The sequence below is a fragment of the Phycisphaerae bacterium genome (assembly GCA_019636475.1).
Lineage (GTDB): Bacteria > Planctomycetota > Phycisphaerae > UBA1845 > UTPLA1 > JADJRI01.
In genome coordinates, this window is sequence record JAHBXN010000005.1 from 346,029 (window position 1) to 402,061 (window position 56,033).

A 56,033-nucleotide genomic window follows, 5' to 3' on the forward strand; every position below is an offset into this window, starting at 1 on the left:
AATGTCCGCGAGTCGCTCAAGGCTGCGGTCTGATAACGATGTCGCCAGCGTCAGAATCTCGCAGAGCGTCACCGCCCGATTATCGTAGAGATGATCCGCCCGAATCGCGGCATCGCTGAGAATCTTGCGGGTCATGACCTTCGAAAAGCGCCTGATTGTTTTCTCGATTTCCATACCTGCCACCGGCCCCATCGCAATCCCTCCTCCGGCCTGCGTGAACTGAGTGATTCCTCCAAACAGATCGTCACCGCCACAGGCCCTCACCGCTAATATCTGATTTAAGGCGTCGAGAATCTCTAAGGAAAAGTCGCGATTTGAGCACCTTGGAATCGGCGGTTCAGATAAAAGGCGCTCAGTTTCCCCTACCTCGCGTGCGAGGTGCCAACCAGTCGGCATGTCTGCCCCGGCCATGCCTGCGAGCAGATCGTGATCGCCGGCCGGCCGCTGTCGGCAGATGGGGCAAATCACGCGGTCGAACACCCGAAAACAACGCCGTTTCCATCGGCGGGGCATCGTGCGATAATACCGGCATGAGCGCCACCATCATTGTCGTCGTCGAGGACGAGTCCGCCATTCGCGAGGGCGTCGGTACGGCCCTCAAGCTGGCAGGCTACGAGACCATTTTGGCGTCTGACGGGCAGATGGGCCTGGAAGCCGCGAGGCGTCCCGGCGTTTCACTCGTCTTGCTCGATCTCATGCTGCCGAAGTTGGACGGTATCAAGGTGCTGACCGATCTACGACGCACCCATCCCACGCTGCCCGTGATCATCCTGACGGCACGCGGCGAGGAGGACGAACGCGTCAATGGGTTGCGAGCCGGCGCGGACGACTATGTCGTCAAGCCATTCGGAACGCGCGAGTTGATGGCCCGGGTCGAAGCCGTGCTCCGCCGAAGCCCCGAGAGACCGGAACCCGTCATGAAAATCACGATCGGGCATGCCCGAGTCGATCTCGAGCGGCGCGAGATTTCCTCGCCAAATGGCTTGCCGCTCGTGCTGTCCGAAACCGAGTGCTCGATCCTTTCGCACCTCGCCGCAAATCACGGCCGAGTCATCTCCCGCGACGAGCTGCTGACGCGGCTCTGGGGCTTGAGCGGCACCGGCATCGAAACCCGCACAGTCGACATGCACGTTGCCCGGCTCCGCGCCAAGCTCGCCACGGCAAACGGAGGCTCGCAGGAGGAGTTCATCGCAACCGTGCGCGGCAAGGGATATATGCTCGGCGCTTCGGTCAAGCTCCCGGATGATGCCGCAGGATCGAGCTAAAATAAGCCATGCAGTTCTCCCCGATCAAGACTCGCAGAAATGCCAGGATCGCGCTCACGCTGATCTGCGCGCTCGTCTGCGGCGGCCTGGGCTGGGCCACGTTCACGGCGATCCGGCTGGAAGACTTTGAAGCCCAGCAAAATCGCGACCGCGCGAAAGAAGCGCTCGACCGGTCCAACAACAAGACCATCGCGCTCGCTCTGGCGCATATCGAGAGTATTCTGGATTCCGCGCTGGCCGTGGAACGCACGCGCCCCTTCGAACACTACCGCGCCTACTATAAACCCGCCCGGGCCATCAGCCTTCAGCCCGGGCTGCCACCGGCCGACAACATCGTCGTCCCGTCGCCATTGCAGGAGTTCACCGGCCCGGATTGGCAGCTGCTCCACTTCCAGGTCTCCGTCATTCACGGCTGGAGCTCGCCCCAGTTGGAATCCTTCGATGAATCCACCATTCCCGCCAGCGCCATGCCGCCCGCCGAGCGCGCCAAACATGCCTCGGCGGCAAACTGGCTCGCGGCTTTGAAACGCTACGATCCCTTCTCACTCCAACATATGCTCGAAACCGCACAGGAAGCGGACATCGAGCGTTCGGCCGCCATCGCCCGCGTCGACGCTACCGGAACACCGCGCGAATCGACCACCGAAATCCCTCGAAATGCGGCCCTTCCGATACCCGCAAGGGACCGCACCGCGGCGGAGTTCGCGCGCCGCGGGCAGCGGTTGGTTCAACTCCAAAGACAGCGCCTGCCCGCTGAGCAATGCGAACCATGGACCGTCGCAATTGAGAATCTGCAGACGTCCGACGACATGGACTCTCCGCGGTTTGCCCCTTCGGAGTGCGTGGTCGTTTCGGGTACGCCGATGTTCCCGATCTGGCTTGATCTGACGATGGACGACCGCCGCCAACTCGCGCTCGTCCGATCCGTCAGCGTCGAACAGTCAGAATTCTGCACGCTTCAAGGCGTGCTCATCGACTGGGACCTCCTCAAGAAAACGCTCGAATCCGAAATTCAGGACATGCTCCCCGGTGCGAGCATCGAGCCGATCGACAAGATCGATCCGCTCGATCTGTCGGCCCTGCGCGTCATTCCCGCGCGACTCGTCGCGCGACTGCCCGGCACCGTCGATCTTGCGCCGGAAACACACGGACTTGCATGGGGCATCGGACTCACTTGGACTGCCACGATATTGACACTCATCGGTATGTGCTGGGGCGCGATGAAGTACGTCGGCATGGTCGAACGCCGAATGCAGTTCGCCGCGGCCGTCACCCACGAACTGCGGACGCCGCTGACCGCCTTTCAAATCTACACCGACCTGCTCGCCGAATACTCCGACGACCCCGAAAGAAGGGCTCAATGCGTCCAGACTTTGCAGAAAGAATCAAAACGCCTCGGACGCCTTGTCGAGAATGTGCTCGTTTACTCACAGATCACCGGCGATGCGCCGCGCGTCAATCGAAGGCAGATCGCCCCGCGGCAAATTCTCGACTCGGTCGCGCTTCATGTGCGCGATCAGTGCCGCGATTTCGGCAAAACGCTCCAGATTGTCAACAAATGTCCCGACGATCAGCTACTCGAAACCGACGCCGAGTTCGTCGTGCAGATCCTCGTCAGCCTGATCGAAAACGCCTGCAAGTACAGCCAGACCGCCGTAGATCCAACCATCTGGCTCTCAGCTCGAACAATCGAAGACACCCGGATTGAATTCGCCGTCGAGGACGCGGGTGCCGGCGTCGCGGCAGCCGATCGGAAATCGGTGTTCATGCCGTTTCATCGAAGCCGGGGCGCCCACAACAGCAGCATTTCAGGCATGGGCCTCGGTCTGGCCTTGGCCCGCTATTGGGCGAACTGCCTCGAAGGACAGCTCGAAGTCACACGCGGCGAATACGGTGCGGCTCGATTCAACTGTTTCTCGCTCCGCGTCCCCATCCAATCGTCCACCGGTAACGGGCATGGCAAATCGTCCGCCCGTGTCGATGCCGATCCCCACAGCGCCTGATCGCGCATTGTCCGTCATCCAGATCGGCAGCTTTTGCCGGTCATCCCCGATCGACTTTCCCGCCGATATCTTCCATGCGGCGCGAGGCGGTGACTCCGTCACCTGCGATCGTATCGAATATGGATGCCGTCAATAACAATCCGGTCTGCCCGTTTCTTCAAGGGAGCGATCAACGCTGTGCGGAACGATTCAATCTCCAGCGAATATCCGAGGTATTTGAACAGTGCCTCGGCGACTTCGGCGGATGTCCAACATACCACCAACTCCGCATCGATCCCCCACTCCTCGTCGGGAATCGCGACATTCCGGATGCCGCCTGATATGTCCCCCGCCATGAGAACCCCGCCTCTCGTGCCGGCCGCGCCCGCCATCGTGGGCAGACCCCCGGGCGCATCAGCGACTCAGTCCGGCGCGCAGGCGGATTGGCGGCGGCTGCTTCAGCATTTCATCGACTACCTCACCAGCGAATGCGGACTTGCGCGGAATACGATCGACGCCTATCGGCGCGACCTGATCGAATTTATTGATCTGCTCGACGATCGCGACATCGGCTCGACCTCGGCGTTGTCGATTCAGATCGTGCAGTCCTATCTTGTACGGCTGAATGATCGGAAGCTCTCGCTCAGTTCCATCGGACGGCACCTCGTGTCGGTCCGTATGTTCATGCGGTACCTCTACATCACCGGCACGATGACGAGCGATCTGTACACCCAGCTCGAAACGCCCCGCCGATGGCAGCGCCTGCCAAACACGCTTAATCAGAACCAGACCGCGTCCATTCTCTCAACCCCACAACCCGGCGAGCCGTTCTACACCCGCGATCGCGCGATTCTGGAGTTGCTCTATGCCACGGGCATGCGCGTGTCCGAACTCGCAGGCCTGCGCCTTCGAGATCTGAATCTCGATGTCGGCTTCCTCCGATGCTTCGGCAAAGGCCGTAAAGAGCGGATCATCCCGATCGGGTCACATGCCATCGAAGCGATGCAGGCTTATCTCACCGGTCTTCGCCATGTGCTGACCGAATCACACCAGGATGTGGAGCACGTATTCGTATCGCGCACGGGCAGGCCGATGGACCGCACCAACATCTGGCGGCTCGTCAGCCGATACGCGGCACTGGCCGGCATCAAAGGCCCCGTCGGTCCGCACACGCTCCGGCACTGCTTCGCCACTCACATGCTGGAAGGCGGCGCGGACCTGCGCATCGTGCAGGAACTGCTTGGGCACGCCACCGTCGCAACGACCCAGATTTACACGCACGTGGACATGTCCCGGCTCAAGGGCCTGCACGCCCGCTGCCACCCCAGGCAGTAAACCGTCGACTCCCCGACGCACTAAATTTCATCCTACGCTACAATTTCCTCGATGGATCGCAGTGTCCTGAGAATTCTCGACGCCAGCTTCAATCGAGCGCGCGAAGGCCTTCGCGTGATTGAAGATCATGCGCGAATGCTGTTTGATGATGCATCATTGGCACTCCGCGCCAAGCAACTCCGCCACCAGCTTGCAGACGTCGCCCGCTCCTTCGACGCGGATGCCCTTCTGGCCGCCCGGGACACGCCTGGAGATGTCGGCACGCGGATCACCACCGGCGGCGAGCAACTTCGACCCGATGCCGAAAGCGTCGCTCGTGCGGCAGCCAAACGCGCGGCCGAAGCCATGCGAGCCATCGAGGAATACGGCAAGTTGCTCGATGCCGACGTCGCGGCACGCATCCGGCAGCTTCGTTACGAACTCTACGCCGTCGAACAGGCCCTCTTCATCGCAGCGCCTCGATCCGCAGCGGCCAGAAACGCCAGGCTGCACGTGCTCTTGACTGCCTCGCTCTGTCGAGGCGACTGGCTCGGCGTCGCTGAAGCCGTCCTTCGCGGCGGCGCGGATGTGATTCAGCTTCGGGAGAAGAATCTGACCGATCGCGCCCTGCTCGATCGCGCGAGCCGGCTTCGTCAGCTCACGCGAGATCATGACGCCCTGCTCATCATCAACGATCGGCCGGACATCGCCGTGCTCGCAGATGCGGATGGCGTCCACGTCGGTGAAGAGGATCTCACCGTGGCCGACGCACGGCGGATTGTCGGCCCCATGCGATTGGTCGGAGCCAGCACCCACAACCTTGCTGAAGTGCGCGAGGCGATGAAGGACGGCCCCGACTATCTCGGGGTCGGCCCTATGTTCGCCTCGTCAACAAAGCCGGATGTCACGGTAAACAGCCCGGAACTCCTGCGCACCGTTCACGACGCCTTGGCCGCCGACGACGCAATAACGCCGCTCGTCGCCATCGGCGGAATCACAGCCGACAACGTCGCGCGAATAGCGTCCATCGCCTCCTCGCGCAAACAGCCTTCTGATGGGACGGGCTCGCAAATCAGCATCGCCGTTGCCGTTTGCAATGCGGTCATCGCCGCGGACCAGCCCGAAGAGGCTGCCCGGAAAATCCGAGCGGCGCTGAAGTAGCTACGTTGTCTTGACGCCTGCTCGTGGCCACCACATCGCCGCCGCCGAGAGTGGACTGAACGCGAGAAGTAGGATTCTTCCCCCAACGATGGGAATCATTGGGTCGCAAGCGCTTACAAACCGAACCGCCCCGACCCGTTGACATGCCGCGGATCGTGTTCTCTAATACCAGCTTGGTTGCGTCATCTGATGCGACCGGCTTGCGCCCGGCCGACCCGGCCGAGCGAAAATTGATATCCCCGGGGCCGTAGCTCAGTTGGGAGAGCGCTTGCATGGCATGCAAGAGGTCGAGGGTTCGACTCCCTTCGGCTCCATTCTCGTAAACCACGCCGAAAGCTAGACTTAACGCAAAATCAAATGAAAGACAGCGCGGCCCGAAAACACCGGATTATCCGGAATTAACCGGAAAGCGTTGCTAAAGGGAGCGTTTCTCATATCACGACCGGCGAAGTCCATTCCATGCCACAGGCGGCATAGACGACCCGGCAACCCATCGCTGCCTTTCGTGCCGATCAGCAAACCCCTGATTGCTCGCCCACCTGAATTACCAAACCCGCGCACCACGAATCAATCCGCCCCTCTCGCCCCCCGGTCCCCCGCGATCAGATGTCCAGCGTGTCTGTCGGTTTCAGTGTGCGGTCCACGAAGAGCCGGTGCCAGATCTCCAGCACCATCAGCGTCCAGATGCGGTAACTGTGGTCGTGCCGTCCCGCGCGGTGTTCATCCATGACCAAACGAATGTAGTCCAGGTCAAACAGGTCGCGCCGGGCGGCCGGGCCCTCGGTCAGCAGCCGCCTGACCCGGCTGTACCACTCGTCGCGCAGCCAGTAATTGAACGGCAGGCCGAAGCCCCACTTCGGTCGGTAGATCGACTCGCGTGGCACATACCGCGACGCCAGCAATTTGCCCAGGTGCTTAAGCTCCGCGTTGGCCAGAAGCAGATCCGCCGGAATCGTTGCCGCATACTCGAGAAAATCACTGTCAAGAAACGGGCACCGCGCCTCAAGCGAAACAGCCATCGAGGCGACATCCACTTTCGCCAGATAGTCGCTCGGCAGCGTCGTCCAAAGCATCGCCTGCATTCGAACGTCCAGCGGCGTGGGGCCGTCGCTGGCCAAAATGCGCTCCACGACAGGATCAATCGGATGCCAATCGGCGATTTGCCCAAATCGGTCAGGACGCCAGAGTCGTTCCCGGCGTCGATCCCGCCAGACGCTCGTCCGACGGACGGCCAGATCGAGCCGCCCCGCGAGGTGTTCCGCGAAAAGCGCCCCGCGATCGAGCGTGACGTTGTCCGGCAGCATGCGAGCGGCCTGTCTCGTGGAGATGAGCAACGCGTTGAGCAGGATGCGCGGAATCCACCGGAATCGTCGCGCGCGATGCGCGGACAGGTGTGGATCGTAGCCCGCGAGGGCTTCGTCGCCGCCGTCTCCCGTGAGCACGACGGTTACATGCTCTCGCGCGGCCTTCGACACGAAATAGGTCGGAACGGCCGATGCATCGCCGAAGGGTTCGCCATAATGCCAGACGATCATCGGAAGGACCGCCCACACATCGGGATCAAGCACCAGTTCGGTGTGCCGCGAGCCGATGTGATCCGCCACGCGCCGGGCGTGAACACGCTCATCATACTGTTGTATCTTTTCAAAGCCGACGGTGTACGTGGAAATCGGACGGCTGCTTTCCTTCGCCATGATCGCAGCGACAAGACTGGAGTCGACGCCTCCGCTGAGAAACGCGCCGAGCGGAACATCCGAAACGAGGCGACGGCGCACCGCCCGGTGCAGGTGCTCGTCAAGACCGTCAAGCCATTCAGACTCGGTGCGATTCGACTTATTCGCGAAGGAGATGTTCCAGTATCGCGCGGTCGATGTCCGAGCGGCATCTGTGCGAAAGGTCATCATGCCGGCCGGCTGAACCTTCTTCACTTCGCGGAAGATCGATCGGTCCTGCTGAATGAAGTAGTAGAAGAGAAATTCGTCGATCGCTTTCGGATCAATCGACAACGCGCCGTTCCGCGCAAGCCAGATGCTCTTGATGTCGCTTGAGAACAGAACAAACCGGCCGTCGTCGTAGTAGAACAGAGGCTTCTTCCCGACCCGGTCGCGGACGAGGGACAGTTCACGACGGTTGGCGTCCCACAATGCAAAGGCGAACATGCCCCGGATGCGGTCAACCAGGGATTCGAGCCCCCACTGCTCGTATCCGTGGACTAGCACTTCGGTATCGGATCGCGACCGAAAGCGGTGCCCCGCGGCCTCGAGTTCTGGTCGAAGCTCCGCAAAATTGTAGATTTCGCCGTTGAGAACGAGTTGAACGCTGCCATCCTCATTCGGCATGGGATTCTTGCCGGCGGGAGAAAGGTCAATAATGCTGAGTCGCCGATGCCCCAGTCCGATATGGGGGCCGAGGTGAAGCCCGGCATCATCCGGGCCGCGGGTGAGCATGATATCCCGCATCGCCACGAGGGCTTGTTCGTCGATTGGGGCGCCGACTCGGTCGAAAATACCGCAAATGCCGCACATCGGGTTCGGTCGTCCTCCGGGCCGAAATCGCGTGGGCCGCGGCTTCAATGGTAAAATCGGCCCGACGACGGCCGAATCGATCAAAAAATGGAAATTCGGCAGTTGACGGCAGCCGCCACAGGCGACTTTGGCCGGTCCTGGTCGGTTTTGACCCGCCCGCAAACGTTGCCGCACGCCACAGCCGATATTCCTGCTGGTATACTACCGTGATCGATTCGACGGTGGAAATGCGATCCGCCGTCTCGCAGAACCAAAGCCCCGATCGTATCGCCGACAGGCGGAACACTGAGCAAGGCTATATACCGACATGTACGCCATAAACGCCCCGATGGATCTAAACATCAACCCCGTCGAGGAGGCGAAGCAACCCTTCTCACCGGGCTGGGCGATGTTCATCGCCATCTGGATCGTCTGTCTGCTGGCCGGCGCGGCGCTGACCCTCCAGATGAAGCAACCGGTGCTCGGAGCGATTGTGGCCGGCCTTCCGACGCTGGCAGGCATATTGATCAGCCCGATTTTCTCGCTGTGCTGCATCTGCCTCGTATTGCCGCTGAGCGGATCGATCAATTTTGAGGGCGTGTTCACGGCCGACCGCGCGATCGGCGCGCTGGCGACGGCGGGCATCCTCATTCATTGCAAGTTTTTCCGAGGCAGCGTGAGGATCAGCGGCTCACCGCTGCTGCCGCTGTTTCTCATCGCAGGCTGGTCGACCTTGTCGGCACTCTGGTCCGTCAATCCGCAGTATGCATTCTTCTCCGCCCTGTCGCTGGTTCAGTTGTCGTTCTGGGTCTGGGCGTTATGGAATGCAATCGCCTATCGCGGAAACTACATCTGGCCGTTGCGATGTTATGCCGCGGGCATGCTGGTCGTCGTCATGCGCCTTTACCTGTCCGGAGGACTCTCACGAATCAAGGACGAAGGCAACGCGGCACGACTGACGCTCGAATCGACAAGCCGCGACAACGTCAATCCCAATGACTTCGCGGCATTTCTCGTGCCGGCGTTCTTCATCGCGGTGTATCTCTTCCTTCGCGATCCCGCGAAATTCCTCCGAATCATCTGGGTCATCTGCGCGATGGTTTTTCCGATCATGATCGTCCTAACCGGCGCTCGGAGCGCGCTGGCCGGATTGCTTTGCGCGCTGCTGGTGACCGCGCTGACGTTTCACCATTTCATCCGCGCTCGCGGCGCGCTGATCGGAATCGTCATCGCAGGCATCTGTATGGTCGGCGGCATTTTCTACGTCCTGAGCAGCGATCTGTCCCGGTCGGACGCGGTGCAGCGGATTCTCGATCCTCGTCTGCGCGGCAAGGGCATGAACAATCGCTTGATGCTCATGGAGCGCGGCCTGACTCATATTTTCTCGCGTCCGCTCCTTGGCACGGGCTGCCATAACTACGTGCTGACCTACCAGGAAAAATGGGCGATTCACAACGATCCGATGCTGATCGCCGCCGAATTGGGTATCTTCGGCGGTTTTCTGTACTTCTGGTTTTTCTGGAAGCTCGGAAAGACGGTATTCGGCACGCGCGCGCCGCCTGAAAAATGGTTCGCCCGAAGCCTGGTGATCTTTCTTTTCGTGACCGGGCTGGCACATCCAATCTTCGCGGCGAAATCGTTCTGGTTCTTTTCAGTTTGCGGAGCGGCCGTCGCGTTTCGCGCGCGCCAATCGGAAGAAAACGCCGCGATGGATCTGGCCTACCAGTACGCATCGATGCCGCCGCCGGACCTGCAACTGAGCCAGCACCGCTGGGGCCATTCATACGCCTGACCAGCCGGCGCCAACCATTCGCGCCGAGTGTGCCGACCAACGACCTTCATGCGCATTCTTGCAATCGCCAGCCTGTATCCACTGTCACACGCCGACAACGCCGGTCAGGCGCGCCACGTTTCGTTCCGCGCGCTGGTTGCACAAGGACATGACATTGAGGTCATTCGCCCGCAAATGCGCCTGTATCAGTGGATCTCCCGCGACTGGCGATTGAAGAGCGGCCAGCATGTGCCGCTGCGATATGAACTCGACGGCGTGCCGGTGGCGTGCCCGCGATTTTGGCGCCTGCCGGGCAGATACTGGCGACCTTACGAGGCAAGCTGGCGCTACGGCCCGGTCGCTCGCCTGGTCCGGCGCGCCCATACCGCGAAGCCGTTCGATGTCATTTACGGATGCGAACTGGTGTCGGATGGCGTTGTTGCGGTTCGACTGGGTCGCGAGATGAAACTGCCGGTGATGCTGTCGAGCATCGGCAGCGATGCTCACACCTACCCATATCAAAGCAAGCGTGCGATGACAGTGACGCGCAAGGTGCTGTGTGAGGCGGATCTGATACTTGTAGAGGGGGCCGGTGCGGTCGAGGATATTAGACGACTGACGACTCACACCGCGCCCATCCACGTCTTCAGTCGAGGCATTGATCTATCTCGCTTTGAGGGCGCCCTGTCGAAAGATGCCGCGAGGGAAAAACATGGCCTGCCTCGTGGGCGCCGGCTCATCGTGTTCGTCGGAACCCTAAATGAAAGCAAGGGTGTTCTCGTGCTGGCGGAAGCGTTCGCGCAGATCGCACCGCGTCACGCCGACGCCGACCTGGTCTACGTCGGCTCGGGGACGATGTTCGATGATATTCGGACGATGACAGCAACCGCCGGTCTGAGCGATCGGGTGCATCTGCTCGGAAAGCGTCCGTTCAGCGAAGTCCCGCACATCCTGCTGGCCTGTGACGTATTCTGTCTGCCCTCTTTCGCCGAAGGATTACCCAAGAGCGTGGTCGAGGGCATGGCGGCCGGACTTCCGGTTGTCGCGACGAACGTCGGCGGAATACCGGACGTGATGTCGCACGGCGAATGCGGGATCCTCGTGTCGCCACGCGACGTGAACGGGCTTGCCGGCGCGCTGGACCGTCTGTTGGCAAATCCGGACGAAGCCGCCAGAATGGGAAGTGTGGGTCAGGCCATCGCGCGGACCCACTTCGACACTGTGAAGAATGCCGCAGGAATCCTGAGATTCGCGGAAGAGGCCATCGCTCGCGGCAATACACGGATGGCACAATCAGAGGGGAGTGGATGGCCGGCTCAATCAGTGTGATGACGATCGTCGGCGCGCGACCTCAATTCGTGAAGGCGGCGGCGGTCAGCCGAGCCATCGCGCGTCACAACGCCGCGCCGGATTGTCCGTGCCCGTTGTCCGAGTCGATCGTTCATACCGGCCAGCATTACGACTCGAACATGTCCCAGGTTTTCTTTGATGAGCTGGAAATTCCCAGCCCTCGCCACCATCTCGGTGTCGGCTCCGGCTCTCACGGGCGCCAGACCGCCGCCATGCTGGAACGCATTGAGTCGGTGCTCATGTCGGAACGGCCGGACCGGGTGCTGGTCTATGGCGACACGAACAGCACGCTGGCCGGCGCGCTGGCAGCCGCAAAGCTGGGGATTCCGATCGCGCATGTCGAGGGGGGACTTCGGAGCTTCGACAAATCGATGCCGGAAGAGGTCAACCGCGTCGTCACCGATCATCTGAGCGACCTGCTGTTCTGTCCGACGCAGGCATCGGTCCGGAATCTCGCGCGAGAGGGCATCACAACCGGAGTTCATCAGGTCGGCGATGTCATGCACGACTCGGTCCTCTTTCACGTTGCCCATGCGGAGCGTACGAGCCGCATACGGGAACAGCTCGGCCTTTCTGCGAAACAGTACTTTCTCGCGACGGTTCACCGCGCCTGCAACACGGATGACCCGGCGAAACTGAATGCCATCCTCTCGGCGCTTTCGGCCCTGCCGCTGCCAGTCGTGCTTCCACTGCATCCCCGCACGCGGCAGATCATGAATGATCGTGGAATCACTGCATCCGGCGCTGTTCGCATCACGGAACCCCTGCCTTACCACGACATTCTCGCCCTGGAGAAGAACGCCCGGGCGATCATGACGGATTCCGGCGGCATGCAGAAGGAGGCATATTTCTTCCGCGTGCCGTGTATCACCCTACGGGAAGAGACTGAATGGGTGGAGTTGGTGGCGGCCGGCGCGAATCGGCTGGCCGGTTCGGATGCCGCTCGAATCGCCGAAGCGGTCGAGTGGGCGATGTCATGGCGTCCGGCGTTGACGTCCGCAGCGGATGTGTATGGAGACGGGAGCGCGGCTTCGCGCATCGTGGAAATCCTGACCAGCGAATCGTTCGCCCGGGCGAGCGGGACTAAATCGGAAAATCATCAATCACGCGGCGATCAGTCGGCGACCGCCACGCCGCGTCCGTGCATGACGGAGGGTCTGCGATGAACGGCGGGATCGCGGGAGAATCGCCATCGCGAGCGGCTCGGCGCAAGCGGGTCGTGCAATTCGCGACGGTCCATCCGCCTTTTGATATTCGCGTTTTTCATCGCGAATGCAAGACGCTAGTCAAGGCCGGTTACGATGTTACCTACGTCGTGCCGCATGATCACGACGAAGTCGTCAGCGGCGTACGTATTCGTGCCGTCCGCAAACCCAGAACGCGCTTTGAGCGCATCTTCATCACGTCATGGAAAGTACTCTTCCGGGCACTGGCGGAGAAAGGTCACATCTATCACTTTCATGATCCGGAGCTGATTCCCGCGGCGCTAATCATGAAGCTGTTCGGCAAGCGAGTGATTTACGACGCGCACGAGAATACGCCGCAGAATGTGCATTTCAAACCATATATACCGAAGCCGATCCGCTTCATCGCCGCCTGGGCGACGGAGATGATCGAGCAAGTCGCGATGTTCGCGCTGGACGGCCTGATCGGTGCCACGCCGAAGATCAACAATCGGTTTCCTCCGAAGAAGGCGGCATTGGTTCAGAATTTTCCAATCAAAGAAGAGATTCTCATTGAACACAACACCCCCATGCGCGATCGGCCCAATCTTCTGATCTACGCGGGCGAGATCAGCTGGCAGCGCGGTTCGCACCAGTTGGTCAAGGCCATGGCTCTGATTCCCAGGGAACTCAACGCCAAGCTCGTCATCGCGGGCAATTTCGTGCCGCCCAATCTGATGGACGACCTGAAGAAACTGCCCGGTTGGGATCGTGTGGAGTATCTCGGTTGGCGTCCGCGCCAGGAGATCATCGACCTCTACGGCAAGTCGCGTGTCGGGCTCGTGGTCCTTATGGCTGAAGCCGTCCACTATACGGTCTCGCAGCCGGCCAAGCTCTACGAATACATGGCGGCGGGACTTCCGGTTGTGGCGTCCAACTTTGAATACTGGAAAGAGCTGATCACGGGAATCGGCTGCGGCATCCAGGTTAATCCGAGCGACGAACAGGCCATCGCGGATGCGATCACGAAGATCCTCCGTGACCCTCAACTCGGCGAAACCATGGGCGCGAACGGCCGCCGCGCCATCGAGGAGAAATTTAATTGGGACGTCGAGAGCCGAACGCTTCTGGCGCTGTACGATCGGCTCAGCAAGATGTGACTGCGCGGAACGAGGCAGACGCGCCGGGCGAATGAACCGTCGCAACCGTCATCATGAAACAGGTACTGCAAAATCTGAAAACCGGCATCGTCGAGCTGGCCGACGTGCCCAGTCCGATGGTGAAGCCGGGCTGTCTGCTGATTCAGTCGCGGGCGTCGCTGATCTCCCCGGGAACCGAGCGAATGCTCGTCGAATTCGCCAAGGGTAGCCTCATCGCCAAGGCTCGATCGCAGCCGGAACGGGTGCGGCAGGTGCTCGACAAGATCAAGACAGACGGTCTGCTCCCCACGATGGAAGCGGTCTTTTCGCGCCTCGATGAGCCGCAGCCGATGGGGATGTCGAATGTCGGCGTGGTTCTGGAGGTCGGCGCCGGCGTGGCGGGCTTTCAACCCGGCGATCGCGTCGCGAACAACGGCCTGCACGCGGAGATCGTCTGCGTTCCGAAGAACCTCTGCGCGAAAGTGCCGGAGAACGTCTCGGATGAAGAAGCGGCTTTCGTTGTCCTCGGTTCGATCGGCCTACAGGGCGTTCGTCTGCTGAATCCGACGCTTGGTGAGACGGTGGCCGTCATCGGGCTCGGCATGATCGGCCTGCTCACGGCGCAACTGCTGATCGCGCACGGGTGCCGCGTGATCGGCATCGACACGGACGGCAGGCGTCTGGCGATGGCCCGCGAATTCGGCACGGAGATCGTGGATCTACCCAACGGTGCGGACCCGGTCGCACACGCCAAGGCGCTGTCGCATGGACGGGGCGTCGATGGTGTCATCATCACGGCATCTTCCAAGAGCCCCGACATCATCCGCCAAGCCGCCCAGATGTGCAGAATGCGCGGGCGGATCGTCCTCGTCGGCGTGGTCGGGATGGAACTCGCCCGAACGGATTTCTATCGAAAGGAGCTGACCTTCCAGGTCTCCTGTTCGTATGGACCTGGCCGATATGATTCGACTTATGAGGAACGGGGACAGGATTATCCACTGGGCTTCGTGCGCTGGACCTCGCAGCGGAACTTCGAAGCGATCATCGACATGCTGTCCGCCGGCCGGCTGCACGTGAAGCCGCTGATTACGAAGAAGCTGCCGTTTGCTGATGCGGCTGATGCATACAGCGCCTTGACGCAGGATCGCAGCACACTCGGCATGATCCTTGAGTATCCCCGGACCGAGCCGCCGACACATCGCGTCGTCCGATTGCGCGATCCGGTAACTGGCGGCGTCCCATCGGCTGGCGCGGCCGCCGGATCGGCGGTGATCGGGCTCGTCGGCGCCGGCAATTTCGCGAAGATGACACTGCTTCCGGCATTGCGCGGCTGTCCGGTGCAACTGCGAACAATTGCCAGCGCGGGCGGCGTCAGCAGCCTGCACAATGGCCGGAAGTTCGGATTCGAGAACGTCACGACCGACTACCGCACGATTATCGACGACGCAAGCGTGAACCTCGCGATGATTGTGACGCGACACGACATGCACGCCAGACTGGTGACCGAATTCCTGGATGCCGGCAAGCACGTAATGGTCGAGAAGCCGCTGTGCCTCACACTGGAGGAACTCGAATCCGTGCGCGCCGCCGCTGAAAGAGCGGCCGGCCGGCAGTTGCTGGTGGGCTTCAATCGGCGCTATTCGCCCCACGCGATCAAAATGCAATCGCTGCTGTCAGGCCGGAGTGAGCCGATGACAATCAGTGCATTGATCAATGCGGGCGTCATCGCGGCGGACTCATGGACGCAGGACGCGGCGGTGGGCGGAGGCCGGATCATCGGCGAAGGGTGCCACTGGATTGACCTTATGCGCTTCCTGGTGGGCGCTCCGATCGTCCGGGTGACCGCGACGCGCGTCGGAGAAAGCGCCGGACTGGCCGTGCGGGACGACAAGGTTTCCGTCACGCTTTCCTTCGCGGACGGTTCGATCGGCACGCTTCATTACTTCGGCAACGGGCACCGAAGCTATCCGAAGGAGACGATCGATGTTTTCTGCGACGGCAAGGTCCTTCGTCTGGACAACTTTCGCCTGCTGACCGGATACGGCTGGAAGGGCTTTTCTAAACTCAAGGTGCGGCGCCAGGACAAAGGTCATGCCGAGCAGTTTCGCCGTTTGACAGAAGCGGTTGCGCGTGGCGGCCCTGCGGTGATGCCGTTGTCTGAAATCGAGAATGTAACGCGCGCGTCGATCGCCGCGGCTGAATCCGCACGCAGTGGAAGCCCGATCGACCTGTAGCCTTCTCACGTGGACCATGACAGAACTGCCTGAAGGAATCGAATTGCAGCCGCGCAGCAGCTGTCCCGGCAGAGTTGTTCTGGCCGAGCCTGATGGTTCCTTCTATCTCGGCCGCAACTATGAGATCCATCGCTCAACCGACGGCGGAATGACCTGGCATTTCGAGACGAGAATGCCGCGCACCTGGCAGCGATGGATGATCGAGCGATCGAGACTGACCTGCCGGGCATTTCGACACGAGGTCCGGGCGATGGCCCGGCTTTCGGACGGGTCGTACATCGCCGCCAGCAAGAAGGGCGTCTATTGTGCCGAGCCGGGCCAGCAACTCATGACGCCGGCGCGGGTGGAGATCGTCGATTTTCTCAAGCCGCCGATGATGTTCTGCGTCGGCCCAGGTGCCCGGGTGCTCTGGGGTGAGTACAACACGACCAATCGCGACCGACCGGAGGTGCGAATCTACGCATCCGACGACCGCGGCCGTTCGTACCATGTGTCCTACGTCTTTCCACCAAATGAGATTCGACATGTGCACAACATTCTCCACGATCGTTCCGGCGGGCACTACTGGGTGCTGACGGGCGATCATCGACACGAGCCGGGATTCGGTCGACTCTCGGAGGATCTGAAATCGTTTGAGTGGCTGGTCCGGGGCAAGCAGGACTACCGCGCGGTCTGCGTATTCGATATGGGGGATCATTTCATCTACGGTACCGACACGGAGAACGAGACGAACCATGTCGTGCGGCTCGACAAGCAAACAGGCAGACTCGAACGCCTCGCACCGCTTGCCGGCAGTTGCATTTACGCATGCCGGTTCGGCCGCGTCCTCGCACTGTCGACGACAGTGGAGATATCAAGAGCCAATCCTTCGCGCGAGGCGACGCTTCTATTATCAACCGATGGTGAACGCTGGCAGACCGTTCTCACGGCACGCAAGGACGCGCTGCCGCAGAAGATTTTTCAATGGGGGTCGATCATTCTGCCGCGCGGCGCAAGCCCAATGGAGCGCGTGATCTACAGTGGACAAGCGCTCCGCGGACTCGACGGAATGACCACCGTTGCGGACATCGGATAGATGGCCCCGCTCGCAAAATACCAGACCGTTTTTGATTTCGTCAGACGCAGGCTGTCATACCCAGCACAACACACAGCCAGCACAGCAGAGAGATACGACGGAGCCAATGGGCGAATCCTGGCTTCATGGCTTGATCCCTCGGGCAGAAACCCAGATTTGTCGATGCCGATGAACGCGCCCGAATCCATTCGAGCCGCCGACATCCAAGTCACCGTGATACCCCCCCCCGGCGCCAGCGTCAACGAAATTCGCTAAGAAACCGCGAAATATCGGTTTAGATCGCGGTTACATGCGCCGCCTCCGACTTCCAATCCTGATTCAATTATCGCAAGTTCAGAATTGAAGCCTCACTCCGGACGTGTTACGCTAATCACTAGTGTTGGCACATAGTTACGTCTGCCGAGCCCGGATTTTCGGCCCCACCGTACAGGGCGGAGCATGGCACCATCCGTCGGCCTGACCGCTTCGGAATCGATCGGCGGCTGTGTGAGACGTAATTCCCGCCGGTCCCCGGCGGACAGTCGGATCCGTGCCTTCCGGAGAACGAGGAATTGGAACGCCAAGGCGACCAGGAACTGATCGCACGTCTTCATTCCGGCGACCCGTCGGCTGTGAACGAAGTTCGCGCCCGGTACGGGCGTGAGTTGCAGATGTTTTGTCGGCGTATGGTGTATGACGAGGTTCTGGCCGAGGACATCGTGCAAGAAGTGATGATGAAGTGCTTCAGCCCCGGCGTCACACCGCCGAGCGGCAGCCTTCGCGGGTGGCTCTACAAGATCGCCCGCAATCGGTCGATTGACGAGATTCGCAAGATGCGTCCCGACGTGCGAATGTCGGCAATGAAATCGGCCAGCCACATTTGGGACGGCGCCGCGATTCCCATCGACCCGGCCACGACGCCCGCGGGCAAGGCGATCAAGGCCGACCGCGCCCGTAGCGTGCAGACAGCGATCGACTCGATGGATGAAGACCTTCGCGAGGTGGTGATTCTCTACTTCTTCCAGGGACTTCCGCGGCTGGAGGTGGCGGAAGCGATCGGTCTGTCACTCGCGGGAACGAAAGCGCGGCTTTCTCGCGCGACCCGCCACCTGCGTGAGCAGCTTCATGCGCTGGACGATTCGTCGCTATGAACTGCCATGCCGTCGAAGAGAGTCTGCTCGATTATCTTGAGGGACAACTCGAACCAGCCGCCTCAGAACGCATCCGGGCCCACCTCGACTCCTGTCCGGCCTGCCGACGAGCACACCGCGAAACAAAGGAGCTACTCGACGCGATGCACGTTGCCAAGAACGTGCAGGAGCGGACCTACATTCGTGCCGCATCGGCGACACCCAGTCAAACCACGGTCGGGGGCGGCACGTCGCATTCAGATGACTGGAAAGCGGGCGCGCGGCTCGGCGACTTCGAGATTATTGAACTGGTCGGCCGTGGCGGCATGGGCGCCGTTTATCGTGCCAGACAGGTGTCGCTCAATCGAGTTGTGGCCCTGAAGATTCTGCCGTCTCTGGTCGCGGCAAGCGGCGATGCGCTCAGCCGCTTTCAGCGCGAGGCGCAGGCCGCCGCCCGCCTGCATCACACTCACATCGTTCCGGTGTATGCCCAGGGGCAGGAAGGAGGGCATTTCTACTATGCGATGGAAATGATTGAGGGTATCGATCTGGGGCGCATAATCCAGACTGATCCGTCCCGCCTTTATCAATCATCCGCATCGGCGGACGGTCTCGAGCGAGTCACCAACCGTCACGGTCATTCACAACCGGCTTCAAGTGGAAGTCCCGCCGCATTTCGCGCCGCGTCACAGCGAGATCACCGCGAGGGGTCGCCCTCGCCATTTACCGCCCCGCCAGGTGGCGCTGGTTCCGATGCCGCATCATTGACGCATTCCGGCACGACGCGGCAACAGGCCGACTATCGCCGACTCGCACGTCTCATCGCGCAGGTCGCGGATGCTCTGGCTCACGCTCATCGCCACCATGTCCTGCACCGCGACATCAAACCGCGCAACCTTCTGCTCGGTGCGGACGGACATTTGCACATCACCGATTTCGGCTTGGCCCGCCTTCTCGACGAACCGAGCCTGACAATTTCAGGCGAAATGCTCGGGACACCGGCTTACATGTCTCCCGAACAGATCGACGCCGACGGCAGTCACATCGACCACCGCACCGACATCTACTCCCTCGGCGTCACGCTATACGAACTGCTTACGGGCGTGCGGCCCTTCGACGGCCCCACGCGTGAGCAGACCATCGCCCGCATCCGCCTTCGAGAGCCCAAGCCGCCACGCAAGCTCAACCCCTCCATCCCGATCGATCTTGAGACCATCTGCCTGCGTGCGATGGAGAAAGACCCGCGCCGCCGCTACCAGGATGCCCGCGATCTGGCAGCCGACCTGTTGCGATATGCTTCGGATCGCCCGATCCTCAGCCGTCGCGTCGGTCCATTTGAAAAGACGATCAAATGGGTGCGCCGTCATCCGGGGCTAGCCGCGACCATGTCGTTGTCGCTGGCGATCTGCATCGGCGCCACGCTGTGGACGGTTCAGACCTACAAGGCGCGGCGTGACCGATCAGACGCGCTGGTGCAGCAGGCTTTCGACGCACTGGTGATCGAAGACTACCGAGATCCTGCGCGGCCGCTGGCACTGCTGGAGCAGGCCGCCGCACTCGGCCCTGACCCGACGCGTTTCGCGATTGCGTCAGGCATGTGTCACCTTCTGGACGACACAGCGCGTGCAATCGAACTGTTCCGATCGGCGCTGGCGCGCAACCCGACAAACGTTCGCGTGCACTACCTGCTCGCATGGGCCTGCCGGATTGATCAACGCTTCGAGGAATCGAGCACATGGCTGGCCCGGGGTGATTCGCTTGGCGGACCCGACGGCGACGCATTTGCACATTTTTTTCGTGGACAGGCCCTTGTCCGCAACAATCCGGATGCCGCCATCCTTGATTTCAAGGCCGCGGTCAGCCTGCGGGCCTCCTTCTATCAGGCGCTGCTGCACCTGGGTCGCGCACTGAACTATCAGATGTATCACGACCGCAAGCTTGAAAACCTCGGCGTCGTTCGTGACACGCTGACGGCAGCCTGCCTGCTCCGAAGCGATACGGCCTATCCGCGGTATCTGCTGTCGATCGCCTTTCGCCTCGCGGCGGAAATCTATCAGGCCGGCGGCGACACCGAATCAGCGAATCGTTACTTTGATCAGGCCCTTAAGCTTGCCCGCGAGGCCCAGACGGCCGAGCCCACCAGCCCGCGTGGCTACGTCTGCGAAGCCGAATACTGGGAGGCGATTGGCGACTACCGCAATGCACTCGATGCCCGCGATCGCGGTGAGCGATTTTGTACGACAGCCTTCTCGCGCGTTGAACTCTACCAGTATCGCTGGCGCGTCGCCTACTGGCTGGACGATCTCGACCGCGCCCGCGCAGACCTGTCCGCGATGGCGACGATCTGCCCGACCAACGACCCCACCTATTTCTGGCAGATTCATTTCTTCCCCGCCATGATCATGGCCGATCAGGGGAAACGGACCGACGCGATCAACCACGCGCGACAGTTCGCCGCGATACGACCTCAGGACTTCCGCACCACCACTTCGGCGGCGTGCCTATTCCTGGTCCTTGGCGCGCCTGTTGAAGCGACGGATCTGCTCAACGCACGACGCTCGACGATCCAATTCGCAGACGTCGCGACAGGTTCCCGTACGACGGAATGGTACAGCGCCGTGTATGACTACCTCCGCGGCGCGACCGACTGGACCACGTTGGAGACGCTTGCGACGAAGCTGCTTGCCGTTGAAACCGCGGCACCTGTTGCGCCGGATGCCAGGCTTCAGTGGCCGGAAGCCCATTTCTTCCACGCCTGCCGCGAACTATCGGCCGGGCATCGGGAAGCCGCTCTGGCGGCCTTCACCGCTTGTGAAGCTACTTACGATATCGAGGACTACTGCTATCTCGCGAAAGTCTTCGTTCGCAAGATGCAGGCCGATGCAAACTGGCCGCGGTGGCGTCAGATCGGCCGGATCGGCTCCAGCGGCGTCAACGGCGAATTCGCTCGCGAGGGTGTGGACGCCGGAGATTGACGCCCCCGGCTCCTGATGGCGATCCCGGCAAATTCCTGCACTGCATTCGCGTTCCTGGCTTCAAACCTGAATGAAGAGCCGGCCCGCGGCCGACCTCAAGGACAGGATTGCAGCGGACCGCTCAGCAGGGTAATCACGAAGAGCTGCACATCCGCCAAGCCAAGTTGACCGTCGCCATCGAGGTCCGCGCAGCCACAAGGACCGGATGCCGTTGCAATGACACAATCGACGAAGCCCTGGGCGTCGCGGCCATCGATGGAGTGATCGCCGTTAAGGTCGCCACGGCATCCCTGACATTCACAGATGTCCGCATCGCCGTTTCCGTTGATGTCGGCGCAGTCCGTCCCGAGTCCCATGAATGTTCCTCCGAAGGCGGCGCAATCGCCGCCGGACAAAGTCAGGATGCAGCCGTTCTGGGCAAGACAGCAGGCCCCGCTCGTCGGCGCGGGAACGATGGCCGCACTCCATACAGCGATCGCATCGATGTCGTCGGCCAGCGGCGCGTCGAGATAAGGAAACGAGAGACCGTCCAAAAAGCTGGCGTAGATCATCGCGGGATTGAGACCGCCGGATTCATCGAGATTGGATGCGGGGTCGTCGTCCGCGACGCTGAACAGCAGCGCGACAAAGACTCCACCGAGCGCGCTGCTGTGCAACTGGACGAATTCGAATGCGTCGATGTCGACGCCATCCGGCAGTCCCAGATGCACCGCGTGATCAATCGCTACGATGGGGATGCCATTCACGACTTCATAAATGTCGCCGGGGTCAAGTGAAATACCGTTAATCGGGTCGAACCAGGTCGCTTCGTGATCGCAGGAGAAGTACCAGTGGTCGCAGCCGGCCGCCGGATCGTTGATGTCGAGGGCGTCGACGTCGTCATCGTCGGACCCGGACAGATCTGGATTAGGTGCGAGATATGAATGGACGGTCGCCTCATCCGCGATGTTGACGCTGAAAACTGTGGCGGCGCGAGGCAGAGGTGCCGGATTGATCGCGGCGTCGTCGAGCCGCAGATAGATCACTTCGTCCCGACCGGCCGAGGTGCCGTAGGTATGTGCCCGAATCGGCGAAAGGGAATTGGTCGGTACGGAACAGAAGCCCGCTGGCGCGCCGTAGTGCGTCGCCGAGTCGTCATCGAACGAAACCATCAGGTGTTCCGGGAAATGAATGCAGGAGGATCCGCTCACTGAAATGGGGCCGAAAAATCCGGGAATTCCTGCGAGCGAGAGGTCGATCGAGTCGGTTCCGTCGAGATCGAACCAACTGGAATTCACCCATGTGCCGAAGCAGACCGGCGCGATGCTGGCGCAATCTCCCGCTGACGGCGACGGATCGCTTCCGGCAAATGCCGTGGTGTCGTCACGAAAGCCGTTCGCTCCGCAGTTTGGCGCAATCGCCTGCTGCCACAGATAGACATCACCCGGATCAAAGCTCTCGTTTCCGGCGGCCTGCGGATCGCTCATCTCGCTGTCGGAGCCGATGTCGAGCGAGAACTCCCGCTGCGGTTCGACCGGATTGACGGGCGGAATTTGCGGCGCAACATAGCCGACTGTAATGCGCAGACGCCCCTGAAAGATCGCGTCGGATTCCGGACCGACCTGGATGCCATTGGGCCCCGGATCAAGAAGGCTCGCGCGCGTGATCGAGTCCATCGCGATACGGATGGTGTCACCCACGCGCGCGGCGATCGCCCCGCCCTGATTGTTCTTGACGTTCCAACCGGGAAGTCCGCCAGGCGAGGCAAAGTCGAATCGCCCACCGAGCAACTCGCGTCCACCCACTTCGAGGCGATTGTTTGTGCGGACCGCATCCTCGCCGGCCAGTCCACCGGCGCAGTTGGGATGCAGTGGATTCTGCGGGCACTCATGCGAGGTGGAAGCTCCGCCGAATGCGTCCCAGTAGTAATAGACCAGAACAGGCGCCCCCGCCGGCCCGTTCACGATGTTAAGATCGATATTGAAATTAAGTGCCATTGTCGCGGCAGCAATATGACCGTCGGTGAACTGATCGCAGTACGAGAGATTGAGCCACTGAACGGTGATCTCGTCGGTGTTATCGCCGTCGATGAAGGCGCGGGCCTTGATGACCGACTGCACACGCAGCGGCGGACCGCCGCCGGGCGGCAGCACCTCCTCGACCGCCTCGCGGAAACACTTGTAGCCGTATTCATGCACGACGCCGTTCGTGCCGGCAACGCTGGGCAGAAACGCACCGGTCTGCTGGCATGTTTCATTGACGACGGTCAGCGGACCGGTGATGTTCAGCTCGTTGGAGCTGGCATTGCCGTCGATGGTCGCATCCGCACCGGCGATCTGCCAGCGAACTTGTCCGATGACCGATTGGGGCATGGCCGACATTGCCCATGCAATGCCCGCGAAGCACACGATGAATTGAGTATTGACGACTCTCTGCGTTCTTGATGGCCTCATCGGACGACTCCATTTCAGCGGTTTCGACAAAGCCCGCTACGAATTCAAGCGGGCTCAGCGCGTGATTCAGCGCAAACGTCGCATTTGCCGTACTGGAATCGAAGACGGACGAGTCGTTGCCGTGGCCAGTTGCCGGCATCCGACGCACGGCCGATCGCAGAGAAATTGTGAACATCGCCGGGGGGCACGCCGAGGAAGGGCGACGAATATCGCTCGCAAAGCCGGCTCGCCTGCCCCAACATCTGAAGCCCCCCTTTCGGGTAAAAAAGTGGCCGAGAAGCGTTCTGAAGCCGTCATCCTTTGGGAGAGTTCGTTATGATAGCGTGTACAGGGGATTTCATCGCTATCCGGAGGGGCCCCTCAAACAGTTTCTCGGCCGATGCGGGTGCGTAGCTTGCCCGCTGCGGAAGCCCCCCGAAAGAATGAGGAGACGCTGAAATGACACAGACCGCTTCCGCGCGGCGCGCGATACAGTTCGCGTTGATTCTGACCGCACTCGTGTGGCTGCTTCCTGGGCTCGGCCGCCAGTTGGTTCAAGCTCAGATTCCGCACGCCGTCGATCCGCTTCGGAATCCGCTGTTCTCGATTGATCTGCTGTCACCGACGGCCAGCACCGAAGGCGTTTCGGCGTCCGACGTGCTCGACAAGCCGGGCCCCTCAGTCCGCTTCAGCGCTCAAGGACTTCGACTCAATAGCCCGCTTGACAATCTGAACGCACTCTCAAGCGATCGCTCCGATCTGACGACAGCGGGAACAGCGGGCACCTTTGCAATCCTTTTCAGCGTCGATCGCTTGTCAGTCGGCGCCGCTGATCCCGATCCGGACCTCGTCGCCAGCAATCGGCCGTTCAACGTCCGTGAGCAGGCCATGAAAAACCAGGCGGCTGCGGATCTGTTCATGTCCACGCTGCTTTTCGATCTGAACGGACCGATCGTCCCCCCGCTTCGCGGCCCGGGCGGCGGCAACAACACCGGCGTCATCAATCAAGGTGATGCCGGCGGTGTGGACTACGACCTGAAGCCCACCAAGGCGCCCTCAAAAAACACGCCGCCCCCGCCCGAACCCAAGGACGACGTGGATGCGGCAGTGTCCCAGGAGTCAGGCGGCGGAGGTCCGATGCGAGGCATCTCGACGGACGGCATTTTCTTCTCAGTTTCGCGTAACAGCCCTTCTCTTCAAAATCTTCCCGGTACACCCAGTGGCGCCAACGTCTATTTCGACTTTGAGCCGTCGATTCCGATGGGAGAGATCATCTACGCGCGAGCTGACCAGCTTGGCCTTATTAGCGGCCCAGGCGGCGATGACATCGACGGGCTGGTGGTCATCGACCACGGAGACCGAATCCTGAATCCCGCGACCGATCGAATCTTCTTTACCCTGACGCGTGGTTCACCGACGCTTGCCACATCGCCGGATTTCAGCGCGGCCGACATCTTCGTTTCAAACGGATCCGGTAGTTTCGTGCGATTCGCCGAGGCCGCAGATCTGGGTCTGGGACCGAACGATCACATCGACGCCCTCGAAGTGCTGGTGACCGACGACATCGAGGACGCCATCTTCCGCCATGCCCTTCTGCGCATCCTGCCAGGCGACTTCGACGGCAACGGCATCCTCGACCAGATTGACTGCGACCACTTCCATACCTGCTTCAGCGGCGATGGCGTCACGTTCGATACGAACGGCACAGCCACCACGAACATCTCGGTCGGCCCTGGTTCGTCATTCAACCCGGCCGATATCGTTGTGGAAACCGGAGACACGGTGCTGTGGACGTGGGTCGACGGCCCGCACAACGTGGTGAGCGGCAGCGGAGGCGTGTTTGACGGAGCCTTCTTCTCCGGAGCGCCGACGTCGAACGCGGGAACCGTCTTCCAGGTGCTGTTTGACGATAGCTTTCTCAATTTGCACCCACGCGGCGGAAGCAACTATTCCTATTTCAGTCAGCCAGATCAGTCCGCGGGCATGACCGGCACGGTGGCCGTTGTGCCACATCCGTGCGCGACGTTTGACATGGACTTCGACGGCGACGTGGACTGCGCCGACTGGCTGGACTTTGCGAACCTCTATCTGCAATTCTCATCGACGCTGTGCGTGCCGCTGACAATTCCGGAATTCGTGGATGCGCTGCTCATGATGCCGCAGCAGCCCTGGCATGCGTGCGCGGCGGATGTGAATCTGGATGGCTTCACTGACGGTCGCGACATCCGACCGTATGTCGATGCGTATCTGGCCGCGCCCTGAGGCGACAATTCCCCGCGGCTCTTGAAGATCGGCCGATCAATCCGCATCCGAATCGCCGCGCCCCGCGAGTGCCGAGAGCGTGTCACGACCGATCAGGGAAAAAGTGCCGCGATGGGCCGCGGCCCACGAGGAAAGCCATGTCTCATCGATGGGAGGCGTCGCCCGGACGATATTCACGCCGATTGACTGCGTGCCGATTTTCTCACTGAAGCGCTCAAACGCTGCACGATCGATTTCACCATCGATGAAAAGCCAGACGGACGTCGGCTCAAATGCGAGCGTTGCCCGAAGCAGTGCATCGAGCGACTGCACATGCGTGGGCCGGACGGCCCGCACCATGTCGTACGCCCGAACCTTCTGCTCACTCGTCGCAGACTCCATCGTCAAACCGCCCGGCCACGTGGTGACCGTATCATCCTCGACGGCTATGATCGCAAACCGCTGACCCGAACCAAGCGACTGAATCTGCCGTGTGAGCTGGTCGATCATCGCGAAATGATCGGGCGCGTTGCCGACCGGAGAGCTCATTGCGAACACAACACGCTGGGCGCCGAAGCTCAACGGAATCATCAGCATGGTCGGCTCACCGGCGGGTGGAATCGCGATCTCCTGTCGGCCGAAATGAGTGCCACCGGTCGATGCCTCAACCAGGACGGTCTTGCCGGTCTCTTCAGGAGCGAACTCCATCGTGACCGGAGCAGTGCCGAGGTCACGTCCGGCCACCACCACCCGGCCCCCGGGCGGATCGGTATAGACATTGATCCGCGCCAGCGTCCTCGCCAGCGCGATCTTCGCTCGCATGTCGTCGCCCCCACCGTCTTCGGGCAAATCGATCCACAGTTGCGCGTTGTCGTAGCCATCGAGGACTGCGGCAATCTCGATGCGCTTTCCAAGCGTTCCCGGCTCCATCTCCACTCGAAGTGGTGCGACGCCAGCGAGACGGCCGTTGATGCGAATCGTCGCTCCGGCCGGTTCGGTCTCAACCGCCAGCATCCGTCCGAGTTCCCTGAGTTCCAGTTCCATTGCGAGCGCGTCGCCAACCTCCGGCGGTGAAACGCGTTGAGTCAAGTCCGCATAGCCGTCATGCCGAATCGTCATTTCAGGCGACTTGGTTGGATCCATCGACAGCGTCAGCGGACTGGTACCTCGCATCTCTCCATCGATCCAGACCTGGGCATTCGGCGGTATCGTGGTCAGTGACAGGTCGTACGGCATCCGCATGAGAGAAACGTAGGCATCTGGAGCACCGAGATATGTGGATACAGCCTGGGCCACGGGATGGTAGCCCGGCGCTGAAATTTCAATCAAATGCGAATCGAGATCGTCGACGGGCAGTGCGATCGAAATCCTGCCGAACGAGTCGGCGCGTCCAACGGGCTCGCCATCGAGCTTCACCTCGGCAAAAGGCGGCGAGATCGTCAACGTCAGAGGCGAGGGAACCTCGAATGTCGCGGGAATCGCCAATCGCTCGGCGGGAGAACGCATTCGAATTGCGTAATAGGCCACGGTGAAAGTCAGCAACAGGCCGACGGTGATGCCGACCAGAAGGTCGCGCTTTCGGCGGCGATAGCGAGGCGTGCCCTCAACAGAAAATGGTGGAGTCGGCGGGTGGAAATGTCGCCGACTGCGCGGCGTATCCTTGGACTCGGGCGACGGAACCACAACGCTCGCCGCATCATTTGTCGCGTTCGGCAAAGTCTTTGGTGAGGCGCTGGCCATCGTACTCAGTGCGGCAGCCGCCAGCCGGTCCTCCAATTCCTCCCGGGACAGTTCCGGCGCCGGCATCCTCGCACGTGTGGGACTCATCGTCGATGCGTCTTTCGCCACCGTGCAAGACCCCGGACGGTCTGTTAGTGCCGTCTGCGAACACGAGGAGATCGGCATCGAAGCGGAATGAGGCATGGCCGCCGCTCTTTCGGCGCTTTCCTTCGGCCTGTCCACCAGTGAAGGCGACTGGGCCGCAGGCTTCGGCGCAGGCTCTTCCGAACCCGGAATGCCGCGCAATCCGCCCCTTATTCGGGGCGTTCCGAACTGCACTGTTCCCGAAGCGACGATCGCAACGCGCTGTTCGCTTCGCCGATCTTTTCCGTCCCATCGAGAATCCCCTAGGACCGCGATAGGAGTCGACGCTGACTTATCCGTCGACTCGCGTCGTGCAGAGTGCGCGCCCATGCCGGGCGGCGCCACCGTAGAGACGTTTTTATCATTGACGGAGGCTGCGACCTGTGCCTGGGTGGCGGCACTGGGCATGATCGATGTCCGACCGGAGGACACGGCGGCCTCAACCGGGACCTGGCGATTGACTCCCCTCCCATCGGCCGATCGGGGCGCGTTGGCGGCGGTCCGCTCGAGCGAATTGGCGGACGCGCCATTTGCCGCGGAAGTTTGCGACGAAATTGCTCGAAATCGCGGGCGCGGCAGCGAGAGGAATTCGTCATCCTCATCAAGCGTGGTCTTGCCGGAGATCAGTTGATCGGCGCGAAGTGGCTGAACGATGCCGCTAAGCGACTGCCGGCATTTCAAGCAGACGCCCTCGATCATCGAGACGGCGTCATCCGACTCCAAGGCCCGACCACACCGTTCGCAATTCAGCGGATTTATCACCGCAGTCAAACCCTCCATGGTTTGAACCGACACATTCGCGTGCCCCGCGCCGTGATCGACGCGGAGATTCTTCCCTTGATTCATCGACCGAACGGGTCCCATAACTGTAACCCACTCACGCCGTCTGCACCACCGTCACCCCCTCATACCGTTTCCATGAGCCAGGCAATCCAAAATCGCCAAAATCCGGCCGCCCGCCCTCCGTTGACACTTGATCGACCGCGTATGACGATGCGAATCGTGACGATCACGAGTCCGCCGTCGGCCAGCGGCTGCCTCGTCTCGTATTCAACCCTTACGAACAGCCGGCAGACGGTCCAGCCGCCTGTCGCTCGGGGGTTCGGGGACGCCGTGACTGAGCAGGTGATTCACCGATCGCTGCCGGTTCCCGCTACAATCGAAACGATCGACCGACCAGGCGCACGAGTGTCCCTTTATGCCGAACCTGATCGTCACATTCCCCGACGGCCGTACACAGGCATACAACATGCGAAAGCCCGAGCTGCTGATCGGGCGAGACAGCGGATGCGATCTGTCGCTACCGGATGACACGATCACTTCGCGCCAGCATGCCAAGATTCTGCTGCGAGCAGACAATTCGCTCTGGATTCACGATCTGAAAAGCAAGAACGGCACAACCGTCAACGAACGTGCCATCGCCGCAGCGCCGCTGCACCCCGGCGATCGGATCCGAATCGGCACCTATGTCATCACGCTCGCAGCGGAGGCCCATCGGCCCGAAGCCCAGGTGGATACCCCAACGGACCTGACGACGGGGGTAACTTCCGGCTGGCGTGCAGAACCGCATTCAGAACTTTCGCAACGACGCCTCAAGACGCTATATGAACTGAATGAACGCCTCGCCGGCCGGTTTGACCGCGACGATCTGCTTCGCGAACTGCTCAATGTCTGTACTGAACAACTACGTTTTGAGCGGGCGGGCATCGCACTTTGGAATGCCTCATCGAAGCATCTGAACTGGATTGAACTCAACAACGTCGGTCATGGCGGACCCGCGGGCGAATTCCTCATCAGCCGATCGATTGTTGATCGATGCGTAAATGACGCCGAGCGCATTCTGATCAACGACACCAGCTCATCCGACGTGGACCCGACCCAGAGCATGATCTCGAACAACATCCGCAGCGCGATGTGCGTTCCGATGGTGTACCTTCAGGAAGTTCATGGCGTCATCTATGGCGACCGTGTCACGACGAGTGGCGGCTACAGGAAGGAAGACATCGACTTTTTCGGCGCACTCGGCCGGCTCGGCGCGATGGGCCTCGCAAATGTTCAGTTGGTGGAGGAAATCAAACGGCGGGATTACGTCGATGCCCAATTGCGAACGGCGCGACAAATTCAGGTTGAGCTATTTCCAGGGGAACCACTTCAAACCGATTCGGTCCGGATCGACGCCTTAAATGACCCCGGGCAGAAGGTTTCCGGTGACTACTACGACTACTTCGTCCGCGATGACGGTCTGATTGTCGCGGTCATCGCCGATGTCGCCGGCAAGGGGCTGCCGGCTTCACTGCTGACCGCAAACATCCAGGCGGCCGTTCGGCTGATACTCGATTCTCAAACGGACATCGCGGCTGCCATGCGACAACTCAACAAGCTGGCGATCCGAAACATGCACGAATCGCGATTCATAACCGGAATCTTCGGCCTGCTCGACCCCAAGCGCCGGGAGTTTACATTCTGTAATGCAGGACATCCCCCGCCTTACCTGATCGAGGCGCGATCCACCATGCGAAAACTGGAATTCGAACCCGACCTGCCGCTCGGCATCGAGGAAAACGACCTGTGCTACCACGCCAGGACGATCACGCTGCCCGCATCGACCTCCTCGATCCTGATGTTCACAGACGGCGTGCCCGATGCCGAGGATGAGCATGGGGAGCAATTCGGCGAGGGTCGACTGGTGGCCACATTAAATGCGAATCTGGCGCAGCCTTCGCACGAGCTCGTGACGCGCGTCCGCCGATCGATCAAGCAATTCACCCGCAACCAGCCTCTGACGGACGACGTCACGCTCCTTGCAATCGAGCTTTCATGAATTCGCCTCTGCCGTCGCCGACGGTGTGAAGCTCGCCGCGCTGACCAGCCTGTCGCTCCCCGCGCGTCGTGTTACACTTTCCCCGAGTCTTTGGAAACAATCACCCGCACACCCTCGATCCAGGAAGGGAAAGGCATGACCCGCGCACGACTATCGATCAAAATCGCCACCATGATGGCACTCACCGTTGCAAGCGCCTCCTGCGATGTGTTGGAGCAGCTCATTCTCCGACCATCGGACAACATCCGAAACACACCTGCCGATTTCGGCTACGAAGCGGAAAAGCTCGCACTGCCGATGGCGGACGGAACCCTCATCAGCATCTGGCATTGCAAGACACCCGCCGCGACCCGCAAAGGGATCATCGTGGTTGTGCCCGGCAATGACGCCAACAAAGGTCGATACACCGCTGGACTGCCGCTGTTTTCCGATTTCGGCTGGGACATGATTCTCATGGACTATCCCGGTTTTGGAGAGAGCACGGGCACGAAATCACTTCAGGGCCTGATCGACAGCACCTTCGTCGTCACTGACTATGCCATGTCCAAGGCCGATGTGGTCGTCGGATACGGCATCAGCATGGGAGCACCGGTACTCATGCGCGTCGCGGCGGAACGCGATTTTGCCGCGGTGATGTTTGAGAGCATTCTCGATCTGTGGGGAGAAGGATCGGGCTTCATTGAACATCACCTCGGCGGCATTCCGGGAATCGACGATTCGCCGTTCGTCTCCGCGATCGATCTCGTCGCTATAGCCGGTTCGCCCGAGGCTTTTGATACCAAGCGCTGGGCTGCACTCGTCGAGGAACCGAAGCTCTTCATCCATTCGCCGGAAGATAACGTCACACCCTTTCAAACCATGTGGGAAGTCTACAAACGAGCCCCACAGCCCAAACATGTCTTCGTAACCGAGGGCGATCATGCCCTTCAGATATTTCTCGACCCGGTGCTCTATCGCGAAACAATCAACGGCTGGCTCACCGGGGTACTCAGTCCCGACCCCATCCTGAACGAGAAATTCCAGGAGATACTCCAGATCGAGATTCAGGCAGCTCTGGATGAATTGGGCCTGTGAGCCGGGAGGCGGCGCGGCCATGGAAAATGAAACTTCCAACGCGCGCTCAAAGCGGCGTTCGACCGCTCACGGCTGGTTTGCGGATTCGGCGTAGCCAGTGACTTTCACGACCTGCTGCGCGGTATGAACGCTTCCCGTCAATAGGTCCGTGAACGTCACCACCACCGTGATTTCTCGCGCGGGCGGCCGTGCGGGACTCACCCCGGAAGACGCTCCGCGCTGACCTGCCGGTGTCACCCGATCGACGGCGGCATCCGAACCGCCGCTCTCCCACGGCAGCTTGATCGTGTAGTGCGAACTCAGAAAAGTGCCGTACCACATCTGTCCGAGTTCGTCGACAGAGAAATTCCTGTCCAGTATCACGCTTGGTTTGTTCGCCTGCGTCAAATTCAGGATTGTGACCCCGGCCGATCCGGAAGCGCGCATCGGGCCGCCGAACTGATCCACCGGCAGGACGTACACCACCACGCCATCATCGATGCCGTCTCGATTGTCGTCATATCCCCCGGAAAGTCGATCGATCCGAATTCCGGCGACATGCACGACGCGATCCAGCGAGCGATCACCCTCAAGCCCGCGCAGCGTGGCGATTGTGGCGGCCTGCTCGGCGAGTTGATCGTTCTTCTGCGCCAGTTCGGTCTTCAAGCGCTGGTTCTCGTCATTGAGCCGCTGAATTTCATTGATACGGTCCGCGTCCGCAAGCACACCCGGGCTCCGTCCCCCGCCGCACCCGGACACCGCCGCGGACAGCCACATGCCACACAATAAAAAAGCCGGTCGCACGATCCCGCGCGGCCGGCTGAATTGATGGGACGGGTTCGCAGCCTGAACGGCGAAACTCATTCGTCGCTCGAAGCCTTTCTCGGCGGCAACTCGGGCTGTCGATCGAGCAATTTGTCGATCAGCCCGTATTCCAGCGCTTCTGATGGGGCAAGCCATAGGTTTCGATCACAGTCCTTCTTGATCTTCTCCGTATTCGTGCCGCTCTGCGACGCAAGAATGCCGTAGAGAATCTCGCGCAACCGGAGAATTTCCTTGGCCTCGATCGACAGATCGGTCGCGGCACCCTGCATCACACCACCGATTAACGGCTGATGCAAGAGGACGCGCGAATTCTGGAGCGCGTATCGCTTCCCCTTCGTACCGCCACAGAGCAGGATGGCTCCCATGCTGGCCGCCATGCCGATGCAGTACGTCGCGACATCGCATCGGACAAACTGCATCGTGTCGTAGATGGCCAGCCCGGCCGACACGCTGCCACCCGGCGAATTGATATAGAAATGAATGTCCGCGTTCGGATCTTCGTTACTCAGATAGAGCATCTGGGCCACGACGACATTCGCCGAATCGTCGTCCACCGGACCGCCAAGAAACACGACGCGGTCTTTCAACAGTCGCGAGTAGATGTCATACGCCCGCTCGCCGCGGCCGGTCTTTTCAATCACAAACGGGATCAACTGATTCATTGTCATCGGCACTCCTTCGCCGTTCCGGGCATTCGGAGAATGGGTTTCAATTCGGACGGACGCGGCACGCGACAAGCGTCCACGACCCGCTTCGAGGATTACTTCTTCTTGTCCTTTTCGGAAATTGACGCGTTTTCGAGGATCTCATCGACGAGTCCCCATTCGACGGCTTCCTTCGGATCAAGGAAACGATCGCGCTCCGTCTCTTCCTCGATTTTCTCAATCGGCTGGCCTGTATGGAAAGCGAGAATCTCATTCAGCTTGCGCTTGTCGCGAAGAATCTCCTCGGCCTGAATTCGAATATCCTCGGCCTGACCGGTGATGCCGCCCCACGGCTGATGCAGCATGATCTTGCTGTTTGGCAGAGCATAGCGCTTCCCCTTGGTGCCGGCAGTGAGAATGACCGCGCCGCCACTGGCCGCCTGACCGATGGAGTACGTGCGGATATCGCACGAAAGGAACCGCATCGTATCGTAGATCGCCAGGGTCTGGTCCACGAGCCCCCCCGGGCAGTTGATGTAAAGGTGAATATCCTGCTCTTTTTTCACGCTCTGCAGGTAGAGAAGTCGCATGATGACAAGGCTGGCCGTGCGCTCGTTGATCGGCCCAGCCAGGAAGATAATGCGATTTTCAAGCAGCATGTCCTCAATCGACATCTCTCGATATCGCTGGGGAGGACCGGCCTGCGCGAAGGTTTCGACCTGTCTCGGCGTCAGAACGCCGCCGTAGGGAAATATACCGCCATCCATGAAGTATCCCTTGTCGCATTGATCACGGGGGCTTCAAACTGCCGGGCCGCGATCGAGTTTCCGTTATTTACATCGACGCCATGCGAAGCTGGATTGACTATTCAGACTTCTTCCGAGTCGTCTTTTTTGCAGCTTTCGCGGGCTCTTCGGCTGTAGCGGCAGAATCTGCAGCCTTCTTCCTGCCCTTGGGCGCCTTTGCTTCGACGCCGGCGTCTTCCGCTCCCTTGTCAGTCGCCTTTGCGGCCGGTGCCTGCGACCGTGTGGCCGTCTTTTTCGATGTCCCTTTTGCAGCGCCGGACTTCGTCGACTCCGTGTCGGACGCTTCGCCCTTTGCCTCACCAAGCTTGGCGTCAGTGATCTCGGCCGATTCGAGAATGCGATCGATGCACTTCTCGTCGCGAATTTCGAGATACAGCATCGTCAGGCCGTTGTTCTGAGTCAGTTCGTCGCGCACGCGGTCGAACCTTCGATTATAGGATCGAGCGATCGACGCAATCTGGGAATTCAGTTCCTCCTCCGTGACGTCGATCTTCCATTTTTCGGCAATCTTGTCGAGGATGAAGAACAACTTCAATTCCGTCGCGGCCTGTGCGCGGGCGCCGGTCATCATTTCGTCGGCGTGCTTCTCAATCTCATCATCGGGCACGCCCTGACGGGCCAGTTCGACGCGCCGGCGCGAAGCGATCCGCTCCGCCTGCCGCGAGGACAGTCCCTCGGGCACCTCGATCTTCGTGTTCTCCAGCAGATACCGGCGCACCTGCTCCTGCATGCCTCGGCGAATCTCCTCGCCGAGCTGCGATTGCATGGTCGTGCGGACGTATTCCCGGAAATCGGACTCCTTGTCAAAGCCCATCGATTCAAGGAAGGAGGCATCCAGCGGCGGCAATTGCAGCCGCTTGATTTCCTGAACCTTCAGCTCGAATTTTGCGGTCTTGCCCCGGAGATCGGCCGTCGCATAATCGTCCGGAAGCGGGCCCTCTACCGTTCGCGACTCACCAACTTTCGCGCCAGCCATCTTTTGTCCGAAGTCCGACACGACCGCGCCTTCCAGCATCTGAGCGCGGGCGGCAAATCGCACATTCTCAGCCGTCTTGATTTCCGCGCCATCGACTGTCATGCGCATGTCACAGACAAGAAGGTCGTCTGCCTGGACAACGTCGCCCTCGGCGGTCGGAGCGAATGACCCGCGTCGGGCGCGGAGGCGGTCGATCTGAACAGACACGTCGTCGTCCGAAATCTCCAGACTCGGCTTTGAGACCGGAACCTTTTCGAGGTTCGGCAGTTCGAATTCCGGCTTGACCTCCACTTCGCAGCGGAACTCGAAATCGCCGTCGTCAGGGATCCTGATCGAGCTCAGCGCCGCCTGCATGTCGGCGAGTTGCTCCTTTTCCTCGCCGCTCTTGTCCTTCGCGCGAACCCAAACGAGCGGATCGCCCAGAACCTTCATGTCCTCGCGCTCGACGGCGGCAAGATACGCATTCGACAGAATGCGCGTCTGGACCTGATCGTTCACATCGCGTCCGAAGCGCTTCTCGATCAGACGCCGCGGCGCGCGGCCCTTCCGAAAGCCGGGCACAGTCGCTTCCGTCAAAAGCTCCTTGTACTCCTTGTCAAACTCGGTCTGGAGACTCTCGCGCGGCACCGTGACCGTCAGTGTCTTGCGAAGCACGCCGGCATCGGCGACCTTGACCTTGATCACGCTCTTGAGCGTTTCCTTAAGGTCCACCGCGCCACCCTCGGCGCCCTCTGTGGCATCCGATGCGTTCTGGTCGATCACTTCGTTTTCCGACATGACGTGAGCCTCCTTCCAATTCGCAGCCTTTGAGACAGGCCGCTCGTCCGATAAATCTGATTCCGCGCAACAAAAAAGTCGGTCAGGCCGTTTCGGACCGCTGACCGACTTGGTGTCAATCAAAGCAGCACGCGACACCCGCCCCACGTCCGAGCCTGATTCGGACGGCCTCCAGCAAGTGCCTATTTTTCGTTCGTCACTCGGTTATCGGCAATCGCGAAACGACGACCGCAGCACGCCGAGCAAACAAACAAAGCGGGTGATGGGGCTCGAACCCACGACATTCACGTTGGCAACGTGACGCTCTACCACTGAGCTACACCCGCGTTTCCGACGAAACCTGCCCGTCGAAAGCCATTCTTTCATACCCGCTTGGCCGGCTTCCGTCAATACCCTCCAAACCTTCGCGCTTGCGGCTGGTGTATCGGTCTGATTGAACCGCCGGAAAACAGGCCGGGGATGACCTTCTTGAAGTTAACCTGCCCCATAATTGATACTTACCGCACTTTGAGGGAGCCTAACTTCTCAGAATAGAATCACCGATCAAACCGTGAGAGCGGGCTCGGGCACGAGCGCCCCAATTGGGGATCGAGATACCCGGAAATCACGAGGGGATATATCCAATGAAGTCCATACCGCAGTGCTGCCGCACCGGCAAGCAACCCACAAAACCCCCTCGTCGGGTACCGTCGTCACGCGGAGTACTGTTTCTCATGGTCCTCTGCGTTTCCGGCACCGGTTCAACTTGCGACGAACTCTCCCCATTTCTTACCATCCTCGATCCCGCCGCCAGCAGTTGGGTCCAACGATGGAATCGAATCGCCATCGATACCGCCGGGCTCGATCACACCCCGGTCGCCAAAGGCGAAATTCGAACTTTCGGGCACCAGCTCGGACCCGGACGATCGTCGCGGGCCATGGCCATCGTTCATATTGCGATCTTCGACGCCATCAATGCCATTGTCGGAGAATATGAAAGCTACACCGGCATCGATCCCGCTCCGCCGAACACATCAATGAAGGCGGCGGTCTCGCAGGCCGCCCATGACACACTCATTGCACTCTACCCCTCTCATGCCAATCGCATCGCCGAAGAACTCGCATCCGACCTTGAACACATCGCCCCCGGACAGTCCAGGGAGAACGGTATCGAACTGGGCCACAAAGCGGCCGCGGCCATCCTCGCACTGCGCCAGAATGACGGTGCGGAACTGCCCGAGGATTACGTCTTCTCAGACGAACCCGGCCACTGGCGCCGGGACCCGATCAATCCCGATCAGGCTTCGCTCGGTTCACAATGGGGAAAGACGCAAACTTTCGTCCTGTCGCGCGCCGACCAGTTTCGATGCCCTCCTCCGCCGCCGATGACCAGCAAGGAGTATGCCGACGCATACGCCGAAGCGAAGGAGGTTGGGGGTGACGGAATCACGACACCAACGGTCCGTACCCCCGAACAGTCTGAGATCGGCATCTTCTGGGCTTATGACGGAACTCCGAGTCTCTGTGCCCCTCCACGATTGTACAATCAGATCGCCGTTCAGATCGCTCGCAAGCGGGGTCTTAATGTCGTCGAAATGGGACGTCTGCTGGCCCTGGTCAACATCGCGATGGCAGACGCCGGCGTCGCAATCTGGGAATCCAAGTACTACTACAATTTTTGGCGCCCCGTCACCGCCATTCGCGAATCTGATCCGAACACAGGCCCCACCGGCCTGGGTGATGGCAACCCGGATACCGTCGGCGATGTGAATTTCACGCCATTTGGCGCGCCGCTGACCAATGGTTCGGGGCCGAATTTCACCCCGCCATTTCCGGCTTACCCTTCGGGACATGCCGGATTCGGTGGCGCACTCTTCGAAACACTTCGAAATTACTTCGGAACCGACAACATCCCGTTTACCTTTGTTTCCGATGAGCTCAATGGCGAAACGCGAGACAGTGAAGGCAATGTCCGTCCGCTCGTCCCGCGTACCTTCAACTCGCTCTCTGAGGCCGAAGAAGAAAACGGCCAGAGCCGGATCTACCTCGGGATCCACTGGAGATTCGACAAAGTCGAAGGTATCGTGCAGGGAAACCGAGTCGCCGATTTTGTCTTCGCTAATGTATATCAGCCCATTCGATAGCACCGGAGCCTGAAGCACTCCGTCGTCACAGACTGGGTGAAACAGCGATTGCACAAGACGCTTCACGGCCCAGCCGCCGGGCTGGCTCGATCTCATACATGGGTTTCTGATTCCCTTCAGGCAAGCGATTCAATGGCCAGAGGCCCGTCACCACTCACGGCCGCAAGTGCTGGCCTCGCCAACCGGACATCGCGGCAAAATTCGTTAGCAACTGGAAGCGATTTCTCACCTCGGATTGATCGCCGGGGGATGACGGAACCGATCCCCAGTGCTATCATGCCGGCCGCATTCAATGCACAAGCTTGCACGCAAAAGGATCATTAAGCAGGCCGCCAGCCAATTCAAAGCGTTTTGGGTTACCGGATCGGATATTCACTGGCGTTCTCCTATTCGGCCGACCCGGCCCATGACTTGGCGATTACTTCTGCCAGGCGAGGCATGTGAAGCGCCGCTGACATAGTGATTACGGATATAAAATAACCAGCGCAGCCATCGTATGGACGAAAATCTAACGAGAAAGTAAAGGGTAATCGTTGGCCCGAGCCAGTGATGGATGAATACCAACCTCAAACGCAGTCTGAGCCGCCTATGAAAGCTGATTCCGTACTCGCGAACGTCATGCAATCCACTCTCCCGAACGGCGTTCGCATGGGGATTCTTGACCTGCCGCACGCGCACCATGTCTCGATCTGGGTCGCGGCGCCGGGAGGTTGTATATACGAAACTCGCCAGACAAACGGAATCAGTCACGCCGTCGAACACCTTCAGTTCTCGACGACCAGGCGGCATCAGACTCGACAGGCCCTTAAGCGAGCCATGGATCGTGTTGCCATGCACGCCAACGCAATGCTCACAGACAGCGCGATGTACTTCACATTCAGTTCACCATCAGAACATGCGGTCGAAGCAATTGAATTGCTGGCGGAGTGTCTGGAAGCCAGAGAATTCGACAAAGAGATACTGAGGACGGAACTCGAGCTTCTCGCGGTCGAGATGGAAACGATGCATCAAATGTCCCCAGACCCGATGTTCCATAGGATCTTCAAAGATCACGCCGCCAATCTCGCGGATGGCGGCTCGCCAAGAACGATTCTGAATCTCCAGTCAGATCAGATCTCCGATTTCGCGCGCAAGGCCCTCGCGCCCGATCAACTGTCCGTCGCAATCGCAGGCCCCATCTCACCCGAAATAGCCAGAGCCGCCGCTCACTGTTTCGGCGAACTCAGAGCAGCCACCAACGAAAGGCTGCGTCCTCCCGAGCCACCCGCGCTGCGGCTGCCTATCTACATTCGTGCGAATTCCGGTCGATTGGGGTGCGTTATGTTTCGCTTCCTGCGGCCGGCCCCAACTACACCTCACGATTACTATACCTGTCGACTCTTGGTAGCCGGCATGAATCTGATTTCCTCACCCATGTCAGAGGAACTCAGATACAAGCTCAGCGGCACATACCATTGTCACGTCGACCATGACTGCCGGGCGGGAATCTATTTCATCGAGGCCACTGCCCAGACACGAATGCGAGACCTCAACAAGGTCGCCGTGCGAATCGCCCAGGAATTCGCCGATATTCGCAATGGCCGAATTGACCGGGACTGGTTTGAAACAGCACGTCGTAACTGTCTTTTCTCTGTTCAGGCTTCACTTGACGATCCGAGTGGATTCGCCAAATACATCGCTTGGCGCGGGAGCAGCACGTGCTGGGTCAACGAATTTTCGAATTCTGATGATATCGCGTGGCTCAGAAATGTCAGGTACGAGGAGATTGTGTCGTTCGCCCAAAGAACATTTACACTTGAAAACCTTGGTATGACCTTCTCGGCCCGATCACGGCTTTTTGATACCAGTCGATTCAGAAAACTGATTGAAGCGGTGCTCAGATGATCCGCACGCAGGGATAGGCAGGTTCCTTTTCTCGGGCGTCCGTGGCCTTCATTCCAAACTGCGAAAAAAAAAGAAAGCCCATGCGTCGTCTCGCATGGGCCTTCAGATATACATGAATCTTGCGACCTTTGCTCGGCGCGATTCCCCGGCAATCAGCGCCGGAAGAACACGCGTCGCGAATCCGACTTGGTCTCGGCCGTCACCCGACCACCGATGCCCGTCCGGCCGCCTGCCGTCGAACCGGCCGATCCGGTTGAGAACCGATTGCCGGTGTTGGCGAACCCGCCGGCGTTGACTTCTCGCACGGGGCTGCCTCGCGCGATGCTCGACCCGTGGCTGGTATTGACCGAGCCGTCAAATCCGATCGACACGTTGAAAGTACTCGCCAATGCCGGACCAAACCGCGGAGCCAGCGCCTGACTCACCGAGAAGCTGACGCCGTCACGATCGATTCCGAACGCCGTGCCGCGCCCATAGTTGATATTACCGCTCCGCGTGTTCGTTCGCGCCCAGCCGGGGCCGCCGCCGTTGTATGCGGCAGTCGCTGTCGCCGTGCCGGGACCGCGGCCATTGCTGCCGGCTGACGCACTCGTGTTCGCTTCGCCCGCATGTGCCATCGTCGCGGCCGCTAGCAGACTCAAGGCCGCCGCCGTCCCGCTCAGCTTGCCCATTCGCATCGACATGTTCTTTTTCATCTCAGTGTCTCCCTCGGCCTGATCGGCCATGTATCCTACGCCTGAAACTCAGACCACATCCGGTATGACACCCTGCGAATCCGTTGGTTAGAGCGACTTGCCCTGCCGTTTACGGCGTGAGTCTTGGTGTCGCCTGAACTTCCGGCCCATTACATCCATTCGACGCTCTATTCCCGATAAACGCGGCACTCACACCCCCAAAAGGCACATTCTCGGATATGAGTGCCCGAAGAGCCGGCTGAAAATTGGGCTTTTCGCCCCATTCCTCCATGATCCCGTCGACGACCATTTCAAACGAGACGTGACGGCAACTGGCCCCCTCTCGCGGGAGGAGACCCGGCCTTTCTGAGCGGCCATTCACCCGGGCCAGTCTGCTATGAAAAACTCTCAATAAAAGTCTTGACTAAGGGGGGGGGGGGGTATTTTACCTCTCGATAGTGCCATCGGGCGGGCACAATTTCGTTATCTCTGCACATCAAAGAGAAAGGAGAATCAATGACAAGAAGAGTGGATTGGATTCGCACCTGCGCGTCAATGTGCGGATCGCCCCAACTCTGTGCAATCGCGCTCATCACGGCCGCCTGTTCAGGTTGCGGTGGTGGCGGAGCGGTCGCAAAGCCGCTCGATACTCGACTTGGTTGCGACGAAGGGGTTTGTATCAACGTCGAGGGATACTGGGGGGCACCCGATGGAGGCATGATTCCTGTCACCATCAGCGGCATCAATACAGACGGAACCTCCACTGGGTTCATTGTGACCGGCACCCGAACCACGGCATGGGTGGATGTCAATGGTAACGGGGAGGTCGATCCCGGTTAATGATCATCCCGAAATTTCCGCCCTGGGGTGGATGTCAATGGTAACGGGGAGGTCGATCCCGGTGAGCCTGTCATCCAAGGGCAGGAGGGTATTGTGACAGCCAGTCCGCCGCCCAATACCGGGGGTGCAACTCCGATGCCGGGAACGATCAACGTTCCGCACCCCGGTCATCCGGGGAAGGTGAAGATTAAAATAAAGGTGCAGATTGAATATACGGAACCGCCTCCCGGTGGGGGTCCCCCTATACCGGGAGAAGTCGAGCGTGAACTGACGCGAGATTATCCATAAGCAACCATCCCTCGCCGTGAATAGTGTGGAATACGAGTAGTCTGAACGATAAAATACAAGGCAGGAGAGACCAATCATGCGTTCGAAAATTCTTCTGGCATCGCTTGTCGTAATCAGTGTTTCGGCGCTTACCGCGATTGCCGATCCGATGGGCTGGTTCGACTGGTATGCCAAGGGCAAGACAACGATAAAGTCGACGTTCAAGTGTTCGCGGGAACAGCCCTGCTGGCTGATCGCTGAGGCATGGGATGATGGCTCCGCGAATTTCAGGGTCGTACCCATGACATCGGGCTGGCCCGAAGACAAGCTTCCCCATCACGGGTTGATCACCGTCAACGGCAAAACGTTCAGGATGGCCCAGCGCAAGGAAGAGGATAAGACCATCCTCTTCGGGAGCGTCCCGGTCGGGACTTTTGACTTGACCGAGCCAATGACCTATACGCTGCTGGCCTACGACGTATACGAAAAGAAACTCGTCGACGACTGGTGCCAATGGTAGGCGGTCCAGCCGAATCGCCCATTGATGATATCGAGCGCGAATTCGACATTTTCGTACTCTGATTCGCGCCAGAAAGTCTTTATTTTCGAGTCCGATTCAAGATGAACTTCCAATAGAGAGGAGTTCAAATGTGCAGATTCGACCATACTGGAAAATCTGCATTGCCATTTGCGTGCCGTGTCTGATCGCTTCGTGGCGTTTGCCGATTCACTCGACTGGATGGATAAGCCGGTTTTCAGGTCGAAGTCCACATACGAAATGCCCCAGGGCCAGCCTTGCTGGCTCATTGAAGAAGCGTGGATGGATGGCTCTGCGATCATGAAGGTCGTTCCGATGACATCGGGATGGCCCGAAGACAAGCTCCCTACGAGCGGTCTGATCACTGTCAATGACAAGACATTCAAGATGGCCCAACGCAGGGAAGACGACAAGATCATTCTATTCGGTACCGTCCCCGTTGGCACGTTCGACCTGACCGTCCCCACGGTCTATTCCCTTCGAGCCTACGATGCCAACGGCGTGATGCTGGTGGATGGCGGCGCGGGCTGGGGAGTCGAGCCATAGCTTCCACGTAGCGATGACGTGGCCATGACACTCTGCCGGCCGTAACTCGAAGCACTTCAAAATCAAAGACCCCGCATCGTGTTCACGCAATGCGGGGTCTTCGCTTTGTTCCCTTCGCCGGCCGATGGGTCGGCGAGTGTTTCTGCCGACCCACCGTCCGAACGATATTCACGGTTCACCGAGCTTAGCGCCGTACTTCGATCGCCGCGCTGTCCACTCGGGCATTTCCGAATCGAACCGCCCGGGTGCTGGCCACGACGCGGGCATTGCTGAATCGGTGCGGACCGCTGGCACTCATGCCGAAGCCGTTGCTGTAGGCCGATCCGTGCCAGCCCGCTTCAGCATCCGAGATCACGCTGCTCGTCGCCACGCCTCCGATCGCATCCGCGATTGATTCACCTTCAGCCACCGCACGGCCTCCGAAATAGCCGTTGCTTCGAGCGACGCTGTCGCTCACCGCCACGCCACGGTGGCTCAAAGCCAGCGATGACGATCGGCTGTCAGCAAACCCGCCGAATCGGCCTCGTGAATCGGCAAGGCTGTTGCTGATCGCCACGCCACCCACTGTCGCGGCCACGCTATCGCTCATGGCAAGTGCGCTGCCGCCGTATCGCCCCACCGCGTTGGCCCGCGAATTGCTCACCGCCAGACCTCGATCGGCGATGGCGAGCGAGTTGCTGACTGCCAGACCCCGCCGATTTCCGTAAGCCTCTGAGTTCGAAACGGCCCTGCCGCCGTTTGTCGCAACGGCCGTCGAATTCGACACCGCATTGCCGACCGCTGTGGCCGTCGCGGAGGCTCGGCCGCCGTTGGTAGCGACCGAGGTTGCGACTGCTTCGGCAGCCATCAGTCTCAGTGAAGGAATCAAGGCCAGTGCCATCGTCAGTGCAAGTGTCTTTTTCATCGGAGTCACTCCTTTCTTATCTGGATTCCGATGTTCATTCACCATCATTGCAGCCACATTGGGTCGCAACGCGAAGATAGACATCGGCCGGCGCAGTTGGTTAGTCGGCGGCGAGTCACTCCCACTTTCCCCTTGGAATCGCGGCGAATTAATCAAATTTAATGCGTGACGTAGCCGAGGGCCCTGACGACAGGTCGCCGGCCCGAAAATCACCGAGCCGGTCCGCCGCCGTCGGAATTCGCGGAATATGCATGTATCACGGCCTGATCGTGAACATTGCCCGGGAATTTGAATGGAAGAACCGTGAACGGCGACGTGCGATGGCGTGCGGCGCTGCGCTATGAGACGAACGACACGATCAACCGCAATACGTAATAGGTCGCCGCGGCAAAGGCTGCCGACATGGGGAGCGTCAGAATCCACGCGGTCAGAATGTCGATGCCGACACTCCATCGAACTGAGGACAATCGCTTCGTCACGCCGACACCGAAGATCGCGCCCGTAATTGTATGAGTCGTGCTGACGGGAATGCCAAACACCGATGCCGCAATGATCGTCAATCCGCCACTTGTTTCCGCCGCGAAGCCGCCAATCGGCTCCAACTTCGTCACACGGTGTCCCAGCGTTTTCACGACTTTCCACCCGCCAAGGTAGGTTCCCAGCGCGATCGCCGCATGACAGCTCAGGATGATCCACCACGCGACTTCATTGGGATTGCCGGACTGATGCGCTGTGTGCGCCATGGCCGGCACGCTCATGAGCAGCGCAACGATAATTCCCATCGTCTTCTGCGCGTCGTTCAATCCATGACTCAGGCTGTACACCGCCGCCGATGCCAGTTGCAAAACGCGGTACACCGTATCAACATTGTGCGGTCGTCGATTTCGGCAGATCCACAGTTGCATCACCATCAGAACCCAGCCGAACACAAAACCCATGATCGGCGCAATGACGATGAAGATTGCGACTCGCGCTACCGTCGACCACGTCAGCGCCGAGAAGCCGCCCTTGACGAGGGCCGCCCCGATCAATGATCCGATCAATGCGTGCGACACGCTGATCGGCAGGCCCTTCTGCGTGCAAACCCAGGTCCAGACGATCGCCGCGACCAGCGCCGCGAATATAAGGTGCGCGTCCGCAAACCCGGGAGCGATCAATCCCTTGCCGATGGTCGATGCCACTTCCGTCCCGAAAAAGAACGCTGCAATAAAGTTGAAGAATGCGGCCCACAGGACCGCGATACGCGGTGTCAGCACGCGCGTGCCGACAATCGTGGCGATCGAGTTCGCGGCATCATTCAGTCCGTTGCAGAAATCGAAAATGAGCGCAACGGCGATGATGAAGATGATGTATGCGGTAAACATGCGTGGAAATGGATCAGGTATTCTTCAGGACAATGCCGTGCATGACATTCGCGATGTCTTCACACCGATCGATCGCCTTCTCCGTCAGATCGTAGATCTCTTTCCACTTCATCACCGCCGCGAAATCGGGTGAGGTGTCATACAGCTCCGCGATGGCCGAATGATGGTGATCGTCACCCTCTTTCTCGAGCATGTGAACTTCCAGCAACGTGTGCCGGATCGTCTCGGAGTTCTTCATGTTTCGGAGCATCGGGACTGCCTTGGCGACAACAAGCCCCGAACGCCTCAGCACGTCGCATTGTCGCAGCAGCCAGGGCGATGACTTCGTGATCCGATAGTACTGAAAGCGCTTCGCCGAGGCATCGACACAATCGATGACGTCGTCGATCCGCTTCATCAGCCGATAGATGTCGTCGCGATCGAACGGCGTAATGAAAGTCCGGTCGAGTTTCTCAAGCGTGATGCGAATATTGTCGTCGCCCTCATGTTCGAGTTCGCGAATTCGCTCCAGCCGGCGAGTGTAGTTCGCCATGTCGTTAACCATGTCGCAATAGGCCTGCGTCGCATCCGACATGGTTCCGGCCGCCTTCTCGAACAGCAGGAAAAACGCGTTATCGCGCGGGATGATGCTGAACAAGGAAAAACTCCGTTGGTCTGGACTTCGTCGGCGTTTCGATTCAACGATCGCCGATCCGCCCGCCATTCTAGCCCTCGACGCCCCTCCGACAAGCAACATCATCACCGATCAACAATCCCGATCGCGCTCGCCGAATTCGGCACGGTACGGCAGGACGCCGAGCATTCGAATCCGCCTTTCGAGCCGGAAGTCTATGCTCTTACAGAAGTAGCAAACACCGAGCCCGCCGGATCAGCCTGTGAGAAACTCGTCGTCTGCGAGCCGTGACGCCGGACGATCGGGCAACGCGATAATTCTTAATGGTAAATTAACAGCCTCGGCGTACCGCCGATCGGCCGCAAGTCAACACGACGGGAATCCCCAAATTCTCAGACCAATCAACGTTGTGCATGGCGGTCAACCGCGCGCCGAACCTCGGCGATGCCCTCCTCGGCCGACGCCCAGCCTAGGGTTTCGGTCGCGGCGCCTTCAAGCTGCTTATAGACCGCGAAGAAGTGCTGAACCTCCCGGAGAAAGTGCGGAGGTACGTCATCCAGATCGAGATATTCAGCGAATAGCGGATCGGAGTGCGGCACACCAAGCACCTTGAAGTCGTTCAACCCGCGATCCTTCATGCGAAACAGACCAATCACCCGCGTCTCGATCAGGCAGCCCGTAAACGTCGGCTCGTTCACCATGACGAGAACGTCCAGCGCGTCGCCATCCTCCGCAAGCGTCTGCGGAATGAAACCGTAGTCACCGGGATAGTGGCTGGAGGAATACAGGTACCGATCGAGCTTCATCAGACCCGTGACTTTGTCGACTTCGAACTTGCTGCGCCGGCCTTTCGGGATTTCGACGATGACATTAACCACATCGGGAATATGCGTGCCGGCTGGAACCTGAAGATAGCGATTGTCGATCGGCATCCCGACTGCACCCCACTGCTAACGACCGGCCTCAATCCGAAACCCGAACCGGAATTCCGTGGGCTACTCAGCGGTCATTGGCGGACACGCGCACATCAGATTGCGGTCGCCCCATACGTTGTCGATTCGCCCCACATACGGCCAGAACTTGCGATCACGGACCCACTCCGCAGGAAACGCAGCCTGTTCGCGCGAATAGGAATGCGACCACGAATCGGCCGCGACGGCCTGCGCCGTGTGCGGCGCCCCCTTGAGCACGTTATCGTCCCGATCGGCGCGACCTTCCTCGACCGCTCGAATCTCGTCGCGAATCGAAATCATCGCATCACAGAAGCGATCCAGTTCCGCTTTCGATTCACTCTCCGTCGGCTCGATCATCAGCGTACCCGGCACCGGCCAACTCATCGTCGGCGCGTGAAAGCCGTAATCGATCAGCCGCTTGGCAATATCGTCGATCTTTACGCCCGCACTCTTGTCGAAGGGCCGACAGTCAAGAATGAACTCGTGAGCCACGCGCCCCGTTCGGCCGCGATAAACAAGCGGATAGTGCTCTTCAAGCCGCTTCGCCATGTAGTTGGCGTTGAGTATTGCTATCTGAGTCGCTCGCTTCAGGCCTTCCGCGCCCATCAGCGCGATGTAGACATAGGAGATCGGAAGAATCGCTGCGCTGCCGTGCGCCGCCGCGGAAACCGCTCCGATCGATCGTCCGGTGTCTTCGGTTGCCAGCGGATCCCCCGGCAAAAACGGGACAAGGTGCGCGGCCACGCAGATCGGCCCCATGCCCGGGCCTCCGCCGCCATGCGGAATGCAAAAGGTTTTGTGCAGGTTCAGATGGCAGACGTCAGCGCCAATATCACCCGGACGGCACAATCCGACCTGGGCATTCATATTCGCGCCGTCCATATAAACCTGACCGCCGTGATCGTGAACAACCCGGCAGATATCCTTCACGGTTTCCTCGAAGATGCCGGCCGTCGACGGATATGTCACCATCAGCGCAGCCAGTTCTCGGCGATGCGCCTCCGCCTTGGATTTCAAATCCGCCACATCGATCGCGCCATGAGCGTCGATCGCAACCGGCACGACTCGGAATCCCGCCATGACCGCGCTGGCGGCGTTTGTGCCATGCGCCGAAACCGGAATGAGGCAGACGTTGCGCCCGCCTTCGCCGCGATGCTCGTGATATGCGCGAATCACCAGAAGGCCCGCATATTCGCCCTGCGAGCCGGCGTTCGGCTGAAGCGACGTGGCCGCGAACCCCGTGATTTCCGAAAGCCAGTTCTCCAGTCGTTCAATCAGAATTTCGTAGCCGCGCGTCTGTTCAGCCGGAGCATAGGGATGCAGGTTGGCGAACTCAGGCCACGTCACGGGAATCATCTCGCTGGTGCCGTTGAGCTTCATCGTGCATGAACCGAGCGAGATCATCGATGTGGCCAGCGACAGATCGCGCTGCTGCAATGTGTAGAGATACCGCAGCATTTCCGTCTCTGAGTGATACGAATTAAAGACGGGGTGGGTCATGTACGGCGTCGTACGTGCGAATTGCTCATCAACGGGGTCCTTCTCCCCCCGAACCAGAGACTCAAAATCAAGATCCACCGGAACGCCGAACGCCGAGAGAACGTCCCGGGCCGTGGCGACGTCGGTGGTTTCGTCGACCGAAATACCGATGGATCCGTCGCGGAAATCCCGTAAGTTGATGCCCCGCGTGCGTGCCGCGGTCATGACATCCACTGCGGATCGCGAATTCGGCGTGACGCGAATCGTATCGAAGATGGGTCCCTCGCCCACGCGGTGGCCCGCCTTGCGCAGGCCGGCGCGAATGCCGCGCGCGTAGGCCGACACCCGCTGGGCAATTCGTCTTAACCCGGCCGGTCCGTGGTAGACCGCATACATTCCCGCCATGATCGCAAGCAGCACCTGCGCGGTGCAGATGTTGCTGGTCGCCTTCTCACGGCGAATGTGCTGTTCGCGCGTCTGAATCGCCAGCCGAAATCCCGTCCGGCCATGTGCATCCTTCGACACGCCGACGATCCGCCCGGGCATCTGCCGCGCGTATTCCTCACGAGTGGACATGAACGCCGCGTGCGGTCCGCCGAACCCCATCGGCACGCCGAAACGCTGAGAATTTCCGATCGCGATATCGGCACCCCATTCACCCGGCGGCGTGAGCAATGTAAGCGCGAGCAGGTCGGTCGCGACGACGAGCAGCCCCCCCGCCGAATGAATCTTCTGGGCGATTTCCTTATGGCATTCGATTCGGCCGTCGGTCGCGGGATACTGCGTGAGCGCGCCAAAATAGGCGCCGCCGGAGAAATCAGCAGTCCCAAGGTCTCCGACAGTCACCTGCAACCCAAGCGGCTTTGCACGCGTCCTGACAAGGTTGATCGTCTGCGGGTGACAATCACACGACACAAAGAAAGCCGTACGGTCTCCGCCGACAATCCGATGGCACATGGTCATGGCTTCGGCCGCGGCAGTCGCCTCATCCAGAAGTGAGGCATTCGCCAGCGGCAGACCGGTCAGATCGGCCACCATCGTCTGGAAATTCAGCAGCGCTTCAAGCCGGCCCTGCGCAATCTCGGCCTGATAAGGCGTGTACTGAGTGTACCAGCCCGGATTCTCAAGAATATTCCGAAGAATGACCGCCGGCGTGATGCAACCGGAGTAGCCCATGCCGATCAACGATCGAAAGACCTTGTTCTTCGAGGCGATTCCCTTCAGTTCGACAAGCAGTTCGTGCTCGCCTCGCGGAGCGCCGATCGCCAGCGACTCGCGCATTCGAATTTCGCTCGGGACCGTATCGTCGATGAGTTCATCAAGCGATCGATAGCCTAACGTCCCCAGCATGGCGCGAATATCCGAATCGCGAGGACCGATGTGCCTGTGGATAAACGAATCGGAGGGATTTAGTAAATCGAGGGGCATAATTGTCTGAGGCATGAACGATGCGACCTCTCGCAGCCCGGTCGGTACGCAGGAATCCCCCGGGATTCATTGCGAACCGGCCGAAAATGTCACAAGGTAGTCTATCGCATCGCAGATGGAATGGCCACGGCGACCGCCGGTCCGGCGAAGGGGAGCGGGGCAGACCGCAACGGTTTCGGTCAGTCCGGCGCGCCGGCCCGATGCGCAGGCGTCGCCGCCGCTCTCACACGTCGAGGATCCGATCCGGCTTGTGCCGTGAGGCCGGGGCGACCAGTGACTCAATGGGAACCAAGCTGTGCCTGATAATCCGTGGGCGACAGCAGCTTCTCATACTCTGACGGGTGGGTCAGTTTCACCTTGATCATCCAACCATCGCCCAGCGGATCGTTATTGACCAGTTCCGGTGAGTCGTTGAGCCGGGTGTTGACCGCCGTCACCACCCCCGAGACCCCGCTGATCAGGTCGCTCGTTGCCTTGACACTTTCGATTTCCCCGAAAGGCTTGCCGGCTGTCAGTTCCTTGCCGGTCGACGGCAGGGAAACAAACGTGACATCCGTCAGTTCATCGGCGGCAAACTGGGTGATGCCGATTGTGCAGATCTCGCCTTCGAGCTTGTGCCATTCGTGTGATTTGAGATACCGCCTATCCTCAGAAACAGCCATGTCGGCTCCATTCGTAGATGTCATCGAACCCGATCGGACGATTCAATCACGTCCGCCGCTTGAAACCCGAAACGGTCATGTTGGCCGGAATCAGACGCACACCCGATCTGAACCGCCCCGGAACATTGCCTGCCTGATGCGGGATGCGCCGATTACCGCTGCGGAATTATAACGAACCCGGATTCCGACGGTCTAGCTGCCTCGCTTGTAGAACGGCAGCGGCGCCACCGTCGCCGCCACGGCTGTTCCGCTCACGTCGACCCCCAGTTTTGCATCCGGATTGCATAGCCCCGAATCGACGTAGCCCATCGCGATCGATTTTCCCAGTGTCGGACTGAGCGTGCCGCTCGTCACCTCGCCGACCTCGCGATCGCCGGAAAGTATCTTCGCGCCTTGCCGCGCGATGCGCCGGCCCTCCAGAACAAGGCCGGTGATCTTTCGGCGCGGCCCCTCCGAGTCCACCTTTCGCAGAGCCCCCACGCCGACAAAATCCTTGGTCAGGTCAACGCACCACTTGCATCCAGCCGAGATCGGATCAATGTTTTCGGTCAGCTCGTGCCCGTACAGCGGCATGCCGGCTTCCAGCCGAAGCGTGTCCCGCGCACCGAGACCGGCAGGCTTGATCGTGACCCGATCGGCGCCCCCCTCCTTCGTCAGGAAGTCCCACACGAGCACGCCGGCCATCGAAGGCAGGACGAATTCAAAGCCGTCTTCGCCCGTGTATCCGCTGCGGAAAACGGTGTATCCCATTCCCATGTAGGAGCCGGTGATAAAGCCATATCTCGGCATGTCCCCCACCTTGATCGGCAGCTTGTCCGACTGCGATTGAAACAGTGGAATCGTCGCCGGCCCCTGGATCGCAAACATGGCCGTTCCCATCGTCGTGTCGTCAATCTTGACGTTCAATCCGTCGGCGTGCTTTTTCAAATGAGAGAGTATCTTCTCGCGGTTGCCGGCGTTGCACACCGTGTACAGGTGATCCTTGAATCGTGACACGATCACGTCATCGAGGATTCCTCCCTGTTCGTTGCAGACGTGGCTGTACGCGGACTTCCCGACGGCAAGCTTTGCGATGTTGCGGGTGCAAACGCGGTCGAGCAGTTTCTCGGCACTATCGCCGGTGAATTTGATTCGCCCCATATGGGACACGTCAAAAATGCTCGCCGCGGTGCGGGTATGGATGTGCTCCTCGTTGATGCCCCGGTACATGACCGGCATCTCCCATCCGCCGAATTCCACCAGCCGAGCGCCCAGCCGTTTATGCGTTTCGTAGAGTGATGTCTGTAACATGATCGGGAGTGTAGAACCGGCCGAAGCCGGCGGTCAAGCCGGCGTTCACTCTCCAGCGGCAAATCGATGAATCGACCCCGTCGACGCCCTTGTGATCATCGAGTCGGCGCTTCGTTCGGGCCGGATCCGTATCGCAATCTGAACCGCGGATTCTGCTCTCCGCGTTTGCTGACTGTGCGATTGAGCCGCGCCGGGATTCAATCCTCGGCGCAATTTTTGCACGCAAATCGGAGTCGCTGAGATCGACTTTAGCGTGCTTTTCATGCGTCAAAATGCAACCAACTGGCAACCGGAAATCGGGTTCGGCGGCGCAATATTGGCGATCCGTCTCCGGTTCGACCTGCACGGCCAGCAGAAACGACAGATTGAATTGCGAAAATCGATGCGAACGAGCCGTGTCGGCTTACAGGTCCGCGATCAAATCAGACGTGATCACCGAGAATTTTCTCAAGCTTGCGAAGCGCTTCGCCTTCAAGTTGACGCACGCGTTCCCTCGTCAGACCAATACGAGCGCCGATTTCCTTCAGCGTGAGCGGCTCTTCGTCGGTCAAGCCGTAACGAAGGCGCAGAATCGTCGCTTCCCGATCGTCGAGCACTTCGAGCAGTTTCTGAATTGCATCCGATTCGGCCTGATTGAAAACCGCATCCTGCGGCGATGGCGCACGATCATCGGGCAGCATATCGGAAAGCGAAACGCCATTTTCCACCGTGGACGACTGCGTCGGCGCGCTGAATGCCTTGACGGCACGCTTGATAATGCGAACCTTCCGCTCTGGAAGCTCCATGCGCTGGGCGATTTCAGAAATGCTCGGGGCGCGGCCCAGCTCGTCCTGCAACTTGCGGTGAACCTGCTTCCACCGGCCGATCATCTCGACCATGTAGGCCGGAATATGCACAGGCTGAACGGTATTGATCAGCGCCCGCTTGATGGATTGCTTGATCCACCAGCTTGAGTACGTGCTGAAACGGGAACCCATGTCCGGGTCGAATCCCTCGACGGCACGGAGCAAGCCGAGATTGCCTTCTTCGATCAGATCGGACAACGGCATGCCGCGGTTCGCGTAGGCCTTTGCGATGCTGACAACCAGGCGAAGATTCGCCCGGATCATCCGCTCGCGCGCCTCATTACCAAGACGCTCGGCCTGTTCCTTCTCCGCCAGCGTGAGCTCGCCACGCGCAAATCGCTGCGGCGCGTTGAGGCCGCGCGCAATGGCACGCGCAAGTTCGCGCTCCTCATCGGCCGTGAGCAGCGCGGTCTCGTTGATCTGCTTCAGGTACTGTTGTAGTCCGGGTTCGACTGTGATAATCCGACTCCTTATCAGTTCAACCGCGATCTACATCGGTCGATTCCCGCCCGCGATTCCCACTTTTTCCCACGTTGCGACGGGCCAGTTCCCGCCCAGAATGAAGCTTGCTCACTTTATCGGCCGACGACGATCGAAATGGAACCTGCCCCCCGGAATGAAACTGCACGAGCCCGGCGGACCAGCCCGGGCTCGTGGTTTCCTTCTCAATTATATCGAGCAGCTACAGGCTTCGCCTACCCGATCCGTCTCGCGCCAACTTATTCCTCGGCATCCGCATCCTTCTTGTCCTTGTCGGAGAAGAGGGCGGCCGTGGAAATGATGTTGTCGCCGACTTCCTCGCCGGTGCTGCCGTGCAGGCCGCCTCGGCGCTGCTTGGGAGCGGAGCGATCGCCCTCCTCGCCACCACCAGAAGCCCAATCGGCCCGCTTTTTCGACAAGCCGATCTTTCGATCCTGGGTATCGACACGAAGTATCTTCACTTCGATGTCCTGACCGATTTGCACGGCCTTGTGTGGATCGTCGATATGCTCGTCTGATAGCTCGGAGACGTGCAGCAGACCTTCGAGATCTGATTCGAGTTCGACAAAGACGCCGAAGTTTGTGATCTTGGTCACCTTGCCCTGCACGATCATGCCGGGGATGTAGCGATCCGGAATCGCATGGAGCCAGGGATCTTCGGTCAACTGCTTCAGACCCAGCGCAATGCGTGACTTTTCCTGATCGACCGACAGCACAACGCATCGCACTTCGTCGCCCTTCTTCAGCAACTCCGACGGATGACTGACCTTCTTGGTCCAACTCATGTCGGATACATGCAGCAGGCCGTCGATACCCTCCTCGATTTCGACGAATGCGCCGTAGTTCGTGAGATTGCGCACCTTGCCGGTGACGACCGTGTTTGGCGGGTACTTCTCGGCCACGCGCTCCCAGGGATTGGTTTCCGTCTGCTTGATGCCAAGCGAGATTTCCTGTTTGTCCTTGTTGATCTCCAGCACGACGACTTCGATGGTGTCGCCGCCGTTCAGCAGTTCTGACGGATGGCTGATTCGCCGGGTCCAGGACATCTCGGAAATATGCACAAGCCCCTCGATGCCGCTTTCCAGCTTCACGAATGCGCCATACGGCGTGATGTTCACGACCTCGCCCTTGACCTTGGTGCCGACGGCATATCGCGCTTCGACGTCGTCCCATGGATTGGCCTGTGTCTGTTTGAGGCCCAGCGCGATCTTCTCCTTCTCGCGGTCGAAGTTCAGGACCTTGACCTTGACCTTGTCGTCGATTCGCAGCAACTCGCTCGGGTGGCCGATTCGATCCCAGCTCATGTCGGTGATGTGCAGGAGGCCGTCGATTCCGCCCAGGTCAATGAACGCGCCGAAATCGGCGATGTTCTTGACTGTTCCCTCGCGAATCTGTCCGACTTCCAACTCGGACATGAGCTTCGACTTCGACGCGGCGCGCTCGGTCTCGATCAGCTTGCGACGGGAGATGACAATATTGCGACGCTCTTCGTCAATCTTGAGGACGACTGCCTCAATGGTCTTGCCGATGTAATTCGAAACGTCTCCCGGACGGCGCGTATCGACCTGGCTGGCGGGCAGGAAGACGGGCACGCCGATATCAACAAGCAGACCCCCCTTGATCTTCCGCATGCACTTGCCGCTGACTTTGTCCCCTTCCTTGCAGGTCGAGAGCAGGCGTTCCCAGCCGCGAATCCGATCGGCCTTGCGTTTGGACAGCAGCAGTGTGCCTGTTTCCGATTCGATCGACTCAAGCAGCACTTCGATTTCATCGCCCGGGTCAACCGAGCTGGGATCATCCCACTCACTGAGCGGCACATAGCCCTCACTCTTGAGGCCGACATCGACTATCACTTCGTTGCCACTGATGCCAATGATGCGACCCTTCAGAATCGTATCCGCCTTGTATTCGTTGGCCGTTTTGTCGACGGCCTTGTCAAGGGTTTCGAGGCTGGGCTGTGCATCACCGAAGACCGCGGCCATTTCGCGATCGAGTTCGGCATCTGAAATGTCAATTTGGGCGAGGGTGTCGTTGTCGATGTTAAGCATGCAGTTCTGACTTTCTTGAGTACGGCCCGCCAGACAGGGGATGCCTGGCGGTAAGACGAAACTCACTTCTCGAAGGCCGGAAGCCCCTGCACCGGCGGATTTCGAGCGGGCAAGCACAGCGCTTGCCATCTGTTCCAAATAAAGGGCTCCAGCAACGCGCTACGAGCCATAGTCAATCATTTCGAGGCAGCACAATAGGTTAACGTCGGATTGAGCGCCGATCAACCGGACCATTTGATGGGCAAGGGGGCACAGTTGGGAGAATGCGCCACCGCGAGAATCTCGCGATTCTTTGGCAATAGTGCGTTTTTCATCGACAAATCAAGATAACCGACACACAGTTATTTGAGGGGTGATCCATTGGGGATTTTGTCCAATGGAGTTCCACGATGGTGAGCCAATTACGACGAGCCCACGTTCATTACATGCTGGTCTGGTTGTTGGCATGCATGGCAGCCTGCATTTCTAGGGACTGATTCGCCTGCCCAAGAATCTAAGAGCCTCTAAAAGAACCTCATAAACTATGACGAGCATGGCCGATAGTTTGAATGTCGCAGGATGCGATGACACCTGGTGTCATGGAGGACACGCACATGGCCAAGCCTCTCGTCGACGACGATCTCTGGGCAATTGTCGAACCGCTGTTTCCTCGATGGAAGCCGTGCCCCAAGGGCGGGCAACCGCGCAAGAGCGACCGGCTCTGTCTCACTGGAATCATCTTTGTTCTAAAAACCGGCATCGGCTGGGAGCACTTCCCGCACGAGATGGGCTGTTGCGGCATGACGCTGTGGAATCGTCTGGCCGAATGGCAACAGGCCGGCGTTTGGGATCGCATCCATCGCGTGCTTCTGGCCAAGCTGAATGGCGCCAATTTGATCGACTGGTCGCGCGCTGTGGCCGACAGCGGCACCATTCGTGCGGTCGGGGGGGCGAACAAACCGGCCCGAATCCCACGGATCGCCGCAGGCCCGGCAGCAAACATCATGTCGCCACGGATGGCGGCGGAGTTCCGTTGGCGGCCCTCCTCACGGCGGCCAACCGCCATGACGTCACGCAGCTGATTCCTCTGGTCGATGCAATCCCGCCTTGTGCCGGGTCGGCGCGGCCGTCCGCGCCGCAGGCCCAATCTCCTGTATGCAAATCGAGCTTACGACTCGCACGCCCATCGAATGGCGCTGTGGGCGCGCAGCATTGCACCGGCGATTACCCACCGAAACGCCGAGCACGGCAGCGGATTGGGCAAGCGACGCTGGGTCGTGGAACGAACCATCAGTTGGCTGCACCAGTTCCGCCGATTGCGCATTCGTTATGATCGCCGAGCAGACATTCACTCGGCCTTCCTGACGCTGGGCTGCGCCTTGATCTGTTGGCGACGTTTGAAACATGGATACTTTTAGAGGCTCTTATTTGATTGAATTGGGTTCTTGGGGGGGATATGCTGGTCTGACGGGCGCAGGGAACCACGAGTCTGATAAATAAAGGGCATTCACCATGCCTCGGAAGCCATATTCATCTGGCGGCGGAGTGCATGTGAGGCGTGCGGTCGCGCTCTCCAATTCAGGTTGAATCCGGACACAAAAGGAGAGAATTCCATGACGAATCGACGTAACGGATGTGGCAGTCACACATTCGCTTG

Annotated in this window: 39 protein-coding genes, 2 tRNA genes and 1 pseudogene (1 of these 42 only partly in view); 22 read left to right on the plus strand and 20 right to left on the minus strand. The window is 59.8% G+C overall.

The window, feature by feature from the left end; genetic code table 11:
* Positions 1 to 192: the 5' portion of a hypothetical protein gene (locus KF841_10555; GenBank protein ID MBX3395797.1), read on the minus strand. 45 nt of this gene lie to the left of the window's left edge; only the first 192 of its 237 coding nucleotides appear in the window; it begins with the start codon at positions 190 to 192; its stop codon lies beyond the left edge, outside the window.
* A gap of 338 nt (positions 193 to 530) precedes the next feature.
* Here KF841_10555 and KF841_10560 point away from each other — a divergent pair, with 338 nt between their 5' ends.
* Together KF841_10560 and KF841_10565 are read left to right on the plus strand one after the other, a co-directional pair.
* On the plus strand, positions 531 to 1,265 hold the full coding sequence (locus KF841_10560) for a response regulator transcription factor (GenBank protein MBX3395798.1): 735 nt from the start codon (positions 531 to 533) through the stop codon (positions 1,263 to 1,265).
* 8 nt (positions 1,266 to 1,273) lie between these two features.
* Positions 1,274 to 3,268 (plus strand): HAMP domain-containing histidine kinase, encoded by a 1,995-nt coding sequence (locus KF841_10565; protein MBX3395799.1) that lies wholly within the window; start codon positions 1,274 to 1,276, stop codon positions 3,266 to 3,268.
* A gap of 98 nt (positions 3,269 to 3,366) precedes the next feature.
* Here the strand turns inward: KF841_10565 and KF841_10570 are convergent, their stop codons facing one another.
* Entirely contained in the window at positions 3,367 to 3,603 is a 237-nt protein-coding gene (locus KF841_10570) for a hypothetical protein (protein MBX3395800.1), read from the minus strand.
* Between KF841_10570 and xerD the strand changes: the two genes are divergently transcribed.
* The 3 genes from xerD to KF841_10585 all read left to right on the plus strand — a co-directional run bounded on the left by xerD (position 3,602) and on the right by KF841_10585 (position 6,036).
* Positions 3,602 to 4,582: a site-specific tyrosine recombinase XerD gene (gene xerD / locus KF841_10575; GenBank protein MBX3395801.1), complete on the plus strand. Its 981-nt coding sequence runs from the start codon at positions 3,602 to 3,604 to the stop codon at positions 4,580 to 4,582. The two genes, KF841_10570 and xerD, sit on opposite strands and share 2 nt — an antisense overlap.
* A 51-nt stretch (positions 4,583 to 4,633) precedes the next feature.
* Positions 4,634 to 5,722, plus strand: a complete 1,089-nt coding sequence (gene thiE, locus KF841_10580; protein MBX3395802.1) for a thiamine phosphate synthase — start codon at positions 4,634 to 4,636, stop codon at positions 5,720 to 5,722.
* 241 nt (positions 5,723 to 5,963) lie between these two features.
* Positions 5,964 to 6,036 (plus strand) — tRNA-Ala (locus KF841_10585).
* Between the two features lie 288 nt (positions 6,037 to 6,324).
* Here KF841_10585 and asnB read toward each other — a convergent pair.
* A complete protein-coding gene (gene asnB, locus KF841_10590) occupies positions 6,325 to 8,247 on the minus strand; it encodes an asparagine synthase (glutamine-hydrolyzing) (protein MBX3395803.1) in 1,923 nt (640 codons plus the stop codon).
* A gap of 307 nt (positions 8,248 to 8,554) precedes the next feature.
* Here asnB and KF841_10595 point away from each other — a divergent pair, with 307 nt between their 5' ends.
* The 8 genes from KF841_10595 (at position 8,555) to KF841_10630 (ending at position 21,042) form a co-directional block, all read left to right on the plus strand.
* On the plus strand, positions 8,555 to 10,018 hold the full coding sequence (locus KF841_10595) for an O-antigen ligase family protein (GenBank protein ID MBX3395804.1): 1,464 nt from the start codon (positions 8,555 to 8,557) through the stop codon (positions 10,016 to 10,018).
* Positions 10,019 to 10,066: 48 nt separating this feature from the next.
* On the plus strand, positions 10,067 to 11,326 hold the full coding sequence (locus KF841_10600) for a glycosyltransferase (protein ID MBX3395805.1): 1,260 nt from the start codon (positions 10,067 to 10,069) through the stop codon (positions 11,324 to 11,326).
* Positions 11,305 to 12,513, plus strand: coding sequence for a UDP-N-acetylglucosamine 2-epimerase (non-hydrolyzing) (gene wecB / locus KF841_10605; protein ID MBX3395806.1), 1,209 nt, complete (start codon positions 11,305 to 11,307; stop codon positions 12,511 to 12,513). Before KF841_10600 ends, wecB begins: the two co-directional genes overlap by 22 nt.
* Entirely contained in the window at positions 12,510 to 13,670 is a 1,161-nt protein-coding gene (locus KF841_10610) for a glycosyltransferase family 4 protein (GenBank protein MBX3395807.1), read from the plus strand. The genes wecB and KF841_10610 overlap by 4 nt, the downstream gene beginning before the upstream one ends.
* A 53-nt stretch (positions 13,671 to 13,723) precedes the next feature.
* Positions 13,724 to 15,883, plus strand: coding sequence for a bi-domain-containing oxidoreductase (locus tag KF841_10615; protein MBX3395808.1), 2,160 nt, complete (start codon positions 13,724 to 13,726; stop codon positions 15,881 to 15,883).
* Between the two features lie 16 nt (positions 15,884 to 15,899).
* The gene (locus KF841_10620) at positions 15,900 to 16,958 is read left to right on the plus strand and encodes a hypothetical protein (protein ID MBX3395809.1); all 1,059 of its coding nucleotides are present in this window, start codon (positions 15,900 to 15,902) and stop codon (positions 16,956 to 16,958) included.
* A gap of 551 nt (positions 16,959 to 17,509) precedes the next feature.
* Positions 17,510 to 18,088: an RNA polymerase sigma factor gene (locus KF841_10625; protein MBX3395810.1), complete on the plus strand. Its 579-nt coding sequence runs from the start codon at positions 17,510 to 17,512 to the stop codon at positions 18,086 to 18,088.
* Positions 18,085 to 21,042, plus strand: a complete 2,958-nt coding sequence (locus KF841_10630; GenBank protein ID MBX3395811.1) for a protein kinase — start codon at positions 18,085 to 18,087, stop codon at positions 21,040 to 21,042. The genes KF841_10625 and KF841_10630 overlap by 4 nt, the downstream gene beginning before the upstream one ends.
* 95 nt (positions 21,043 to 21,137) lie before the next feature.
* Here KF841_10630 and KF841_10635 read toward each other — a convergent pair whose 3' ends face one another.
* A complete protein-coding gene (locus KF841_10635; protein ID MBX3395812.1) occupies positions 21,138 to 23,474 on the minus strand; it encodes a hypothetical protein in 2,337 nt (778 codons plus the stop codon).
* 438 nt (positions 23,475 to 23,912) lie between these two features.
* Between KF841_10635 and KF841_10640 the strand changes: the two genes are divergently transcribed.
* Positions 23,913 to 25,715: a hypothetical protein gene (locus KF841_10640; GenBank protein ID MBX3395813.1), complete on the plus strand. Its 1,803-nt coding sequence runs from the start codon at positions 23,913 to 23,915 to the stop codon at positions 25,713 to 25,715.
* Between the two features lie 36 nt (positions 25,716 to 25,751).
* Here the strand turns inward: KF841_10640 and KF841_10645 are convergent, their stop codons facing one another.
* Entirely contained in the window at positions 25,752 to 28,403 is a 2,652-nt protein-coding gene (locus tag KF841_10645; protein ID MBX3395814.1) for a PEGA domain-containing protein, read from the minus strand.
* A 352-nt stretch (positions 28,404 to 28,755) separates the two neighbouring features.
* Here KF841_10645 and KF841_10650 point away from each other — a divergent pair, with 352 nt between their 5' ends.
* Together KF841_10650 and KF841_10655 are read left to right on the plus strand one after the other, a co-directional pair.
* Positions 28,756 to 30,378, plus strand: a complete 1,623-nt coding sequence (locus tag KF841_10650; GenBank protein MBX3395815.1) for a SpoIIE family protein phosphatase — start codon at positions 28,756 to 28,758, stop codon at positions 30,376 to 30,378.
* Between the two features lie 135 nt (positions 30,379 to 30,513).
* Positions 30,514 to 31,452, plus strand: a complete 939-nt coding sequence (locus KF841_10655) for an alpha/beta hydrolase (GenBank protein ID MBX3395816.1) — start codon at positions 30,514 to 30,516, stop codon at positions 31,450 to 31,452.
* Between the two features lie 66 nt (positions 31,453 to 31,518).
* On the opposite strand, the gene KF841_10660 is transcribed toward KF841_10655, so the two are convergent.
* The 5 genes from KF841_10660 to KF841_10680 all read right to left on the minus strand — a co-directional run bounded on the left by KF841_10660 (position 31,519) and on the right by KF841_10680 (position 35,785).
* Complete coding sequence (locus KF841_10660; GenBank protein ID MBX3395817.1) at positions 31,519 to 32,157, minus strand: hypothetical protein; 639 nt, start codon at positions 32,155 to 32,157, stop codon at positions 31,519 to 31,521.
* A 134-nt stretch (positions 32,158 to 32,291) separates the two neighbouring features.
* Entirely contained in the window at positions 32,292 to 32,909 is a 618-nt protein-coding gene (locus tag KF841_10665) for an ATP-dependent Clp protease proteolytic subunit (protein ID MBX3395818.1), read from the minus strand.
* Between the two features lie 107 nt (positions 32,910 to 33,016).
* Positions 33,017 to 33,667, minus strand: a complete 651-nt coding sequence (locus KF841_10670) for an ATP-dependent Clp protease proteolytic subunit (protein MBX3395819.1) — start codon at positions 33,665 to 33,667, stop codon at positions 33,017 to 33,019.
* 97 nt (positions 33,668 to 33,764) lie between these two features.
* Positions 33,765 to 35,459, minus strand: coding sequence for a trigger factor (tig, locus tag KF841_10675; protein MBX3395820.1), 1,695 nt, complete (start codon positions 35,457 to 35,459; stop codon positions 33,765 to 33,767).
* Between the two features lie 254 nt (positions 35,460 to 35,713).
* Positions 35,714 to 35,785: transfer RNA gene (locus tag KF841_10680), tRNA-Gly, on the minus strand.
* A gap of 387 nt (positions 35,786 to 36,172) precedes the next feature.
* Here KF841_10680 and KF841_10685 point away from each other — a divergent pair.
* Both KF841_10685 and KF841_10690 read left to right on the plus strand, forming a co-directional pair.
* Entirely contained in the window at positions 36,173 to 37,582 is a 1,410-nt protein-coding gene (locus tag KF841_10685) for a phosphatase PAP2 family protein (protein ID MBX3395821.1), read from the plus strand.
* A gap of 588 nt (positions 37,583 to 38,170) precedes the next feature.
* Positions 38,171 to 39,466, plus strand: a complete 1,296-nt coding sequence (locus KF841_10690) for an insulinase family protein (GenBank protein MBX3395822.1) — start codon at positions 38,171 to 38,173, stop codon at positions 39,464 to 39,466.
* A gap of 152 nt (positions 39,467 to 39,618) precedes the next feature.
* Here KF841_10690 and KF841_10695 read toward each other — a convergent pair whose 3' ends face one another.
* The gene (locus KF841_10695) at positions 39,619 to 40,161 is read right to left on the minus strand and encodes a hypothetical protein (GenBank protein ID MBX3395823.1); all 543 of its coding nucleotides are present in this window, start codon (positions 40,159 to 40,161) and stop codon (positions 39,619 to 39,621) included.
* A 495-nt stretch (positions 40,162 to 40,656) separates the two neighbouring features.
* Here KF841_10695 and KF841_10700 point away from each other — a divergent pair, with 495 nt between their 5' ends.
* The 3 genes from KF841_10700 (at position 40,657) to KF841_10710 (ending at position 42,331) form a co-directional block, all read left to right on the plus strand.
* Positions 40,657 to 40,980, plus strand: a complete 324-nt coding sequence (locus KF841_10700) for a hypothetical protein (protein MBX3395824.1) — start codon at positions 40,657 to 40,659, stop codon at positions 40,978 to 40,980.
* 364 nt (positions 40,981 to 41,344) lie between these two features.
* Positions 41,345 to 41,767, plus strand: a complete 423-nt coding sequence (locus tag KF841_10705; protein ID MBX3395825.1) for a hypothetical protein — start codon at positions 41,345 to 41,347, stop codon at positions 41,765 to 41,767.
* A 192-nt stretch (positions 41,768 to 41,959) separates the two neighbouring features.
* Positions 41,960 to 42,331 carry a hypothetical protein gene (locus KF841_10710; GenBank protein MBX3395826.1) on the plus strand — a complete coding sequence of 124 codons (372 nt, stop codon included), beginning with the start codon at positions 41,960 to 41,962 and terminating at the stop codon, positions 42,329 to 42,331.
* 184 nt (positions 42,332 to 42,515) lie between these two features.
* Here KF841_10710 and KF841_10715 read toward each other — a convergent pair whose 3' ends face one another.
* The 9 genes from KF841_10715 to KF841_10755 all read right to left on the minus strand — a co-directional run bounded on the left by KF841_10715 (position 42,516) and on the right by KF841_10755 (position 54,397).
* On the minus strand, positions 42,516 to 43,235 hold the full coding sequence (locus KF841_10715; protein MBX3395827.1) for a hypothetical protein: 720 nt from the start codon (positions 43,233 to 43,235) through the stop codon (positions 42,516 to 42,518).
* A gap of 338 nt (positions 43,236 to 43,573) precedes the next feature.
* A complete protein-coding gene (locus tag KF841_10720; protein ID MBX3395828.1) occupies positions 43,574 to 44,599 on the minus strand; it encodes an inorganic phosphate transporter in 1,026 nt (341 codons plus the stop codon).
* A gap of 13 nt (positions 44,600 to 44,612) precedes the next feature.
* Entirely contained in the window at positions 44,613 to 45,236 is a 624-nt protein-coding gene (locus tag KF841_10725) for a DUF47 family protein (GenBank protein ID MBX3395829.1), read from the minus strand.
* Between the two features lie 377 nt (positions 45,237 to 45,613).
* On the minus strand, positions 45,614 to 46,144 hold the full coding sequence (locus KF841_10730) for an inorganic diphosphatase (GenBank protein MBX3395830.1): 531 nt from the start codon (positions 46,142 to 46,144) through the stop codon (positions 45,614 to 45,616).
* Positions 46,145 to 46,207: 63 nt separating this feature from the next.
* Positions 46,208 to 49,087 (minus strand): aminomethyl-transferring glycine dehydrogenase, encoded by a 2,880-nt coding sequence (gcvP, locus tag KF841_10735; GenBank protein ID MBX3395831.1) that lies wholly within the window; start codon positions 49,085 to 49,087, stop codon positions 46,208 to 46,210.
* A gap of 263 nt (positions 49,088 to 49,350) precedes the next feature.
* Positions 49,351 to 49,734 carry a glycine cleavage system protein GcvH gene (gcvH, locus tag KF841_10740; protein ID MBX3395832.1) on the minus strand — a complete coding sequence of 128 codons (384 nt, stop codon included), beginning with the start codon at positions 49,732 to 49,734 and terminating at the stop codon, positions 49,351 to 49,353.
* Between the two features lie 192 nt (positions 49,735 to 49,926).
* On the minus strand, positions 49,927 to 51,024 hold the full coding sequence (gene gcvT / locus KF841_10745; protein ID MBX3395833.1) for a glycine cleavage system aminomethyltransferase GcvT: 1,098 nt from the start codon (positions 51,022 to 51,024) through the stop codon (positions 49,927 to 49,929).
* A gap of 422 nt (positions 51,025 to 51,446) precedes the next feature.
* Positions 51,447 to 52,346: a sigma-70 family RNA polymerase sigma factor gene (locus tag KF841_10750; GenBank protein MBX3395834.1), complete on the minus strand. Its 900-nt coding sequence runs from the start codon at positions 52,344 to 52,346 to the stop codon at positions 51,447 to 51,449.
* 242 nt (positions 52,347 to 52,588) lie between these two features.
* A complete protein-coding gene (locus KF841_10755; protein ID MBX3395835.1) occupies positions 52,589 to 54,397 on the minus strand; it encodes a 30S ribosomal protein S1 in 1,809 nt (602 codons plus the stop codon).
* Positions 54,398 to 54,990: 593 nt separating this feature from the next.
* Between KF841_10755 and KF841_10760 the strand changes: the two are divergent.
* Positions 54,991 to 55,794 (plus strand): annotated as a pseudogene (locus KF841_10760) (IS5 family transposase).
* The last annotated feature ends 239 nt before the right edge of the window (positions 55,795 to 56,033 follow it).

Coding starts and splice junctions, on each gene's coding strand:
- KF841_10705 (MBX3395825.1), top strand. CDS start 41,345: ATGCGTTCGAAAATTCTTCTGGCATCGCTTGTCGTAATCAGTGTTTCG.
- gcvH (MBX3395832.1), bottom strand. CDS start 49,734: ATGGCTGTTTCTGAGGATAGGCGGTATCTCAAATCACACGAATGGCAC.
- KF841_10610 (MBX3395807.1), top strand. CDS start 12,510: ATGAACGGCGGGATCGCGGGAGAATCGCCATCGCGAGCGGCTCGGCGC.
- tig (MBX3395820.1), bottom strand. CDS start 35,459: ATGTCGGAAAACGAAGTGATCGACCAGAACGCATCGGATGCCACAGAG.
- KF841_10640 (MBX3395813.1), top strand. CDS start 23,913: ATGACACAGACCGCTTCCGCGCGGCGCGCGATACAGTTCGCGTTGATT.
- xerD (MBX3395801.1), top strand. CDS start 3,602: ATGAGAACCCCGCCTCTCGTGCCGGCCGCGCCCGCCATCGTGGGCAGA.
- KF841_10700 (MBX3395824.1), top strand. CDS start 40,657: ATGACAAGAAGAGTGGATTGGATTCGCACCTGCGCGTCAATGTGCGGA.
- gcvT (MBX3395833.1), bottom strand. CDS start 51,024: ATGTTACAGACATCACTCTACGAAACGCATAAACGGCTGGGCGCTCGG.
- KF841_10650 (MBX3395815.1), top strand. CDS start 28,756: ATGCCGAACCTGATCGTCACATTCCCCGACGGCCGTACACAGGCATAC.
- KF841_10565 (MBX3395799.1), top strand. CDS start 1,274: ATGCAGTTCTCCCCGATCAAGACTCGCAGAAATGCCAGGATCGCGCTC.
- wecB (MBX3395806.1), top strand. CDS start 11,305: ATGGCCGGCTCAATCAGTGTGATGACGATCGTCGGCGCGCGACCTCAA.
- KF841_10645 (MBX3395814.1), bottom strand. CDS start 28,403: ATGAATCAAGGGAAGAATCTCCGCGTCGATCACGGCGCGGGGCACGCG.
- KF841_10685 (MBX3395821.1), top strand. CDS start 36,173: ATGGTCCTCTGCGTTTCCGGCACCGGTTCAACTTGCGACGAACTCTCC.
- KF841_10720 (MBX3395828.1), bottom strand. CDS start 44,599: ATGTTTACCGCATACATCATCTTCATCATCGCCGTTGCGCTCATTTTC.
- KF841_10595 (MBX3395804.1), top strand. CDS start 8,555: ATGTACGCCATAAACGCCCCGATGGATCTAAACATCAACCCCGTCGAG.
- KF841_10620 (MBX3395809.1), top strand. CDS start 15,900: ATGACAGAACTGCCTGAAGGAATCGAATTGCAGCCGCGCAGCAGCTGT.
- KF841_10755 (MBX3395835.1), bottom strand. CDS start 54,397: ATGCTTAACATCGACAACGACACCCTCGCCCAAATTGACATTTCAGAT.
- thiE (MBX3395802.1), top strand. CDS start 4,634: ATGGATCGCAGTGTCCTGAGAATTCTCGACGCCAGCTTCAATCGAGCG.
- KF841_10690 (MBX3395822.1), top strand. CDS start 38,171: ATGAAAGCTGATTCCGTACTCGCGAACGTCATGCAATCCACTCTCCCG.
- gcvP (MBX3395831.1), bottom strand. CDS start 49,087: ATGCCTCAGACAATTATGCCCCTCGATTTACTAAATCCCTCCGATTCG.
- asnB (MBX3395803.1), bottom strand. CDS start 8,247: ATGTGCGGCATTTGCGGTATTTTCGACCGAGTCGGCGCCCCAATCGAC.
- KF841_10695 (MBX3395823.1), bottom strand. CDS start 40,161: ATGAAAAAGAACATGTCGATGCGAATGGGCAAGCTGAGCGGGACGGCG.
- KF841_10670 (MBX3395819.1), bottom strand. CDS start 33,667: ATGGATGGCGGTATATTTCCCTACGGCGGCGTTCTGACGCCGAGACAG.
- KF841_10615 (MBX3395808.1), top strand. CDS start 13,724: ATGAAACAGGTACTGCAAAATCTGAAAACCGGCATCGTCGAGCTGGCC.
- KF841_10600 (MBX3395805.1), top strand. CDS start 10,067: ATGCGCATTCTTGCAATCGCCAGCCTGTATCCACTGTCACACGCCGAC.
- KF841_10730 (MBX3395830.1), bottom strand. CDS start 46,144: ATGCCGATCGACAATCGCTATCTTCAGGTTCCAGCCGGCACGCATATT.
- KF841_10630 (MBX3395811.1), top strand. CDS start 18,085: ATGAACTGCCATGCCGTCGAAGAGAGTCTGCTCGATTATCTTGAGGGA.
- KF841_10655 (MBX3395816.1), top strand. CDS start 30,514: ATGACCCGCGCACGACTATCGATCAAAATCGCCACCATGATGGCACTC.
- KF841_10635 (MBX3395812.1), bottom strand. CDS start 23,474: ATGAGGCCATCAAGAACGCAGAGAGTCGTCAATACTCAATTCATCGTG.
- KF841_10570 (MBX3395800.1), bottom strand. CDS start 3,603: ATGGCGGGGGACATATCAGGCGGCATCCGGAATGTCGCGATTCCCGAC.
- KF841_10560 (MBX3395798.1), top strand. CDS start 531: ATGAGCGCCACCATCATTGTCGTCGTCGAGGACGAGTCCGCCATTCGC.
- KF841_10715 (MBX3395827.1), bottom strand. CDS start 43,235: ATGAAAAAGACACTTGCACTGACGATGGCACTGGCCTTGATTCCTTCA.